Source organism: Caballeronia sp. ATUFL_F1_KS4A (assembly GCF_023630905.1).
Lineage (GTDB): Bacteria > Pseudomonadota > Gammaproteobacteria > Burkholderiales > Burkholderiaceae > Caballeronia > Caballeronia zhejiangensis.
This window is the reverse complement of the sequence record NZ_JALQEB010000002.1, coordinates 1-57,671: the sequence shown is the minus strand read 5'-3', so window position 1 is coordinate 57,671 and position 57,671 is coordinate 1. Positions and strand designations below refer to the sequence as shown.

The 57,671-nt window shown below is 63.5% G+C and carries 50 protein-coding genes (1 of these 50 running past the window's edge); 30 read left to right on the top strand and 20 right to left on the bottom strand.

Annotation, left to right across the window (positions count from 1 at the left end):
- The 4 genes from NCS03_RS03320 to NCS03_RS03305 form a co-directional block, all read right to left on the bottom strand.
- Positions 1–515: the 5' portion of a branched-chain amino acid ABC transporter permease gene (locus NCS03_RS03320; protein ID WP_008351160.1), read on the bottom strand. It extends 436 nt beyond the left edge of the window; 515 of the gene's 951 nt are visible here — the first part of the coding sequence; it begins with the start codon at positions 513–515; its stop codon lies beyond the left edge, outside the window.
- A gap of 212 nt (positions 516–727) precedes the next feature.
- Complete coding sequence (locus NCS03_RS03315) at positions 728–1,954, bottom strand: branched-chain amino acid ABC transporter substrate-binding protein (protein WP_008351162.1); 1,227 nt, start codon at positions 1,952–1,954, stop codon at positions 728–730.
- Positions 1,955–2,382: 428 nt separating this feature from the next.
- Complete coding sequence (ispH, locus tag NCS03_RS03310; protein WP_008351164.1) at positions 2,383–3,345, bottom strand: 4-hydroxy-3-methylbut-2-enyl diphosphate reductase; 963 nt, start codon at positions 3,343–3,345, stop codon at positions 2,383–2,385.
- A gap of 2 nt (positions 3,346–3,347) precedes the next feature.
- The gene (locus tag NCS03_RS03305) at positions 3,348–3,803 is read right to left on the bottom strand and encodes an FKBP-type peptidyl-prolyl cis-trans isomerase (RefSeq protein ID WP_008351167.1); all 456 of its coding nucleotides are present in this window, start codon (positions 3,801–3,803) and stop codon (positions 3,348–3,350) included.
- A gap of 204 nt (positions 3,804–4,007) precedes the next feature.
- On the opposite strand from NCS03_RS03305, the gene radC reads away from it, so the two are divergent.
- From radC to nadB, 4 genes are all read left to right on the top strand, one after another.
- Positions 4,008–4,757, top strand: a complete 750-nt coding sequence (gene radC / locus NCS03_RS03300) for a RadC family protein (protein WP_081851872.1) — start codon at positions 4,008–4,010, stop codon at positions 4,755–4,757.
- A gap of 216 nt (positions 4,758–4,973) precedes the next feature.
- A complete protein-coding gene (gene rpmB, locus NCS03_RS03295; protein WP_008351171.1) occupies positions 4,974–5,207 on the top strand; it encodes a 50S ribosomal protein L28 in 234 nt (77 codons plus the stop codon).
- Positions 5,208–5,218: 11 nt separating this feature from the next.
- Positions 5,219–5,386: a 50S ribosomal protein L33 gene (gene rpmG / locus NCS03_RS03290; protein WP_007180630.1), complete on the top strand. Its 168-nt coding sequence runs from the start codon at positions 5,219–5,221 to the stop codon at positions 5,384–5,386.
- A 189-nt stretch (positions 5,387–5,575) separates the two neighbouring features.
- Positions 5,576–7,174, top strand: a complete 1,599-nt coding sequence (gene nadB / locus NCS03_RS03285; protein ID WP_008351184.1) for an L-aspartate oxidase — start codon at positions 5,576–5,578, stop codon at positions 7,172–7,174.
- Here the strand turns inward: nadB and nadC are convergent.
- From nadC to purN, 6 genes are all read right to left on the bottom strand, one after another.
- Positions 7,171–8,043 (bottom strand): carboxylating nicotinate-nucleotide diphosphorylase, encoded by an 873-nt coding sequence (gene nadC, locus NCS03_RS03280; protein ID WP_008351185.1) that lies wholly within the window; start codon positions 8,041–8,043, stop codon positions 7,171–7,173. The genes nadB and nadC overlap by 4 nt on opposite strands.
- Complete coding sequence (gene nadA / locus NCS03_RS03275) at positions 8,043–9,170, bottom strand: quinolinate synthase NadA (RefSeq protein WP_250528752.1); 1,128 nt, start codon at positions 9,168–9,170, stop codon at positions 8,043–8,045. Before nadA ends, nadC begins: the two co-directional genes overlap by 1 nt.
- A 115-nt stretch (positions 9,171–9,285) precedes the next feature.
- Positions 9,286–10,482, bottom strand: a complete 1,197-nt coding sequence (locus NCS03_RS03270; RefSeq protein ID WP_008351187.1) for a DesA family fatty acid desaturase — start codon at positions 10,480–10,482, stop codon at positions 9,286–9,288.
- A gap of 239 nt (positions 10,483–10,721) precedes the next feature.
- Positions 10,722–12,086 carry a mechanosensitive ion channel family protein gene (locus tag NCS03_RS03265; protein WP_008351188.1) on the bottom strand — a complete coding sequence of 455 codons (1,365 nt, stop codon included), beginning with the start codon at positions 12,084–12,086 and terminating at the stop codon, positions 10,722–10,724.
- Between the two features lie 3 nt (positions 12,087–12,089).
- Positions 12,090–13,388: an RsmB/NOP family class I SAM-dependent RNA methyltransferase gene (locus NCS03_RS03260; protein WP_008351189.1), complete on the bottom strand. Its 1,299-nt coding sequence runs from the start codon at positions 13,386–13,388 to the stop codon at positions 12,090–12,092.
- Positions 13,385–14,035 carry a phosphoribosylglycinamide formyltransferase gene (gene purN, locus NCS03_RS03255; protein WP_244807745.1) on the bottom strand — a complete coding sequence of 217 codons (651 nt, stop codon included), beginning with the start codon at positions 14,033–14,035 and terminating at the stop codon, positions 13,385–13,387. Before purN ends, NCS03_RS03260 begins: the two co-directional genes overlap by 4 nt.
- 149 nt (positions 14,036–14,184) lie before the next feature.
- On the opposite strand from purN, the gene NCS03_RS03250 reads away from it, so the two are divergent.
- From NCS03_RS03250 to NCS03_RS03225, 6 genes are all read left to right on the top strand, one after another.
- Positions 14,185–15,180, top strand: a complete 996-nt coding sequence (locus NCS03_RS03250; RefSeq protein WP_008351191.1) for a bifunctional riboflavin kinase/FAD synthetase — start codon at positions 14,185–14,187, stop codon at positions 15,178–15,180.
- A 95-nt stretch (positions 15,181–15,275) separates the two neighbouring features.
- Positions 15,276–18,107 (top strand): isoleucine--tRNA ligase, encoded by a 2,832-nt coding sequence (gene ileS, locus NCS03_RS03245; protein WP_008351192.1) that lies wholly within the window; start codon positions 15,276–15,278, stop codon positions 18,105–18,107.
- The gene (gene lspA, locus NCS03_RS03240) at positions 18,108–18,626 is read left to right on the top strand and encodes a signal peptidase II (RefSeq protein ID WP_033537118.1); all 519 of its coding nucleotides are present in this window, start codon (positions 18,108–18,110) and stop codon (positions 18,624–18,626) included.
- Between the two features lie 54 nt (positions 18,627–18,680).
- The gene (gene coaBC / locus NCS03_RS03235) at positions 18,681–19,889 is read left to right on the top strand and encodes a bifunctional phosphopantothenoylcysteine decarboxylase/phosphopantothenate--cysteine ligase CoaBC (RefSeq protein WP_034472998.1); all 1,209 of its coding nucleotides are present in this window, start codon (positions 18,681–18,683) and stop codon (positions 19,887–19,889) included.
- A gap of 88 nt (positions 19,890–19,977) precedes the next feature.
- Positions 19,978–20,424 carry a dUTP diphosphatase gene (gene dut, locus NCS03_RS03230; RefSeq protein WP_008351195.1) on the top strand — a complete coding sequence of 149 codons (447 nt, stop codon included), beginning with the start codon at positions 19,978–19,980 and terminating at the stop codon, positions 20,422–20,424.
- A gap of 482 nt (positions 20,425–20,906) precedes the next feature.
- Complete coding sequence (locus NCS03_RS03225; protein WP_175982816.1) at positions 20,907–21,524, top strand: hypothetical protein; 618 nt, start codon at positions 20,907–20,909, stop codon at positions 21,522–21,524.
- Between the two features lie 175 nt (positions 21,525–21,699).
- On the opposite strand, the gene clpA is transcribed toward NCS03_RS03225, so the two are convergent.
- Together clpA and clpS are read right to left on the bottom strand one after the other, a co-directional pair.
- The gene (clpA, locus tag NCS03_RS03220; RefSeq protein WP_008351197.1) at positions 21,700–24,003 is read right to left on the bottom strand and encodes an ATP-dependent Clp protease ATP-binding subunit ClpA; all 2,304 of its coding nucleotides are present in this window, start codon (positions 24,001–24,003) and stop codon (positions 21,700–21,702) included.
- Entirely contained in the window at positions 24,000–24,314 is a 315-nt protein-coding gene (gene clpS / locus NCS03_RS03215) for an ATP-dependent Clp protease adapter ClpS (RefSeq protein ID WP_008351199.1), read from the bottom strand. The genes clpA and clpS overlap by 4 nt, the downstream gene beginning before the upstream one ends.
- Positions 24,315–24,839: 525 nt before the next feature.
- Between clpS and cspD the strand changes: the two genes are divergently transcribed.
- Positions 24,840–25,046: a cold shock domain-containing protein CspD gene (cspD, locus tag NCS03_RS03210; RefSeq protein WP_008351201.1), complete on the top strand. Its 207-nt coding sequence runs from the start codon at positions 24,840–24,842 to the stop codon at positions 25,044–25,046.
- A 158-nt stretch (positions 25,047–25,204) separates the two neighbouring features.
- Here cspD and icd read toward each other — a convergent pair whose 3' ends face one another.
- Positions 25,205–26,461 (bottom strand): NADP-dependent isocitrate dehydrogenase, encoded by a 1,257-nt coding sequence (icd, locus tag NCS03_RS03205; RefSeq protein WP_008351202.1) that lies wholly within the window; start codon positions 26,459–26,461, stop codon positions 25,205–25,207.
- A 200-nt stretch (positions 26,462–26,661) separates the two neighbouring features.
- Between icd and NCS03_RS03200 the strand changes: the two genes are divergently transcribed.
- The 10 genes from NCS03_RS03200 (at position 26,662) to NCS03_RS03155 (ending at position 37,624) form a co-directional block, all read left to right on the top strand.
- Positions 26,662–27,237, top strand: coding sequence for a pseudouridine synthase (locus NCS03_RS03200; RefSeq protein WP_250528751.1), 576 nt, complete (start codon positions 26,662–26,664; stop codon positions 27,235–27,237).
- Between the two features lie 383 nt (positions 27,238–27,620).
- Entirely contained in the window at positions 27,621–27,827 is a 207-nt protein-coding gene (locus tag NCS03_RS03195; protein ID WP_075583544.1) for a hypothetical protein, read from the top strand.
- Between the two features lie 123 nt (positions 27,828–27,950).
- Positions 27,951–28,520: a DUF192 domain-containing protein gene (locus tag NCS03_RS03190; protein WP_008351215.1), complete on the top strand. Its 570-nt coding sequence runs from the start codon at positions 27,951–27,953 to the stop codon at positions 28,518–28,520.
- A gap of 193 nt (positions 28,521–28,713) precedes the next feature.
- The gene (gene fusA, locus NCS03_RS03185; RefSeq protein WP_250433955.1) at positions 28,714–30,819 is read left to right on the top strand and encodes an elongation factor G; all 2,106 of its coding nucleotides are present in this window, start codon (positions 28,714–28,716) and stop codon (positions 30,817–30,819) included.
- Between the two features lie 100 nt (positions 30,820–30,919).
- The gene (locus NCS03_RS03180) at positions 30,920–31,402 is read left to right on the top strand and encodes a cupin domain-containing protein (protein WP_033537126.1); all 483 of its coding nucleotides are present in this window, start codon (positions 30,920–30,922) and stop codon (positions 31,400–31,402) included.
- 128 nt (positions 31,403–31,530) lie between these two features.
- On the top strand, positions 31,531–33,192 hold the full coding sequence (locus NCS03_RS03175; protein ID WP_250528750.1) for an ABC transporter substrate-binding protein: 1,662 nt from the start codon (positions 31,531–31,533) through the stop codon (positions 33,190–33,192).
- Positions 33,193–33,196: 4 nt separating this feature from the next.
- Positions 33,197–34,204, top strand: coding sequence for an ABC transporter permease (locus tag NCS03_RS03170; protein ID WP_250433945.1), 1,008 nt, complete (start codon positions 33,197–33,199; stop codon positions 34,202–34,204).
- Positions 34,201–35,058 (top strand): ABC transporter permease, encoded by an 858-nt coding sequence (locus NCS03_RS03165; RefSeq protein WP_008351220.1) that lies wholly within the window; start codon positions 34,201–34,203, stop codon positions 35,056–35,058. Before NCS03_RS03170 ends, NCS03_RS03165 begins: the two co-directional genes overlap by 4 nt.
- Positions 35,055–37,130 carry an ABC transporter ATP-binding protein gene (locus NCS03_RS03160; protein ID WP_008351221.1) on the top strand — a complete coding sequence of 692 codons (2,076 nt, stop codon included), beginning with the start codon at positions 35,055–35,057 and terminating at the stop codon, positions 37,128–37,130. Before NCS03_RS03165 ends, NCS03_RS03160 begins: the two co-directional genes overlap by 4 nt.
- A gap of 74 nt (positions 37,131–37,204) precedes the next feature.
- Positions 37,205–37,624 carry a Rap1a/Tai family immunity protein gene (locus NCS03_RS03155; RefSeq protein ID WP_008351222.1) on the top strand — a complete coding sequence of 140 codons (420 nt, stop codon included), beginning with the start codon at positions 37,205–37,207 and terminating at the stop codon, positions 37,622–37,624.
- A 12-nt stretch (positions 37,625–37,636) separates the two neighbouring features.
- On the opposite strand, the gene NCS03_RS03150 is transcribed toward NCS03_RS03155, so the two are convergent.
- The 3 genes from NCS03_RS03150 to aspT (NCS03_RS03140) are packed head-to-tail and all read right to left on the bottom strand — an operon-like array spanning position 37,637 to position 41,919.
- Entirely contained in the window at positions 37,637–38,485 is an 849-nt protein-coding gene (locus NCS03_RS03150; RefSeq protein WP_250528749.1) for an aldo/keto reductase, read from the bottom strand.
- 55 nt (positions 38,486–38,540) lie between these two features.
- On the bottom strand, positions 38,541–40,232 hold the full coding sequence (aspT, locus tag NCS03_RS03145) for an aspartate-alanine antiporter (RefSeq protein ID WP_250528748.1): 1,692 nt from the start codon (positions 40,230–40,232) through the stop codon (positions 38,541–38,543).
- Between the two features lie 4 nt (positions 40,233–40,236).
- Entirely contained in the window at positions 40,237–41,919 is a 1,683-nt protein-coding gene (gene aspT, locus NCS03_RS03140) for an aspartate-alanine antiporter (RefSeq protein WP_250528747.1), read from the bottom strand.
- Positions 41,920–42,394: 475 nt separating this feature from the next.
- Here aspT (NCS03_RS03140) and NCS03_RS03135 point away from each other — a divergent pair, with 475 nt between their 5' ends.
- Positions 42,395–43,399, top strand: coding sequence for a LysR family transcriptional regulator (locus NCS03_RS03135; RefSeq protein WP_239295376.1), 1,005 nt, complete (start codon positions 42,395–42,397; stop codon positions 43,397–43,399).
- Between the two features lie 106 nt (positions 43,400–43,505).
- Here the strand turns inward: NCS03_RS03135 and NCS03_RS03130 are convergent, their stop codons facing one another.
- Positions 43,506–44,012, bottom strand: coding sequence for a plasmid fertility inhibition factor family protein (locus NCS03_RS03130; protein WP_008351228.1), 507 nt, complete (start codon positions 44,010–44,012; stop codon positions 43,506–43,508).
- A gap of 235 nt (positions 44,013–44,247) precedes the next feature.
- Between NCS03_RS03130 and NCS03_RS03125 the strand changes: the two genes are divergently transcribed.
- Genes NCS03_RS03125 through pdeM form a run of 4 tightly spaced genes read left to right on the top strand, consistent with a single transcriptional unit; the run spans position 44,248 to position 50,206 of the window.
- Positions 44,248–45,276, top strand: coding sequence for a ligase-associated DNA damage response exonuclease (locus NCS03_RS03125; protein WP_250528746.1), 1,029 nt, complete (start codon positions 44,248–44,250; stop codon positions 45,274–45,276).
- Complete coding sequence (locus tag NCS03_RS03120) at positions 45,273–46,928, top strand: ATP-dependent DNA ligase (RefSeq protein WP_250528745.1); 1,656 nt, start codon at positions 45,273–45,275, stop codon at positions 46,926–46,928. Before NCS03_RS03125 ends, NCS03_RS03120 begins: the two co-directional genes overlap by 4 nt.
- Positions 46,925–49,522: a ligase-associated DNA damage response DEXH box helicase gene (locus NCS03_RS03115; RefSeq protein WP_244807734.1), complete on the top strand. Its 2,598-nt coding sequence runs from the start codon at positions 46,925–46,927 to the stop codon at positions 49,520–49,522. Before NCS03_RS03120 ends, NCS03_RS03115 begins: the two co-directional genes overlap by 4 nt.
- Positions 49,523–50,206, top strand: a complete 684-nt coding sequence (pdeM, locus tag NCS03_RS03110) for a ligase-associated DNA damage response endonuclease PdeM (protein WP_008351232.1) — start codon at positions 49,523–49,525, stop codon at positions 50,204–50,206.
- On the opposite strand, the gene NCS03_RS31335 is transcribed toward pdeM, so the two are convergent.
- Complete coding sequence (locus tag NCS03_RS31335) at positions 50,169–50,612, bottom strand: hypothetical protein (RefSeq protein ID WP_008351236.1); 444 nt, start codon at positions 50,610–50,612, stop codon at positions 50,169–50,171. The two genes, pdeM and NCS03_RS31335, sit on opposite strands and share 38 nt — an antisense overlap.
- 325 nt (positions 50,613–50,937) lie before the next feature.
- Between NCS03_RS31335 and NCS03_RS03100 the strand changes: the two genes are divergently transcribed.
- From NCS03_RS03100 to NCS03_RS03090, 3 genes are all read left to right on the top strand, one after another.
- A complete protein-coding gene (locus tag NCS03_RS03100) occupies positions 50,938–52,110 on the top strand; it encodes an MFS transporter (protein WP_250439069.1) in 1,173 nt (390 codons plus the stop codon).
- A gap of 22 nt (positions 52,111–52,132) precedes the next feature.
- Positions 52,133–53,272 (top strand): MFS transporter, encoded by a 1,140-nt coding sequence (locus NCS03_RS03095; protein ID WP_175982825.1) that lies wholly within the window; start codon positions 52,133–52,135, stop codon positions 53,270–53,272.
- Between the two features lie 82 nt (positions 53,273–53,354).
- The gene (locus NCS03_RS03090) at positions 53,355–53,696 is read left to right on the top strand and encodes a zinc ribbon domain-containing protein YjdM (RefSeq protein ID WP_244807730.1); all 342 of its coding nucleotides are present in this window, start codon (positions 53,355–53,357) and stop codon (positions 53,694–53,696) included.
- Between the two features lie 24 nt (positions 53,697–53,720).
- Here the strand turns inward: NCS03_RS03090 and fahA are convergent, their stop codons facing one another.
- The gene (fahA, locus tag NCS03_RS03085) at positions 53,721–55,007 is read right to left on the bottom strand and encodes a fumarylacetoacetase (protein ID WP_250528744.1); all 1,287 of its coding nucleotides are present in this window, start codon (positions 55,005–55,007) and stop codon (positions 53,721–53,723) included.
- Entirely contained in the window at positions 55,004–56,341 is a 1,338-nt protein-coding gene (gene hmgA / locus NCS03_RS03080; protein WP_250528743.1) for a homogentisate 1,2-dioxygenase, read from the bottom strand. Before hmgA ends, fahA begins: the two co-directional genes overlap by 4 nt.
- 252 nt (positions 56,342–56,593) lie before the next feature.
- Between hmgA and NCS03_RS03075 the strand changes: the two genes are divergently transcribed.
- Complete coding sequence (locus NCS03_RS03075) at positions 56,594–57,418, top strand: EAL domain-containing protein (RefSeq protein WP_008351242.1); 825 nt, start codon at positions 56,594–56,596, stop codon at positions 57,416–57,418.
- Positions 57,419–57,671: the final 253 nt, after the last annotated feature.

Below are 57,671 nucleotides of genomic sequence, written 5' to 3'. Positions count from 1 at the left end.
AGCAGGCCGCCCATCACGAGGAACGCGACGACGATGATGACGATTTCGGTCATCGAGATCACCGCGCCCGGACGGGTTTCGTCGGCGGCGATCACGTTGATCGGATCGGTCGGCAGAAGCTGCGGGAAGGCGAGCGGATTGCGGCCCCAGATCATCATCGCGATGGTCTGCAAGAGGATCGAGACGCCGATCGCGGTAATCAGCGGCGCGAGACGCGGCGCCTTGCGCAGCGGCCGGTACGCGACGCGTTCGATGGTGTAACCGACGATCGCGCAGACGATCGCGGCGATAACGAGCGCGATCGTCAGCATGATCGGTCCGGGCAAGCCGGGCGCGTGATTCTGCATGACGCCGATGGCGGAGAGCGCGACCATCGCGCCGACCATCAGCACGTCGCCGTGCGCGAAGTTGATGATGCCGAGAATGCCGTACACCATCGTGTAACCCAACGCGATGATGGCGTAGACGCTGCCAAGCACCAGACCGTTGAGGATCTGCTGGATGAAAATATCCATTTAAAGCTCCTTAGCCCCGTGCGATTCGATAACGCCTTTATCACCGGCCGATAAACCGGTGTGAAGTGAAATCTGAAGCGGCACTGCGCGTACTTTTAAAAAACCGGTAAGGGTTGAGCGCCGATCGTCCGCCCGCGGCCGGATGAGGCTGCGAGCGGTTCACGGACGGATACGAAAACAGCGCCGCCGGATAGCTGGCGCCGCCAGACTGCCTACTGCTTGACGACGTCGAGTACGTCCTTCTTCTTGTCCTTGAAGTCGTACAGCGTGATGGTCCCCGCCTTCAGATCGCCCTTGTCGTCGAATGCGATATGCCCCGTCAGACCGTTGTAGTCGGTCGTGGCAATCGCAGCGAGCACCTTGGGCGCTTCGATGGAGTTCGCACGCTTCATTGCATCGACGATCACGTACATCGCGTCATACGTGAACGGCGCGTAAATCTGCACCGGCGTGTGAAAGCGCGCTTCGTACTTCTTCTCGAAGTCGGCTCCCTTGTCCATCTTCGAAAGCGCGAGCCCCGCCTCCGAGCAGACGATGTTCTGCACCGCGTCGCCCGCGAGCTCGGCCACCTTGTCGGTGCAGACGCCGTCGCCCGCCAGAATCTTCGCCTTGATGCCGAGCGCCGCCGCTTCCTTGGCGAACGGGCCGCCCGTCACGTCCATGCCGCCGTACATCACGACGTCCGGCTGGATGCGCTTGATCTTCGTGAGAATCGCTTTGAAGTTGCGCGCCTTCTCGGTCGTTGCTTCGCGCGCGGCGATCTTCACGCCGCCGGCCTGCGCGCTCTTCGTGAATTCGTCGGCGAGGCCGCGGCCGTAGGCACTCGCGTCGTCGACCACGACGATCTTCTTCGCGTGCAGCGTCTTCATCGCGTAGCCGGCGAGGACCGGGCCCTGCAACGCATCGGTCGCGACGACGCGAAACGTCGTCTTGTAGCCCTGCTTCGTGTACTCGGGATTCGTCGTCGACGGCGAAATCTGCGCGATGCCCGCATCGCTGTAGATCTTCGACGCCGGAATCGACACGCCCGAATTCATGTGGCCGATCACCGCAACCACGTGGTCATCGACGAGCTTCTGCGCGGCTTCGGTGCCGACGCGCGGATCGGCTGCATCGTCCTGGGCGTCGAGCTCGAGGCGGATGGAACGCCCGTCGATGGTCAAGCCTTGCGCGCTGATCTCCTCCAGTGCGAGACGCGCGCCGTTTTCGTTGTCCTTGCCGAGGTGAGCCTGCAGGCCCGTGAGGGGCGCCACATGACCGATCTTCACGACAGTTGCTTCGCTCGCGGGCGCTGGCGCCGGCGCGGACGCAACGGGCACGGCGGCGGAACTCGCTGCCGATGCCGCTGTGCTCGCCCCGCCTTCATCCTTCTTGCCGCATGCGGTTGCCATTGCAACCGCAGCCGCGATGGACACGGCGTGAGCAAACTTGAATCGCATCAAATAGGTCTCCTGCGCCTCTAAAAACTGTCGTCGTGAACCCTTCTGGCCTCAAGACGCGCGCATTGTAACGCTAAATATGAGACGAGCAATATTCTTGCGTGGCGGGGTTTTCCAGCATTGCAACCAGCATTTTCGAGCGATTTTCCGGCTAGAGCGCAACCGGGTTGCGATCCGCATTTGTGCAGCAGTTGCACCACAACGGGAACAGGTTTAATCGATCGGTTCCGACGGTTACGTTTGCTTATCCGATTTACGAGGAAACCCTGAAGGCTTTCGGCGAAATTGCTCGTCGCGGCGCGCGCCCCATATCGGTGCTTACGCTTGGTGTCATCTCTCGCGTGAGGGTTCCGTTTCGATGGCGCCCGATGGGTTTCAAGCGCGAAAAAAAAGCGCCCGCAGGCGCTTTTTTAGAGGAAGGCCGCTAGTTACTGCGGCAGCGACAGTCCGCGCGGCAGCGGAAACGAGATCGTCTCTTCGATGCCTTCGAGCGAGCGCACGTTGCGCACGCCGAGTTCACGCAGACGCGCGATCACGGCCTGAGCCAGCACTTCCGGCGCCGATGCGCCCGCCGTCACGCCGATGCGCTTCTTGCCTTCCACCCACCGCGGATCGATCTGCGTCGGCGAATCGACCATATAAGAAGGGATGCCGCGCTTCTCAGCGACTTCACGCAGACGGCTCGAATTCGAGCTGTTCGGGCTGCCGACGACGATCACGACGTCGCACTGCGGCGCGAGAAATTTCACCGCGTCCTGGCGATTTTGCGTCGCGTAGCAGATGTCCTGCTTCTTCGGCTCCTTGATCTCGGGATACTTGCTCTTGAGCGCGTCGATGATCGCGGAGGCATCGTCGACCGAAAGCGTCGTCTGCGTCACGTACGCGATGCGCTGCGGATCGGGCAGATCGAGCTTCAGCACGTCGTCGATATCCTCGACGAGATGCATGCCCTCGCCCGACTGGCCCATCGTGCCTTCGACTTCCGGATGACCCTTGTGGCCGATCATCACGATGTCGAAGCCTTCCTGACGCATCTTCGCGACTTCGATATGCACCTTGGTCACGAGCGGGCACGTTGCGTCGAACACGCGCAGGCCGCGCGCCTCCGCTTCGCTGCGCACCGCTTTCGAGACGCCGTGCGCGCTGAAGATCAGTGTCGCGCCTTCGGGCACGTCGGACAGCTCTTCGATGAAAATCGCGCCCTTCTTGCGCAGATCGGCGACGACATATGCGTTATGCACGATCTCGTGGCGCACGTAGATGGGCGCGCCGAACAGTTTGATCGCGCGCTCGACGATCTCGATCGCGCGATCGACGCCCGCGCAAAACCCGCGCGGCTGCGCGAGCAGGATTTCGACGTCGGTCTGAACTTCGTTGAGGCTTTCAATCATGGTTACAGAATCCCGATGATTTTCACTTCGAAGACGAGCGCCTGGCCCGCGAGCGGGTGATTGAAATCGAACAGTGCCGCCGTTTCGCCGACTTCCTTCAGCACGCCGGCGTAGCGTCCGCCGTTCGGCGCGTTGAATTCGACGAGATCGCCGGGAGAAAAATCCTCGCCGATCATGCTGTTTTCGCGCAGCGTCGCGAGCGACACCCACTGGACCAGTTCCGGATTGCGCGGCCCGAACGCCTGATCCGGCGTTAGCTGAAAGGTCGAATGGTGGCCGACCTTCAGTCCCAGCAAAATCTCTTCCAACGGTTCGGCGAGTTGCCCTGCGCCTAGCAGAAGCGTCGCGGGCTTGTCGGCGAACGTATTGACGATGTCAGCACCATCGGCAAGCGCGAGCCGGTAATGAAGCGTGACGTGCGAACCGGGTTTCACCTCGGAGATATCGATGATGCTCATGAGTATTGGATGTGGCCGTTCGTTTGAAGGCAGGGCGCAGGCCCCGCATGGGGCGGCTCTTCGGCGCGTGGCAGCGAACCGCACGGCGCCCGTGCGAACCGGACGCCAAAACCGCTATTGTAAGACAGAGTTGTGGCAGCACGCGTCACGCGGCTCAGTCCCGTGTGCGCTTGCCCGCACGCCACGCGGTCCGGGAGCACCGCGATGAGCGCCGATCTGCGGCTCGTGCCGCCGCTCGTCGCACCCGACGGCGACAGTTTGTCCGCGATCGCGCCTCTCCTGCCGATCCGCAAGTGGGCGCGCGCGGACCGGCCGCGCGAACGCCTGCTCGATATAGGCCCGGCGTCGCTGTCGGACGCGGAACTGTTCGCCTTGTTCCTGCGCACCGGCCTTCCGGGGGCCACGGCCGTCGATGTGGCGCGTCAGCTTCTGCTGCGTTTCGGGTCGCTGCGCGGCGTGCTGGACGCGTCGGCGGCGGAATTGCGCGAACTGCGCGGCATCGGGCCGGCGCGGGCGGCGACGCTCATCGCCGTATCGGAATTGTGCCGGCGCGCGCTCGCCGAGAAGGCGCGCGATCGCGAACTGCTGAACGCGCCGGGCGCGGTGGAAGACTATCTGCGGCTCTTGATCGGCACGCGGCCCTACGAGGTGTTCATCTCTCTGTATCTGGATGCTCGCCATCAGTTGCTGCATGTCGAGGAGTCGGCGCGCGGCTCGCTGACGCGCGTGGCCGTGTATCCGCGTGAGATCGTGCGGCGCGCGCTCACGCTGAACGCGGCGGGGCTCATCGTCGCGCATAATCATCCGTCGGGCGGCGTCGAGCCGAGCGCGAACGACCGGCGACTCACCAAGACGCTGCAGGACGCGCTGACGCTCATCGACGTGCGGCTGCTCGATCACATCGTCGTGGCGGCGAACGAGGTCTTCTCGTTCGCGCGGCATGGCTGGCTGTGACGGCATAAAACGTTTGATATTGCAGCGTTTTTCCTGTTAGAATCCTCGTTTGCTTTTCTCAACCCGCCTGTTCTGAACGAATGCGGCCCTCATTGGCATAACCGTGCTGCCAAGTCCCCGATCGGCAAATTGGGCGATAAGAGGCATCGAAGCTGAAAGCGAGTGCTTTCGATTCGAGCGTTCGTCTCGGACTCAACGTGTATTAGGAGTGTCACCATGGCACGCGTATGCCAAGTAACTGGGAAAGGCCCGATGTCGGGCAACAACGTTTCCCACGCAAACAACAAGACCAAGCGTCGCTTCCTGCCGAACCTGCAGAATCGCCGTTTCTTCGTTGAAAGTGAAAATCGCTGGGTGCGTCTGCGCGTTTCGAACGCCGGCCTGCGCCTGATCGACAAGAACGGTATTGACGCCGTGCTCGCAGACCTGCGCGCACGCGGTGAAATCTAAGGAGCACGCACATGGCCAAGGGCGCACGCGACAAGATCAAGCTGGAATCGACCGCAGGCACGGGTCACTTCTACACGACGACCAAGAACAAGCGCAACATGCCGGAAAAGATGCTGATCAAGAAATTTGATCCGGTCGTCCGCAAGCACGTTGAGTACAAGGAAACCAAGATCAAGTAAGCCGCTTGATTTTTGAGTAGCCTGCACGAAGACAGCAGAAAGCCCCGCACCTCGCGGGGCTTTTTGTTTTCCGGTGCCGCTTTAACACGCTTTGCACACGATCGTGCGGGGGTTTTCGCTGTCACGGAATGTTCATGCGCGTTATGCTTGCCGGCTATCGACGAAGAACACGGACGGAGAACCGGCAGCATGAATTTCGATGTGGCGATCGTAGGAAGCGGCCTCGCGGGTCTGAGCGTCGCGCTCAATCTGGCCGAGACGCGGCGCGTCGCGATTCTCGCGAAGCGCGCGGCGAGCGTCGGCGCAAGCGATTGGGCGCAAGGCGGCATCGCGGCGGTGCTGGACTCCGCCGACAGCGTCGACAATCACGTCGACGATACGCTCGTCGCGGGCGGCGGACTGTGCGACGAAGCCGCGACGCGCTTCATCGTCGAAAACGGGCGCGCCGCGATCGAATGGCTCATCGACGAAGGCGTGCCCTTCACGCGCGATGTCTCCGCCGAACTCGGCTTCCATCTGACGCGCGAAGGCGGTCACAGTCATCGCCGCATCATCCACGCCGCCGACGCGACCGGCCACGCGGTGGTCACGACGCTTTCCGAACGCGTGCGCAACCATCCGAACATCACCGTCCTCGAAGATCACTACGCGATCGACCTGATCACGTCCGACCGTCTCGGGCTGCCCGGCCATCGCTGTCACGGCCTCTACGCGCTCGATCTGAACTCGGGCCGCACCGTGACGATCCAGGCGCCGCACACCGTTCTCGCGACAGGCGGCGCGGGCAAGGTCTATCTCTATACGACCAATCCCGACACCGCGACCGGCGACGGCATCGCAATGGCGTGGCGCGCGGGTTGCCGCGTCGCGAACATGGAGTTCATCCAGTTCCATCCGACGTGCCTCTTCCATCCGTATGCGAAGTCGTTTCTGATCTCCGAAGCGGTGCGCGGCGAAGGCGGCGTGCTGCGTCTGCCGGACGGCACGCGCTTCATGCCCGCGCACGACGAGCGCGCCGAACTCGCGCCGCGCGATATCGTCGCGCGCGCGATCGACTTCGAGATCAAGAAGCGTGGCATCGATTGCGTGTATCTCGACATCAGCCACCAGCCGCGCGCGTTTCTCGAAGAGCACTTTCCGACGATCCTCGCGCGCTGCGCCGAATTCGGCATCGATATCGCGAAGGAGCCGATTCCCGTCGTGCCCGCCGCCCATTACACCTGCGGCGGCGTCGTCACGGACCTCGCGGGGCGCACGGATCGTCCGGGGCTGTATGCGGTCGGCGAGACGTCGTACACGGGTCTGCACGGCGCGAACCGGCTCGCGAGCAATTCCCTGCTGGAATGCCTCGTGATCGGGCGCGCGGCGGCGCAGGCGATCGAAGCGGACGGCTTCTCGAATGGTTGTCACGCCCAACTGCCCGACTGGGACGAAAGCCGCGTGTCCGATCCGGACGAGGAAGTCGTCGTCGCGCACAATTGGGACGAGCTGCGCCGCCTGATGTGGAATTACGTCGGCATCGTGCGCACGGACAAGCGCCTTGCGCGCGCGCAACATCGCATCGCGCTGCTGCGCGACGAGATTCACGAGTACTACGCCAACTTCAAGGTGAGCCGCGATCTGCTGGAACTGCGCAATCTCGTCGATGTGGCGTCGCTGATCGTCGAAAGCGCGTGCTCGCGCCGCGAGAGCCGCGGCCTGCACTACAGCCGCGACTGGCCCGCGACCTTGCCGAAAGCGCTGCCGACGGTGCTGATGCCGCCGGCCGCGCGCCGCACGAGCCTTTAGAGCAGACGCATCGAGAAATCGGTCGCGCGCAGGTCTTTTGTGAGCGCGCCGATGGAAATGCGATCGACGCCCGTGTCCGCGATCGCGCGCACCGTGTCGAAGTTCACGCCACCCGACACTTCGAGCAACGCGCGCCCGGCCGTGATGCGCACCGCGTCGCGCATCATGTCGAGCGTGAAGTTGTCGAGCAGGATCGATTCGGCCCGATGTGCGAGCGCCGTCTCGAGTTGCTCCAGCGTTTCGACCTCGATCTGAATCGGCACGCCCGCCTTCAGCGCGAGCGCCGCATCCATCGCCGCGCCGACGCCGCCCGCCGCTGCGATATGGTTTTCCTTGATGAGAATGCCGTCGTAGAGCGCGAGGCGCTGATTCGCGCCGCCGCCGACGCGCACCGCGTATTTCTGCGCGAGCCGCAAGCCCGGCAGCGTCTTGCGTGTGTCCAGAATCCGTGCGCGCGCGCCTTCGATCGCGTCGACATAGCGGCGCGTGGCGGTCGCGACGCCCGACAGCAATTGCAGGAAGTTGAGGCCGTTGCGCTCCGCCGTCAGAAGCGAGCGCGCCGGGCCGTGCAGCAGTACGACCGTGGAGTTGGCCGCCATGCGATCGCCTTCGCGATACTGCCATTCGACTTCGATCGTCGGATCGACGCGGCGCATGACTTCGTCGAACCAGGGCGCGCCGCACAGCACCGCTTCCTCGCGCACGATGATGCGCGCGGTGCGGCGGGCGTCGGCGGGCACGAGGCGCCCGGTGTGATCGCCCGTGCCGACGTCTTCTTCGAGCGCATCGACGACATTGCGTGCGAGCGCATCGTCGAATGCTTCGCCGTATTGCTTGCGGACTTCCTCGAAAATCGCCGGATACGTCATCACGCGGCTCCCACGTTCGAAAACAGCGTTCCGTCCTTGGCGAGATCGCCGCTCGCCTGCACGCGTTTCTTGTGACGCGCCGCGAAGTCGAGCATGCGATCGATCGGCACGCGCGCGCGCTGCCCGATGGCCGGATCGACGTGAATCTCGTTGTGACCGCGTTCGAGCACCTCGGCGAGATTGGCGAGACCGTTCATCGCCATCCACGGACAGTGCGCGCAGCTCTTGCAGGTCGCGCTGTTCCCGGCGGTCGGCGCTTCGATGAAAATCTTGCCGGGCGCGGCGAGCCGCATCTTGTGCAGGATGCCGAGGTCCGTCGCGACGATGAAGCGCTTCGCGTCCAGCTTCACCGCGGCGTCGATGAGTTGCGTGGTCGAGCCGACGACATCCGCGAGCGCGACGACGCCTTCCGGCGATTCCGGGTGCACGAGGATTTTCGCGTCGGGATATTCGTTGCGCAGCAAATCGAGCTCGATGCCCTTGAACTCGTCGTGGACGAGACACGAACCTTGCCACAGCAGCATGTCCGCGCCGGTCTTCTTCTGGATGTAGCTGCCGAGGTGACGATCCGGCGCCCACAGGATTTTTTCGCCGCGCGCGTGTAGATCGGCGACGATTTCAAGCCCGATCGACGATGTGACCATCCAGTCCGCGCGCGCCTTCACGGCCGCGCTCGTGTTCGCGTACACGACGACCGTGCGGTCCGGATGCGCGTCGCAGAATGCTGAGAATTCGTCGGCCGGGCAGCCGAGGTCGAGCGAGCAGGTCGCGTCGAGATCGGGCATCAGCACGCGTTTGTCCGGACTCAGAATCTTGGCCGTCTCGCCCATGAAACGCACGCCCGCGACGACCAGCGTTTTCGCAGCATGATCGCGGCCGAAACGCGCCATTTCGAGCGAATCGGCAACGCAGCCGCCAGTTTCGTCGGCGAGTTCCTGGAGCTCAGCGTCGACATAATAGTGCGCGACGAGCACGGCTTCTTCGCGCTTGAGCAACGCGCGAATGCGCTCCTTCAACTCGCGCTTCCGTTCCGCCGACGGTGCGTCCGGCACGCGCGCCCACGCTTCGCCCACTCCACACGTCAGGCCTTGCGGCCGGTCGTACTCGACGCTCCTGATCGCTTCCATGTTCCTGTCCCCTGCTCCGTGCCAACAACGTAACGCAAGAATCGGCTGCACAAAAACAAAGACCCCGCCAGAGCGGGGTCTTGTGACGTCCTTAAATTTTAACGGATATCGCGCGTCAGGCGTAGCGGCGCAGACGCAACGCGAAGTCTTGCAGCGCCTTGATGCCGCTTTCTTCCGCGCGATGGCACCAGTCCTGCAATTGCGTGACGAGTTGCTCGCGCGATGCGTTGGAGCGATCCCACATCGCCGACAGATCCTTGCGCAGCTCGATGAACGTGCGCAGCTTCTGATTATCCGAAGTCAGCTCCGGCAGTTGCTTCAACTGCGGCTCGTTCAGGCCGTCTTCTTCCTTGTGGAACCACTTGCGCGCGCCGCGCATCAACTGATATTTCTCGCGCGCGCCGGCCTCCTTCAGCTTCGCCAGTTCCTGCGCGTAGGCGTGCTTGAGCGCCTTGCCGTAGCGCGCCATCACTTCGTAGCGGTTGGCGAGCACGGCCTGCAGCGTGTCCTGATCGACGACGGCCTTGCTGGCGGCGAGCTTCGGCGTCGGCGCGACCTTCTTGACCTTCGCGAGGCCGACCATCGACATCATGCGGATGTACAGCCAGCCGATGTCGAACTCGTACCACTTGCTCGACAGCTTCGCGGACGTCGCGAACGTGTGATGGTTGTTATGCAGTTCTTCGCCGCCGATCAGAATGCCGAGCGGGAAGATGTTCGTCGATGCATCCGACGAATTGAAGTTGCGGTAGCCCCACCAGTGCGCGAGACCGTTGACGACGCCCGCCGCCCAGAACGGGATCCAGATCATCTGCACGGCCCAGACCGACAGACCGACGATGCCGAACAGCGCCACGTCGATGACCATCATGATGCTGATGCCCAGGATCGGATAACGCGTGTAGACGTTGCGTTCCATCCAGTCGTTCGGCGTGCCGTGACTGAACTTGCGCATGGTTTCTTCGTTTTTCGCTTCCGCGCGATAAAGCTCCGCGCCTTCGAGCAGCACCTTCCAGATGCCGCGCGTCTGCGGGCTGTGCGGATCTTCTTCGGTTTCGCACTTCGCGTGGTGCTTGCGGTGGATCGCCGCCCACTGGCCGGTCAACATGCCGGTGGTCATCCACAGCCAGAAACGGAAGAAGTGGCTCGCGACCGGATGCAGATCCAGCGCGCGATGCGCCTGGCAACGGTGCAGGTAAATCGTGACGCCGGCGATCGTGACGTGAGTCATCGCAAGCGTGAACAGCAGAATCTGCCACCAGGAGAAGTCCAGCAATCCGTTGGCGAGAAATTCAAGGGAAGAATTCAGCAAGGCAGTTACCTGTGTAGCTGTGAAATTCGGGAAAAATGGCCGGTCGAACAGACTTCGAACAACGCGTTGGGCACATGAAAGGAACGTGCGCAAGTTCGATCGCATTCTACTGCATGCGTTCCAAGTCTTTGTCCTAAAGGTGAAATTTTTTGAATCGTACTAAAACGAGGAAAAACTCACGCCCCGAATTGGTGTTGATTCCGACGCCAAATCGAAAGATTGGTTCTGACGATCAGCGATCAGGCGGCAGGCGCAGCGCTTTCACCGCCGCTTCCGGCATTAAGTACCGATTCGCCGCCCCGGCGGGGCACGCCATCGATAATCCTTATCTCGCGCTGAGCGTACGGGATTTCAATGCCATGCTCGCAGAATAACCGCCAAACCGCGCGATTCACGTGCGACTTTACGCCGCCTGTACCTTTGGCGGCCTCTTCGATCCAGAAGCTCAGTTCGAGGTTGATTCCGTCCGCGCCGAAGCTCGCGAGCAGTGCCGCGGGCGCCGGGTCCTGCAACACGCGCTCGACGCCCTGCGTTGCTTCGACGAGCAACTGCATCGCGCGTTCGACGTCGCAGCGATAGCTCACCTGCACCGCGATCTTCGCGTTGCCGCGCGTGAGAAACGACGAATGGTTCTGCACCACGTCGGTGATGAGCTTTTCGTTCGGAATCAGCGTTTCGATGCCGTCGAGGCCGCGCACCACCGTGTATCGGGTGCGAATCTGCGTGACCGTGCCCTGATTTCCGCTGACATTGATCATGTCACCGAGCCGCAAGGAGCGGTCCAGCAGAATGATGAAGCCCGATACGTAATTGCTCGCGATCTTCTGCAAGCCGAAGCCCAGCCCGACGCCGAGCGCGCCGCCGAACACGCCGAGCACCGTGATGTCGATGCCGACGATCGACAAGCTCACCAGAATGGCGGCGAGGATCATCAGCGCGCGGCCGACGCGCGCGAGCACCACTTTGAGATTCGCGTCGAGCGAGCGGGCGCGCATCAGGCGGTCGTCGAGCAGCGCGCCCGCCCACATCGCGACGATCAGCGTCACGCACACCCACAGCACGCCCGAGGCGAGCGAGAGCAGCGTCATGTGCGCGTTCGCGAAGTTGAAGCGCACGCTCGCCATCCAGTGGACGACGTCGTCCTGAATGCCCATGACGGTGAGCACCATCGTCACCCAGACGATCACGGTGACGAGTTTCTCGAAGAGATACAGCAGCGCGTTCGCCTCGTGCTCCGTCTGGCCGCGGCTGAACACGCGCCGCGCGACGTAGAGCATCGTGTAGATGACGGTGATGCCGCACAGCGGCACGAGCGCGAGCCGCAACAGCGACGTATGGATGAACGGCGCGAGCACGACCTGCGCGATCGACACGAAAACCGTGCCGAGCAACGGAAACAGCGCCTTGTTGAGACTTTCCGCGCCGAAGCGCACGGCTTCGAAACGCGACTGGCGGCGCGCATCGAGCTTCTTGCGAAGCAGACGCGCGCACCACCACGCCACTACGAGCAGGCCGACGAGCGCGGCCACCTGCCAGATCACTTCCGGCTCGCCGAAATCGCGGAAGAGCCGCGCGGAGAGTTCGTTCAGGAAGTGGTTCTGCATTGCTTACGCGGTTTCTTCGGCCGCTTTGGGCGCTTTTGCGGCGTCCGGCACGCGCTCCAGCACCGCCGCGAAGAAGCCGTCGGTGCCGTGCTTGTGCGGCCACAGCGACAGGAATTCGCCCGTATCGAGATCGATGCGCTGTTCCGCCAGCACGTCGCGCGCGGGCACGACGCGGAAGTTCGGATGCGTCTCGAGGAACTGCTTCACGACGTCTTCGTTCTCCGCTTCGAGCATCGAGCAGGTCGCATAGACGAGACGGCCGCCGGTCTTCACGAGGCGCGCGGCGCTCGACAGGATCGAGAGCTGCTTGGGCGTGAGTTCCGCGACGGTCGCGGGCGACTGGCGCCACTTCAGATCCGGATTGCGACGCAGCGTGCCGAGGCCCGAGCACGGCGCATCGACGAGCACGCGGTCGATCTTGCCCGCGAGACGCTTGATCTTCGCGTCGTGCTCGCTGTCGATCAGCACCGGATTCACGTTCGACAGACCGCTGCGCGCAAGCCGCGGCTTGAGCTTCGCGAGCCGGCGATCGGACACGTCGAAGGCGTAGAGACGGCCGGTCGAGCGCATCATCGCGCCGAGGGCGAGCGTCTTGCCGCCCGCGCCCGCGCAGAAATCGACGATCATTTCGCCGCGGCGCGGGGCCATCAGCGAGCAGAGCAACTGGCTACCCTCGTCCTGCACTTCGATCCAGCCTTCCTGGAACGGCGCGAGACGCGTGAGCGCCGGCTTGCCGTCCACGCGGATGCCGAACGGCGCGAACGGCATTTCGCCGGCGTCGATGCCCGCTTCGGTCAGCGCCTTCAGCACGACCTTGCGATCCGCCTTGATCGGATTCGAGCGCAGATCGAGCGGCGCGGGATAGTTCAGCGCGGCGGCGAGCTGCGCGAGTTCCTCCGGCTCGAAGCGCTTGCCCATCGCGTCGTAGATCCACTGCGGCAGGTTGGTCCGCACGCGCACCGGCAAGCTCGCCGGATCGATCTTCGAGACTTGCGAGAGCCATTGATACTCATCGGCCGAGACGAACGGCTTCAGCGCGGAGAGCCCGGCCGTCTGCATCAGCCCGAGCAGCGCCAGACGGCGCGCCTGGTTGCCGCTGCCGCTTTCCGCGAGATGCGAAAACTCCATCTTCCGGCGCAGCACCGCGAAAACCGCCTCGGCGATCACGCCGCGCTCGCCGTGCCCGAGCTTCGGATGCGCGCGGAAAAAGCGGCTCGTCGCGGCATCGGCGGGGCCGGAAAAGCGGAGCACGTCCGCAAGCAGCGTTTCGGTTTGTCCGATCAGAAATCCATGCAGCCTCATACGCCCTCCCCGGCAATGTCGGCAAAGAGCCATTGCGGCTCAGACGGCGTGAGCGCGACGCGCTCCCCTTCGATAGAAAGACGCCCTTCGATAAACCAGCGCACCGCGCGCGGATAGATGTCGTGCTCGACCTTGAGCACGCGCGCGGCGAGCGCGGCGGCATCGTCGCCGGCGACGACCGGCACCGCGCCTTGCGCGACGATCGGCCCGTGATCGAGCGTCGGCGTCACGAAATGCACGCTTGCGCCGTGCACGCGCACGCCGGCGTCGAGCGCCTGCTGATGCGTACGCAAGCCCGGAAAACACGGCAGCAGCGACGGATGAATGTTGAGCATGCGCCCGGCATATTTCCCGACGAAGGCGTCGGTCAGCACGCGCATGAAGCCGGCCAATACGACGAGATCGGGCTCGAAGCGATCGATTTCACGCGCGAGCGCGGCATCGAACGATTCGCGACCGTCGAACTGACGATGATCCACCACGTTCGTTTCGATGCCGTTCGCGGCCGCGAAGCCTAGCCCGGCGGCATCGGGCCGGTTGGAAATGACCGCGCAGACGCGAGCCGGCCAGCCTTCGCGCGCGCATGCACGCACGACGGCCTCCATGTTGCTCCCGCGTCCGGAGATCAGAATGACGATTTTTTTCATCCGCGGATTTTATCATTCGAAGGGTGCGAAAATCGTGCCATACGGGTTCGGTCAGGCATCGCGCCGGGGCGCTCGCGCCCGTCCTCCTTGCGAGCGTTTATAATCTAACGCTTTGCAGCATCAGCCCCTCCCACCGACCATCGCCTATCGTGAGAGTCTTTCGCGGCCTCCCCAATGCCGAAAGCCGGGCGCCCTGCGCACTGACCATCGGCAATTTCGACGGTGTCCATCGCGGCCACCAGGCGCTGCTCGCGCACGTGCGGGCAGCCGCCGACGCGCGCGGCCTGCCGGTCTGCGTGATGACTTTCGAGCCGCATCCGCGCGAGTTCTTCAATCCGGCGGGCGCGCCGCCGCGCATCGCGATGCTGCGCGACAAGCTCGAAGCGCTGCGCACCAACGGCGTCGATCGCGTGGTGGTCGAGCATTTCAACAAGACGTTCGCGGGACAATCGCCGGATACGTTCGTGAAGAACGTCATCGTCGATGGCCTGCACGCGCGCTGGGTCATGGTCGGCGACGACTTCTGCTACGGCGCGAAACGCGCGGGCAATTTCGAGTCGTTGAAAGCCGCCGGCGAGAAATACGGCTTCGAAGTCGAGCAGATGGCAACAGTCGCGCATCCGAACGGCACGCGCATATCGTCGTCGTCGGTGCGGGCGTCGCTCGTCGCGGGCGATCTCGACGCGGCGCAAGTCGCGCTCGGGCGCCCGTATGTCATCAGCGGTCACGTCGTGCACGGCGCGAAGCTCGGACGCGATCTCGGCTTTCCCACGCTGAATCTGCCGATCGCGCACAAGCGGCCGGCGCTCGCGGGCATCTTCGTCGTGCGCGTGCACGGCCTCGCCGATGAACCGCTGCCCGCCGTCGCGAGCCTCGGCCTGCGCCCGACCGTCGACGATTCCGGCCGCGTGCTGCTCGAAGTGTTCGTGCTCGACTGGCACGGCGACGCCTACGGCAAGCTCGTGCGCGTCGAATTCCTGAAGAAGCTGCGCGACGAGGAAAAGTACGTCGACCTCGAAACGCTCGGCCGCGCCATCGCGAAAGACGTCGACAACGCGCGCGCGTACTTCGGCCTGCCGCCCGCGAGCAACGCCGGCAGCCGCGCGACGGGCTTCGCCATCTCGGCGACCGACCGAATTAGGTGAGCGTGCGGCGCGTTCTTGTGCCGTCCGCTGCCCCGCTTCCGAATCACCGCGCGCTAAAAGACGAGCGCCGTCTCACCGAATTCACTGAGTCACCCATGAGCGACAAGAAAGAAAAAGCCTCCTCGAAGTATCCCGTCAACCTGCTCGACACGCCCTTCCCGATGCGCGGCGACCTGCCCAAGCGCGAACCCGCGTGGGTCAAGGAGTGGCAGGACAACAAGATCTACGAGAAGATCCGCGCGGCGTCGAAGGGCCGCAAGAAGTTCATCCTGCACGACGGCCCGCCGTATGCGAACGGCGACATCCACCTCGGTCACGCCGTCAACAAGATCCTGAAGGACATGATCGTCAAGGCGCGCAATCTCGCGGGCTTCGACGCGGTCTACGTGCCGGGCTGGGACTGCCACGGCATGCCGATCGAAATCCAGATCGAAAAGCAGTTCGGCAAGACGCTGCCCGCCATCGAAGTGATGCGGAAGGCGCGCGCGTATGCGGGCGAGCAGATCGAAAAACAGAAGGTCGGCTTCCGGCGCCTGGGCGTGCTCGGCGACTGGGACAATCCGTACAAGACGATGAACTTCGCCAACGAAGCGGGCGAGATCCGCGCGCTCGGCAAGATCATGGAGAAGGGCTTCGTGTTCCGCGGCCTGAAGCCGGTAAACTGGTGCTTCGACTGCGGCTCGGCGCTGGCCGAAGCGGAAGTCGAATACAAGGACAAGACCGATCCGACCATCGACGTCATGTTCGCGTTCGCCGAACCGGAGAAGACCGCGCAGGCGTTCGGCCTGCCCGCGCTGCCGAAGACGGAAGGCGGCATCGTCATCTGGACGACGACGCCCTGGACCATTCCCGCGAACCAGGCGCTGAACGTGCATCCGGAGATCGTCTACGCGCTCGTCGATACGCCGCGCGGTCTCCTGATCCTCGCGCAGGAGCGCGTCGAAGCGTGCCTGCAGAACTACGGCCTGACGGGCGAAGTCATCGCGACGACGACCGGCGAAAAGCTCGCGAACCTGCGCTTCCACCATCCGCTCGCGGCAGCGCATCCGGGCTACAAGCGCACGGCGCCGGTCTATCTCGGCGATTACGTGACGACGGAAAGCGGCACGGGCATCGTGCATTCGTCGCCGGCGTATGGCGTGGAAGACTTCGTGTCGTGCAAGGCGCACGGCATGCCGGACTCGGACATCATCAACCCGGTGATGGGCGATGGCCGCTATATCGAATCGTTGCCGCTGTTCGGCGGGCTGTCGATCTGGAAGGCGAATCCGCAGATCGTCGAAGCGCTCGAAGGCGCGGGATCGCTGCTCAAGAGCGAAAAGTACACGCACAGCTACATGCACTGCTGGCGCCACAAGACGCCGATCATCTATCGCGCGACCTCGCAATGGTTCGCCGGCATGGACGTGAAGCCGAAGGACGGCGGCCGCACGCTGCGCGAGATCGCGCTGGAAGGCGTCGAGAACACGGCGTTTTATCCGTCATGGGGCAAGCAGCGTCTTTACAGCATGATCGCGAATCGCCCGGACTGGACGCTTTCGCGTCAGCGTCAGTGGGGCGTGCCGATGGCGTTCTTCGTGCACAAGGAAACCGGCGAGCTGCATCCGCGCACGCTGGAGTTGCTGGAAGAAGTGGCGAAGCGTGTGGAGGAAGGCGGCATCGAAACGTGGCAATCGCTCGATCCGCGCGAACTGATCGGCGACGAAGCCAACATGTACGAGAAGAACCGCGACACGCTCGACGTGTGGTTCGATTCCGGCACGACGCACTGGCACGTGCTGCGCGGCTCGCACAAGGATTCGCTGCAGTTTCCGGCCGATCTCTATCTCGAAGGCTCGGACCAGCATCGCGGCTGGTTCCATTCGTCGCTGCTCACCGCGTCGATGCTCGACGGCCGCGCGCCCTACGACGCGCTGCTCACGCACGGCTTCACCGTCGATGGCGAAGGCCGCAAGATGTCGAAGTCGCTCGGCAACGGCATCGATCCGCACGAAGTGTCCAATCGCCTTGGCGCGGAAATCATCCGTTTGTGGATCGCATCGACGGACTATTCGGGCGAGCTCGCGATCTCCGAGGAAATCCTGAAGCGCGTGACGGAGACGTATCGCCGTATCCGCAACACGCTGCGCTTCCTGCTCGCGAATCTGTCGGACTTCGATTTCGACAAGAACGCGCTGCCGGTTCAGGACTGGCTCGAAATCGATCGATACGCCATCGCGCTCACGCGCAATCTGCAGGACGACGCCCTCGCGCACTACGAGAAGTACGAATTCCATCCGGTCGTCGCGAAGATCGCGACATTCTGCTCGGAAGACCTCGGCGGCTTCTATCTCGACGTGCTGAAGGATCGCCTCTACACCACGAAGCCCGATTCGCGCGAGCGCCGCAGCGCGCAAACCGCGCTGTTCCATATCGCGCACGGCTTGTTGCGTCTCGTCGCGCCGTATCTGTCGTTCACGGCCGAAGAAGCGTACAAGGTGCTCAAGCCCGGTCAGGAAACGATCTTCACGGAAGTCTTCGCGACGTATCCGGAGATCGCGAACGGCGGCGATCTGCTCGACAAGTGGACGCTCATCCGCAGCGCGCGCGGCGACGTCACCAAGGCGCTCGAAGAAGCGCGCACGGCCAATCAGATCGGTTCGTCGCTGCAGGCGGAAGTCGTGGTTCGTGCGAGCGGCGCGCGTTACGACGCACTCGCGAGTCTCGGCGATGCATTGCGCTTCGTGCTGATCACGTCGTCGGCGCAAGTGGAAAAGGTGGCGAGCGAAGCAGAAGAAGGCGTCGATGTCGCCGCGTCGAGCTACATGAAGTGCGAGCGCTGCTGGCACTATTGCGCCGATGTCGGCTCGCACCCGGAACATCCGGGCCTCTGCGGCCGCTGCTTCTCCAATCTCTTCGGCGCAGGCGAAACGCGAGGCGCGGCATAAATGGCTCGAACGATGGCAAAGCAAACTTCCGTTAGAACCGCGAGCAGCGGTTCGCTCGCGCCGTGGCTCGGCGTCGCGCTGATCGTCATTCTGTTCGACCAGTTGACGAAGATCGCCGTGCAGCGCGTGTTCGCCTATGGCGATCCGCATGCGCTCACGCCCTTTTTCAATCTGCTGCTCGTCTACAACCGCGGCGCGGCGTTCAGCTTCCTCGCGATGGCGGGCGGCTGGCAGCGCTGGGCGTTCACGGCGTTGGGCGTCGTCGCGGCGATCGTGATTTGCTATCTGCTCAAGCGCCATTCGGGGCAGCGCATGTTCTGCACGGCGTTGTCGCTCATCATGGGCGGTGCGATCGGCAATGTCATCGACCGGATTGCGTACGGGCACGTCATCGACTTTCTGGATTTTCATGTGAACGCGTGGCACTGGCCGGCGTTCAACCTCGCCGATAGCGCGATCACCGTCGGCGCGGTCCTGCTGATTTTCGACGAACTGCGGCGCGTGCGCGGTTCACGTTGATATTCACGACGCGGCTCCTCTCACGGAGCCGTGTTCTTTTGCGATGGAGGCAAGTTGGAACTCGCGGGCAAACATCTCGTTTTAGGACTGACCGGCGGCATCGCCTGCTACAAGATCGCCGAACTGACGCGCCTGCTCGTCAAGGCCGGCGCGACCGTGCAGATCGTGATGACCGAAGCGGCCACGCAGTTCATCACGCCCGTCACGATGCAGGCGCTGTCGGGCCGTCCCGTGTACACGTCGCAGTGGGATGCGCGCATGCCGAACAACATGCCGCACATCGATCTTTCGCGCGAAGCGGATGCGATCGTCATCGCGCCCGCCTCGACCGACTTCATGGCGAAGCTCGCGCATGGCATGTGCGACGACCTGCTTTCGACGCTGTGCATCGCGCGCGATTGCCCGCTGCTCGTCGTGCCCGCGATGAACCGCCAGATGTGGCAAAGCCCGCCGACGCAGCGCAATGTCAGCCAGCTTCGCGCCGATGGCGTCGAAGTGCTCGGTCCGGATTCGGGCTCGCAGGCGTGCGGCGAAGTCGGCGACGGCCGCATGATCGAGCCGGAAGCCGCGTTCGAAGCGATCTGCGCGTTCTTTCAGCCGAAGATTCTGCGCGGCCAGCGCGTGCTGATTACCGCCGGTCCGACCTTCGAGCCGCTCGATCCGGTCCGCGGCATCACCAATCGTTCGTCGGGCAAGATGGGCTTCGCGCTCGCACGCGCGGCGGCGCAGGCGGGCGCGGACGTGCATCTCGTCGCCGGTCCGGTTTCCCTGCCGACGCCGTGGGGCGTGTATCGCGAAGACGTGCAGACCGCGCAGGAAATGCACGATGCGGTGATGGCCGCGACCCCTGACACCGACATCTTCATCGCGGTCGCCGCGGTGGCGGACTGGCGCGTCGATCACGTCAGCGAGCAGAAGATCAAAAAGACCGCCGACGCGTTGCCGACGTTCAACTTCATCGAGAATCCGGACATTCTCGCGTCGGTGGCGAAGCTGCCGAATCCGCCTTTTTGCGTCGGCTTTGCGGCGGAAAGCGGCAATCTCGAGGTTCATGGCGATGAGAAACGCAAGCGCAAGAACGTGCCGCTGCTGATCGGCAATATCGGACAGCTCACGTTCGGACGCGACGACAACGAAGTCGTGCTGTTCGAAGAAAGCGGCACGACACCGCTGCCGCGCGCCGGCAAGCAGGAACTCGCGCGCACGCTGATCGCGGAGATCGCAAAGCGCGCGCCGAAGACCGGCGGCACGCTGTTGTCGTGACCGAACTCGACGCCGCGCGCACGCGCTCCTATCGACTTCCCGCCGATGCTTTCGAGCTCGGCCATTCCATTCAATAACGCCTCGATCCATGAAACTCGACGTCAAGATTCTCGATGCGCGCATGCGCGACTTCATGCCCGCCTACGCCACGCCCGGCAGCGCGGGCCTCGATCTGCGCGCGTGCCTCGATGCGCCGCTCGTCATCGAGCCGCATCAGACCGTGCTCGTGCCGACCGGCCTCGCCATTCATCTGGCCGATCCCGGCTATGCCGCGATGATCCTTCCGCGCTCGGGTCTGGGTCACAAGCATGGCATCGTTCTCGGCAATCTCGTTGGGCTGATCGATTCGGATTATCAAGGCCAACTGATGGTTTCGACGTGGAATCGCGGCGACACCGCGTTCACGCTGAACCCGATGGAGCGTCTCGCACAGATGGTGATCGTGCCGGTCGTGCAGGCGCAGTTCAATATCGTCGATGATTTCGAAGCGAGCGAGCGCGGGCTTGGTGGATTTGGAAGTACCGGGAAACACTGAAAGCGAATGCACTCGCGCTGGGACGAGACATAGATCGTCCCACTGATCAGTTCCATTACCGATGAAACGCGGATTATCTTTTAGATAATCCGCGTTTTTGTTTAACGATCCAAAATATCGAACTTTCAAATAGGAAAATTCTCGCAATCAAATCGCTTGCGCGTATTACAAACCTTCACAGTTATTTTGACATTACAAACCTATAACTCCCTACAGCAAAAGAACGCGCGGACTATCTCCATCAACATAACTGCAGCTATCTCGGCGCGTTGTTCGAGACAGCATCGAGTTCATCGCTTGACGATGAGCCCAATGTTTTCACGCACGTTTCCGCTGCGAAATTCCGATTCAAATGTTTGTTGTCGACTCTGACTTAATAAACCCGTGGAGGTAGCCATGTAGACCGCTTCAATACTCGATCCAACTGGATTAATCCGCGCCGCTTTATTTAGGATTCACAGTCATATCTCTAGGAGTGCATCATGGCCCAAGAATGTATGTTTTCAGACAACTACCAGCTCGCACTGGAATTTCCCACCGTCTCGCTGTCCGGCCTTGCACCGCCTGCCAGTGGATTCAAATTCTACGACCACTGGTTTTACTCCAATGACGCTGGCGTCCAATCAGTCTGCAACCCCGGCCGTGATGGGCAGGCGCTTCTGGGCGAAACAACTTCTACCGTAGTAAGTAAGCTCGATGTGGCTCAAGTGAGTTTCTACTCCAACACCTACACCGCGCAAATGTTTCCGACGTCGTATAACGGCCTGTTCTACCTTGTCGCCATTCAAGTAGATGCAGACATACACGGCAATGACTGCGAGGAAATCATCCTTGGCCCGCTTCCGCCCCCGCCTCTGGAAACCGTACTGGCGAGCCCCGACGATCACCACGATTCGTCGTGCATGCAAGGAATCGGCTGGAGATTTTTCACCATATTCGGAGTGTCGCCGGACTTCGTAAAACCCTCATCGGCAGTCTCGTTTCACAGCAATAACGGGGAACACGGCAAGTTTCGGCTCTCAGGTACAACTGGAGATAAAGACTTGCGCATCGTAACCATCAGCTCGATCAACATCATGGTCGGAACGCTCAACCCGTGAGGACGCAAACAGAAGACGCGCTTGCTCGTTTCCGTGCATCATCTGGACTTCGAGACTGATGGGATGGGACACGGATACATTAAACATGCTTGAGCATGGAACGGCCTGTTGTGAAACGCGCAAAAAAAAGCGTGGGCTCTTTCGAGTCCACGCTTATCGTCCCGCCTTAAACGCGTTAATCCACTTCGATCGCTTCCGGATTCGGATTGCGCGGCGGCGCCGAGTTTTCGTCGAACGTCAGCTGCACCTTGTCGTCCGCATCGACATCGACCGTCACGCGGCCGCCGTTGACCAGCTTGCCGAACAGGAGCTCGTCGGCCAAGGCGCGACGGATCGTGTCCTGAATCAGACGCTGCATCGGACGCGCGCCCATCAGCGGATCGAAACCGTGCTTCGCCAGGTGCTTGCGCAGCGAATCGGTGAAGACCGCATCGACCTTCTTCTCGTGCAACTGATCTTCCAGTTGCATGAGGAACTTGTCGACCACGCGCAGGATGATTTCCTCGTCCAGCGAACGGAAGCTGATGATCTGGTCCAGACGGTTGCGGAACTCCGGCGTGAACATGCGCTTGATGTCGGCCATTTCGTCGCCCGACTCGCGTCGCGACGTGAAGCCGATCACCGCCTTGCCCATTGCCTCGGCGCCCGCGTTCGTCGTCATGATGATGATGACGTTGCGGAAATCCGCCTTGCGTCCGTTGTTGTCCGTCAGCGTGCCGTGGTCCATGACCTGCAAGAGCACGTTGTAGATGTCCGGATGCGCCTTCTCGATTTCGTCGAGGAGCAGCACGCAATGCGGCTTCTTCGTGACGGCTTCGGTCAGCAAACCGCCCTGGTCGAAACCGACATATCCCGGCGGCGCGCCGATCAGACGGCTGACCGCATGGCGTTCCATGTACTCCGACATGTCGAAGCGCAGCAGTTCGATGCCCAGCGTGAACGCCAACTGCTTCGCGACCTCCGTCTTGCCGACGCCCGTCGGGCCGGAGAACAGGAACGCGCCGATCGGCTTGTCCAGCTTGCCGAGACCCGCGCGCGCCATCTTGATCGACGCCGACAGCGCGTCGATCGCCGGATCCTGACCGAACACGACGGCTTTCAGGTCGCGATCGAGCGTCTGGAGCTTACTGCGGTCATCCTGCGACACGCTCTGCGCCGGCACGCGCGCGATCTTCGAGATGATCTCTTCGATCTCGCTCTTGCCGATGGTCTTCTTCTGCTTCGACTTCGGCAGGATGCGTTGCGCCGCGCCCGCTTCATCGATCACGTCGATGGCCTTGTCCGGCAGATGACGGTCCGTGATGAATCGTGCCGACAGTTCCGCCGCCGCCGACAGCGCACCCGACGAATACTTCACGCCGTGATGCTCTTCGAAGCGCGTCTTGAGGCCGCGCAGAATCGCCACCGTCTGTTCGACGGACGGCTCGGTGACATCGACCTTCTGGAAACGCCGCGACAACGCCGCGTCCTTCTCGAAGATGCCGCGATATTCCGTGAACGTGGTCGCGCCGATGCACTTCAACTGACCCGACGACAACGCCGGCTTCAGCAGGTTCGATGCGTCGAGCGTGCCGCCCGATGCCGCGCCCGCGCCGATCAGCGTATGAATTTCGTCGATGAACAGAATCGCGTGCGGACGCTCTTTCAGTTCCTTCAACACCGTCTTCAGACGTTGCTCGAAATCGCCGCGATACTTCGTGCCGGCGAGCAGCGCGCCCATGTCGAGCGAGTAGACCTGTGCATCGGCGAGGATGTCCGGCACTTCGCCGCGCGTGATGCGCCATGCGAGGCCCTCGGCGATCGCCGTCTTGCCGACGCCGGCTTCGCCGACGAGCAGCGGATTATTCTTGCGACGGCGGCACAGCACCTGCACCACACGCTCGACTTCGAGTTCACGGCCGATCAGCGGATCGATCTTGCCGTCCTTCGCGAGCTGGTTGAGGTTCTGCGTGAACTGCGCGAGCGGCGTTTCCTTCTGCGCAGCGGCGTCTTCCGATTCCGGATTCGCTTCGCTGCTCGCCTTGGCGGCGTCGCCGCTATTCGTCTTTGCAATGCCGTGCGAAATGAAATTCACGACATCGAGACGCGTGACGCCCTGCTGCTGCAGGTAGTACACCGCGTGCGAGTCCTTCTCGCCGAAGATCGCGACCAGCACGTTCGCGCCGGTCACTTCCTTCTTGCCATTCGAAGTCGATTGCACGTGCATGATCGCGCGCTGGATCACGCGCTGGAAACCAAGCGTCGGCTGAGTATCGACGTCGTCCGTGCCGGGCACGGTCGGCGTGTTGTCATGAATGAAATTGCGCAGGTTCTGACGCAAATCTTCAATGTTGGCTGCGCAGGCGCGCAACACTTCAGCCGCGGTCGGATTGTCCAACAGGGCGAGCAACAGGTGCTCGACCGTTATGAACTCATGCCGCGCCTGACGTGCTTCCATAAACGCCATGTGCAGACTGACTTCCAGTTCCTGGGCAATCATGCTTCCTCCATCACGCACTGCAGCGGATGCCCCGCTTGCCGTGCATGGCTAACGACTTGCTCAACTTTGGTCGACGCAATGTCTCGCGTGTAGACCCCACAAACTCCCCTGCCTTCGCGATGAACCTTGAGCATGATCTGCGTCGCGGTCTCACGATCCTTATTGAAGTATTCCTGCACGATCATCACGACGAATTCCATCGGCGTGAAGTCGTCATTCAGCAGCACCACCTTGTACATGGCCGGCTTCTTGAGCTTCTGCTCCTGCCGCTCCAGTACCGTGCCATCCTGCTTGTTGGGATTGATCGCCATACACCCATTCTAAACATCACGGACGTCCTCGCAATCGCCGCTCCAGCACCGACCGCCCGGTCGGAATGTGTCGCTGAAAACCGCACTCGCACAGGTGTCGCCCATCGAATCCTGCCGCTGCCCAACATTTCGGCGCGGCCCGCTTGCACCTCGTCGAAACCAGTATCGCACAGCTTCAAAAAAAACAAACCGAGCACCAAGCGCTGCGGGCCGCCGGGTATCACACAAGTGAGTCGATTATGCGACTTTTCAAGATGACTTGCTTGGACGGCAGCACACACGCAAAGCAGGAATTACCCTACGAATGCGCTCTTTGCAACGAGCTTAACGGCTATCCCAAAAATTCCTTGACACCCGATTTAAGAGATTTAACAATCAAACTGGCACTTTTTTCCGGGGGCCAACCACGGACGAAAAAAGAGGCCGAGGTGAGCTTGTGAGGAGGGGGCGGTTCACATTGTGGGGTGTGCCGTCGAGCTTTTCGAGCGTGCTCTGGGTGCGACAAGAGTTAGAGGGGAAGTACGAATGTCTACTGGTACGGTCAAATGGTTCAACGACGCGAAAGGCTACGGATTCATCACGCCCGATGAAGGCGGCGAGGATCTGTTCGCACATTTCTCGGCGATTCAAATGAACGGTTTCAAGACGCTCAAGGAAGGCCAGAAGGTCAGCTTCGAGATCGTCCAGGGACCGAAAGGCAAACAAGCTTCGAACATTCAGGACGCTGCCTGACCGTTCGATCGACTTAGCCTCGTGAAACCCGGCCTTCGCGCCGGGTTTTTTCATGCCTCGCGCGTTGCACGCATATGAGGCATGTGCGCGAAATAAAAACCCCGGAAGGCGTAGGCCTTCCGGGGTTTTTATTTACCACATCGAATCGAGGTGAGTCCTCACATATTCTCGATCATCACCTCTCCGAAACCCGAACACGATACTTGCGTCGCGCCTTCCATCAAACGCGCGAAGTCGTACGTGACGCGCTTCGAAAGAATCGACTGCTCCATCGACGAAATGATGCGGTCCGCGGCCTCGAACCAGCCGAGATGGCGCAGCATCATTTCGGCGGACAAAATTTCCGAACCGGGATTCACGTAGTCCTTGCCCGCGTATTTCGGCGCCGTGCCGTGCGTCGCCTCGAACATCGCGACGGAATCCGACATGTTCGCGCCCGGCGCGATGCCGATGCCGCCCACCTGCGCCGCGAGCGCGTCCGAGATGTAGTCGCCGTTCAGGTTGAGCGTGGCGATCACGTCGTATTCGGCGGGACGCAGCAGGATTTGCTGAAGGAACGCATCCGCGATCACATCCTTCACGACGATATCGCTGCCCGACTTCGGATTCTTCACCTTCATCCACGGGCCGCCGTCGATCAGTTCCGCGCCGAACTCCTTCTGTGCGAGCGCGTAGCCGTAATCGCGGAACGCGCCTTCGGTGAACTTCATGATGTTGCCCTTGTGCACGAGCGTCACCGAGCGGCGATCGTTGTCGATCGCGTACTGGATCGCCTTGCGCACGAGCCGCTCCGTGCCCTCGCGCGAAACGGGCTTGATGCCGAGTCCCGACGAATCAGGGAAGCGGATCTTCTTCACGCCCATTTCTTCGCGCAGGAACTTGATGACCTTCTTCGCTTCGGGCGAATCCGCCGGCCATTCGACGCCCGCGTAGATGTCTTCCGAATTCTCGCGGAAGATCACCATGTCGATCTTCTCCGGTTCGCGCACCGGCGACGGCACGCCCTTGAAGTAGCGCACCGGACGCAGACACACGTAGAGATCGAGTTGCTGACGAAGCGCCACGTTCAGCGAGCGGATGCCGCCGCCGACGGGCGTCGTGAGCGGCCCTTTGATCGACACGATGAAATCCTTCACCACTTCGAGCGTTTCGTCCGGCAGCCACACGTCGGGGCCGTAGACGCGCGTCGCCTTTTCGCCCGCGAAGATTTCCATCCATTGAATCTTGCGCTTGCCGCCGTAGGCCTTCTCGACCGCCGCATCGACGACCTTGATCATCACCGGCGTGATGTCGACGCCCGTGCCGTCGCCCTCGATATACGGGATGATCGGCTGATCCGAGACGTTGAGCGAGAAGTCCGCGTTGACGGTGATCTTGTCACCGCCTTCCGGAACCTTGATGTGCTGATACGGCATGGTCGACTCCAAATAAGGCCGGGCTTGAATGGAAGCAAGCAAACTGGATAGAGAGCGATGCGATGCAGCATGCGCGGGCGATGAACCCGCGCGATGAAGTTCACTTCATCATTCTAACCATGCTGGCTTGTCCCGGCGCGCCCGAAAGCCGCCGCGCGCATGCTTTAAGATGCCGCATCCGACCACGCCGCGCGCCTCGCATGTCACTTATCGCCCTGAACAAGCCCTTCGGCACCATCTGCCAGTTTTCGGCGCACGAGACGCGCGCGTCGCTCGGCGACTGGGTGAAGACGCCGGGCGTGTATCCCGCGGGCCGGCTCGACGCCGATAGCGAAGGCCTGCTCCTCCTCACCGACGACGGCGCGCTCCAGGCCCGCATCGCGGAGCCGCGTCACAAGCTGGTAAAGCGCTATTGGGCGCAAGTCGAAGGCGCGCCCGACGAAGCCGCGCTCGCGCGTCTTTCGAAAGGCGTCGATCTCGGCGATTACGTGACGCAGCCGTGCCGCACCGCATTCGTCGACGAACGCGACATCGAAGCGCTCTGGCCACGCAATCCGCCGATCCGCTATCGCGCCGCCATCCCGACGACGTGGATCGAGCTCGCCATCACCGAAGGCAAGAATCGGCAGGTGCGGCGCATGACGGCCGCTGTCGGCTTTCCGACCTTGCGGCTCGTACGCGTCGCGATCGGCGCGCTCGATATCTTCACGCTCGGCCTCGCGCCGGGCGAGGCCGTCGAGGTCGCCCCGCGCGCGCCATGGCAACGCGTTCGTTGAATCGCATTCAACTATCCTGAATATCGGCCGTGTGCATCGTTTAGTGCGATGTGTTTAAACGTGCTGTCATCGAGATAGAGTAGCGCATATCGCGCCGCCGATATTTTTTTGTCGCCGCGCAATTTTCTCTGTAAATCGCGTCAACCGACTCTTCACGCGACGCGTTAAGGGCGTCAGATGCCGCATAAAGCTATCCGGCATGAGCGAATAACTGATTACAACTACCTGTGTGCTCCAGGGAGTTTGAAAGGTTCAAGCGTTCACAGTCGCATCGAATTTGAATTATCGATGTCGAGTGTCAACCGAAAGGTAGGTGGCTCGTTTACCGACATGACTCAATGACCGGGTCGTTTGGTTAATTAACTCAAGCTGAGGATTCACAGATGAACAAACTGATCGCTGCTCTCGTCGCTGGCCTGTTCGCAACCGCTGCTTTCGCACAAGAAGCTTCGGCACCGGCCGCTGCTGCTCCGGCAGCTGCTTCGTCGGCTCACAAGTCGGCTCACAAGAAGACGTCGCACAAGTCGTCGAAGTCGCACAAGAAGGCAGCCGCTGCGTCGGCTCCGGCAGCCGCTTCGGCAGCTCAGTAAGTTTTTTGTAAGAGGCGGTATAGCGAAGTCAAGAACGAGCATTACCGCCGTCCTTACGGCGTTCAAAGGGCAGATGGCCGCAAGGCGTCTGCCCTTTTGTTTTGTGCCTGCGCATCGAGTAACATGCGCGGGGTTTGTCCGGCTCAGGCGCAAGCCATCGATCAGAAAGGGAGCTTTGCCGTGAATCTCGTCTCGCGCTTCTTCAATCAACAAATCAACCTCGGCAAGCTCGCGCGCGCATGCGTGATCGCGCTTGCCCTGCCCTTCGCCGCATTGCCGCTCGCACAGGCGCAGACGATGCCGCCCGGCGCCAAGCAGCCGTCCGACTTTCCGCGCGCAAAGCTGACCGCGGGCATGTATGTGATCGACGCCGCCGTCGCCGCGAACGATGCCGATCGCGAGCAAGGTCTCATGTATCGCACGCAGCTCGCACCGAACGAAGGCATGCTCTTCGTGTTCAATGAAAACGCCGTGCATTGCTTCTGGATGAAGAACACGCTGATCCCGCTGTCGATCGCGTTCATCCGCGCGGACGGCACGATCACCGACATCGACGAGATGCAGGCCGAAACCGAGAACAACCACTGCCCGCGCAACAACGGCGTGTATGCGCTCGAAATGCCGAAGGGATGGTTTGCCGCGAAAGGCATCAAGCCGGGCACGCAGATCAAAGGCTTGCCGCGCGCGCAGTAACGCGCTTCTTGCCCGCCCGAACAACCGGCGTCGTCGCACGACACGCCGGTTTTTTTGCGTCCGGGAAGTCGCTTGCGCCGGGCTGGCAGGATTCCTGCAAAGAGCCTGCCGACGCGCTATCCTAAAAAGATTCGGCGCGACGCATTCGCGTTGGCTTCACACGCCGCGCCGACTCAAACCACAGGAGGTTCACGTGCCCCGCAAGACTCCCATCGAGCGCTATCGGAATATCGGAATCAGCGCTCACATCGATGCCGGCAAAACTACGACTACCGAGCGCATCCTTTTCTACACCGGCGTGACGCACAAGATCGGCGAAGTGCACGACGGCGCGGCCACGATGGACTGGATGGAGCAGGAGCAGGAACGCGGCATCACGATTACCTCCGCGGCAACGACGGCCTTCTGGAAAGGCATGGCCGGCAATTATCCGGAACATCGCATCAACATCATCGATACGCCGGGGCACGTCGACTTCACGATCGAAGTCGAGCGCTCGATGCGCGTGCTCGATGGCGCGTGCATGGTCTACGACTCGGTCGGCGGCGTGCAGCCGCAATCGGAAACCGTGTGGCGTCAGGCGAACAAGTACAAGGTGCCGCGCATCGCGTTCGTCAACAAGATGGACCGCGTCGGCGCGGACTTCTTTCGCGTGCAGCGGCAGATCGGCGACCGGCTGAAGGGCGTCGCGGTGCCGATCCAGATTCCGATCGGCGCGGAAGATCACTTTCAGGGCGTCGTCGACCTCGTGAAGATGAAGGCGATCGTCTGGGACGACGAGAGCCAGGGCATCAAGTTCACCTACGAGGAAGTTCCCGACAACCTCAAGGATCTCGCGCACGAGTGGCGCGAGAAGATGGTCGAGGCCGCCGCCGAAGCGAGCGAAGAGCTGCTCGAGAAGTATCTGGAAGACCACAACAGCCTGACCGAGGACGAGATCAAGGGCGCGCTGCGCAAACGCACGATCGCCAACGAAATCGTACCGATGCTCTGCGGCAGCGCGTTCAAGAACAAGGGCGTCCAGGCGATGCTCGACGCCGTGATCGACTACCTGCCCTCGCCCGTCGACGTGCCCGCGATTCTCGGCCACACGGAAGACGACGAGGAAGCGGAGCGTCATCCGAGCGACGACGAGCCGTTCTCCGCGCTCGCGTTCAAGATCATGACCGACCCCTTCGTCGGGCAGTTGATCTTCTTCCGCGTGTATTCGGGCGTCGTGAATTCAGGCGACACGGTCTTCAATCCGGTGAAGGACAAGAAGGAGCGCCTCGGCCGGATTCTGCAAATGCACGCGAACGAGCGCAAGGAAATCAAGGAGGTGCGCGCGGGCGACATCGCGGCGGCCGTCGGTCTCAAGGAAGCGACGACCGGCGACACGCTTTGCGATCCGCAGAACGTCATCATCCTCGAACGGATGATCTTCCCTGAACCGGTGATCTCGCAGGCCGTCGAACCGAAGACGAAGGCCGATCAGGAAAAGATGGGCATCGCGCTGAACCGTCTCGCGCAGGAAGATCCGTCGTTCCGCGTGACGACCGATGAGGAATCGGGCCAGACGATCATCTCCGGCATGGGCGAGCTGCACCTCGAAATTCTCGTCGACCGGATGAAGCGCGAGTTCGGCGTCGAGGCGACGGTCGGCAAGCCGCAGGTCGCGTATCGCGAGACCGTGCGCAACAAGGTCGAGGATGTCGAAGGCAAATTCGTCAAGCAGTCGGGCGGACGCGGGCAGTACGGTCACGCCGTGATCGCGCTGGAGCCGGACCCCGGCAAGGGCTACGAGTTCGTCGACCAGATCAAGGGCGGCGTGATTCCGCGCGAGTTCATCCCCGCCGTCGACAAGGGCATTCAGGAAACGCTGAAGGCCGGCGTGCTCGCGGGCTATCCGGTCGTCGACGTGAAAGTGCGGCTCACCTTCGGCTCGTATCACGATGTCGATTCGAACGAAAACGCGTTCCGCATGGCGGGCTCGATGGCCTTCAAGGAAGCGATGCGCAAGGCGAAGCCCGTGCTGCTCGAACCGATGATGGCCGTCGAAGTCGAGACGCCCGAGGACTTCATGGGCAACGTGATGGGCGATCTCTCGGGCCGGCGCGGCATCGTGCAGGGCATGGAGGACATCGCGGGCGGCGGCGGCAAGCTCGTGCGCGCGGAAGTGCCGCTTGCCGAGATGTTCGGCTACTCGACGTCGCTGCGCTCGCTGACGCAAGGCCGCGCGACCTACACGATGGAGTTCAAGCATTACGCGGAGACGCCGTCGAACGTGTCGGAAGCGATCATCAATTCGAAAGCGAAATAATCGCGATCGAACCGTGTAGTATCGGAAGTCCGTTGCTCGCTTCCTTGATGGCGGCAACGGACTTTTTCATATCCGCAGACGATACACGGGCATGAGCGACATGAGCGATCCACATCAGCACATCGATTGGCGCGAACACGGCGTCAAGGTCATCAAGGGCGATCAGCTCGACACCAACACGCCGCAGACGCCCGGCATGAACCGCGCGGCTGCCATCAACGCGGCGCGCGTCGGCGCCCAGAAAATCTGGGCCGGCACGGTCACGATCCATCCGAATGCGAAAACCGGCGCGCATCATCACGGCGCGCTCGAAAGCGTCATCTATGTCGTGCGCGGCCAGGCGCGCATGCGCTGGGGCGAGCATCTCGAGTTCACGGCCGAGGCCGGTCCCGGCGACTTCATTTTCGTGCCGCCTTATGTGCCGCACCAGGAAATCAACGCGAGCACCGCCGATCCGCTCGAATGCGTGCTCGTGCGCAGCGACAACGAAGCGGTGGTGGTGAATCTGAACATCGATGCCGTCGAGAAGCCCGAGGAAGTCTATTGGGTCGATCCGATTCACAAGCATCCACACGATCACTGAAAAGCGCACGGGCGCGTCATGGAGCGGCGCGTTCCTTGCTAGCGATGCCCGAATGCACCTCGACGGCGCGGTCGAGCCGATCGCGCGTGGGCGACGGCCAGCAAACAACGACAACGGAAAAGCACACGATGAAGAAACCTTCGACCGACGCGCATCTTCTGGAACTGGCCCGCCCTCGCGCGGGCGAACTGGGCAATCACGCGATCGACGAGTTCATGGCCGGACGCCTCACGCGCCGCGAGTTGCTGCGCCATGCGAGCGTGCTCGGCATCGCGCTCACGGCGGGCGGCATCTTCGGTATGCCGGGCGCGCGGGCGCAAGGCGCGGGCAAGCCGGGCGGCACGATCCGCGTCGCGCATCTGATGCCCGCGGGCGCCGTCGATCCGCTCACCGCGACGGATGCGTCGGGGCTTGCGCTCATCAATCAGACCGGCGAATTTCTCGTCGACGACGACAGCGAACATCTAACGCTCAAGCCGGCGCTCGCGCTGTCGTGGTCGTCGAATGCCAAGGGCGACGTGTGGACGTTCAAGCTGCGCCCGAACGTGAAGTTCCACGACGGCCAGCCGATGACCGCGAAGGACGTCGTCGCGACCTTCAACCGCCTGTCCGATCCGGCGACCGGCTCGGCTGCGCTTTCGGTGCTGAAGGGCGTGCTGTCGAAGGATTCGGCGAAGGCCGTCGACGATCACACCGTCGAGTTTCATCTCGACGCGCCCAATGGCAATTTCCCGTATTACGTTTCCTCGGATACGTATAACGCCGTGATCCTCCCGGCGAATTTCAGCGGCCCTTACGAGAAGACGTTCATGGGCACGGGCGCGCTGAAGCTGGATAAATACACGCCGAAAGTGGGCGCATCGTTCGTGCGCAATCCCGACTACTGGGGCGAGAAAGCGCTGCCCGATCGCGTGCAGTTTTCCTTCTACGCGGATCAACAGGCGCAGCTTCTCGCGATGCAAGGCCGCCAGGCCGACGTGATGGGCGACTTCACGGTGCAAGGCGGGGTCGCGATGCTGACGAATCCGCAATTCAAGGTGCTCGGCACGAAGTCGAGTTCGCATCGGCAATTGCACATGCGCTGCGACATGGCGCCGTTCAAGGACAAGCGCGTGCGTCAGGCGCTCGCGCTCGCGATCGATCGCGAAGTCATCGTGAAGGGCCTGTTCCGCGGCCGCGCGCAAGTCGGCAACGACAGCCCGTTCGCGCCGGTTTTTCCGTCGAGCGATCTCAGCGTGCCGCAACGCAAGATCGACATCGCGCAGGCGAAGAAGCTGATGAGCGATGCCGGCGTCGCGAACGGCTTCGACGTCACGCTCACGACCGAAAAGTACATGGAGATTCCCGATCTCGCGGTCGTCGTGCAGAACGCGGCGAAGGCGATCGGCATACGCATCCAGTTGAAGGTCGAGAGCCAGGACCTCTATTACGGCTCGGGCACGTTCGGCAAGTCGGACTGGCTCGATTCGCCGCTCGGCATCACCGATTACGGGCATCGCGGCGTGCCGAACGTGTTCCTCAACGCGCCGCTGACGAGCGGCGGCACCTGGAACGCGGCGCACTTCAAGAATCCCGAATACGACAAGCTCGTCGCGCAGTTCGTCGCGGCGCTCGACGTCGCGTCGCAGAAGAAGCTGTCCGCGCAGATTCAGCATTTGCTGCTCGACGAAACGCCGGTCGTCATCCCCTACTTCTACGACCAGCTGATCGTCACGCGCGCCAATGTCTCCGGCGTGCGCTTCAACGCGATTTCGCAGATGTGGTTCGACCGCGCGACGATCTCGGCGTAAGCGAATGAGCACGATCACGCCCACGGCGCACGTCGCCGACTTCGCCCGAATGAAGCGCATCGCGCGCTTCGTCGGCGTGCGGCTCTCGCTCGCGCTCGTCACGCTGTGGCTTCTGTCGATGATCGTGTTCGCGGGCGGCCAGTTGCTGCCCGGCGACGTCGGCCGCGCGATTCTCGGCCCGCTCGCCGATGCGCGCGCGGTCGCCGCGCTCAACCATCAGCTTGGCGTCGACCGGCCGCTTCTCACGCAGTATTCGAGCTGGATCGGCCATTTCCTGCGCGGCGACATGGGCGAGTCCTACGCGTTTCGCGCGCCCGTGGCGCCGTTCATCGGCAACGCGCTGTGGAATTCGGCGAAGCTCGGCGCGCTCGCGTTCGTCGTCGTGGTGCCGCTCGGCATCGCGGGCGGCGTGTACGCGGCGCTGCATTCGGGACGATGGATCGATCGCGTCATCAGCATCGGCGGATTGACGGCGACGGTGGTGCCGGAATTCGTCTCGTCGATCGTGCTGATCCTGATCTTCGGCGTCTGGCTGCAATGGCTGCCGATCGAAGCGACCGCGCCTGCCGACGCGGGCTTCTTCACGCAACTCGAACATCTGATCCTGCCAGTGCTGCCGCTCGTCTTCGTGTTCTTCGGCTACATCGCGCGGATGGCGCGCGCGGGCACCGTCGAAGCGCTCGACGCCGATTACACGCGCACCGCGATCCTGAAGGGCTTGCCGCAGCGCGTCGTGATCGTGCGCCATGTGCTGCGCAACGCGCTTTTGCCGACCGTCACCGTCGCCGCGACGCAGCTCGGCTACATGATCGGCGGACTCGTCGTCGTGGAAACGCTGTTTCACTACCAGGGCATCGGCTCGCTGATCTACAACGCCGCAAAAGCGAAGGACTTTCCGATGCTCGAAGCGGGCGTGTTGACCATCGGCGTGATCTATACGGCGGCGAATCTGATCGCCGATGCGCTCTACGTCGTGCTCAATCCGCGCCTGCGCACCGGGGAAGCGAAATGAGCACGGCGGCCGCTATCGCACCGAAATCGCGCCGCTTCGAAGCGTTGAGCGCGCTCGTGCGTTCCGCGACCTTCGATATCGGCGTGCTGATCCTGCTCTTCTGGGTGCTGTGCGCGCTCTTCGGCCACTGGCTCGTGCCGCACGATCCCTACGCGTCCGATCCGCTCAACTCGCTCGTCGCGCCTTCGGGCGATCACTGGTTCGGCACCGACCAGCTCGGTCGCGACGTGTTCGCGCGCGTGATCGTCGGCTCGCGCGACATTCTGACGATCGCGCCGCTCGCGACCCTGCTCGGCACGGCGGCGGGCACGGCGCTCGGGCTCGTCGTCGGCTATTTCGACGGCTGGGTCGACGCCGCCATCGGCCGCGTGATCGATGCGCTGCTCGCGCTGCCGCTCGTGATCGTCGCGCTGCTCGCGCTCGCCGCCGTCGGCGCGAGCAACACGACGGTGATCCTCGTCATCGGCCTCACCTTCGCGCCGATCACCGCGCGCACCGTGCGCGCCGCCGTGCTGAGCGAGCGCCATCTCGACTACGTGCTCGCGGCGCAATTGCGCGGCGAGAACGCGCTCTACATCATGTTCGCGGAGATTCTGCCGAACGTGCTGCCGCCGATCATCGTCGAGGCGACCGTTCGTCTCGGCTACGCGATCTTCGCCGTCGCGACGCTGTCGTTTCTCGGCTTCGGCATTCAGCCGCCGTCCGCCGACTGGGGTCTCGCCTTGTCCGAAAGCTATACGCTGATGGCGGGCGGCGCGTGGTGGACCGTCGTCTTCGACGCCGCCGCGATCGCGTCGCTGGTCGTCGCGGTGAATCTCGTCGCGGATGCCGTGCAAGGAGTGCTCGACCGATGAACGGACCGCCGCCATCGGCTTTTCCCACGTTCGGCGCCGCGAAAGGCGATCAGGCCGACGCGCTCACGGTCGTCGGCCTCACGGTCGCGTACCGTTCGCGCGGACGCGAACGTGACGTGCTGCAGGACGTCACGTTGCGCGTCAGGCGCGGCGAGGCCTACGGGCTGGTCGGTGAATCGGGCTGCGGCAAGTCGACCGCCGCGCTCGCGGTGCTGCGCTACTTGCCGCGCAACGGGCGCGTGAAGGCTGGCCGCATTTCGATCGCCGGGCGCGACGTCGCCGCGCTCGACGCCGACGCGCTGCGCGGCATGCGCGCGACCGCCGTGTCGATGGTCTATCAGGATCCCGGACGCGCGCTGAATCCGTCGCTGACGATCGCGCGGCAAGTCTCCGAAGCGTTCGAAGTCACGGGCGCATCCGCCGACGAAGCGCTGTCGCGCACGGCCGACATGCTGAGACGCGTGCGCATCGCATCGCCCGAACGCGTGATGGAGAGTTATCCGCATCAGCTTTCGGGCGGGATGCAGCAACGCGTGGTCATCGCGATGGCGCTCGCGTGCAATCCCGAACTGCTGATTCTCGACGAACCGACCACGGGCCTCGACGCCACCGTCGAAGCCGAAGTGCTCGATCTCATCGCGCAATTGCGTGCGGAGTTGGGCACGGCCGTGCTCTTCATCAGCCACAATCTCGCGGTGATCGGGCGCATGTGCGATCGCGTCGGCGTGCTGTACGCGGGCAAGCTCGTCGAGGAAGGCACGACCGCCGACGTGTTCGCCAAGCCGCGTCATCCGTACACGGTCGGCCTGCTGCGCTGTCTGCCGCGTGCGGGGCGCGCCAAGGAAACGGGCCGGCTCGACACGATTCCAGGCTCCCTCCCGCTGCCCGGATCGATCACGCAGGGCTGCATTTTCGCGCCGCGCTGCAAGCTCGCCGACGAGCGTTGTCTCAAGGACGCGCCGCCGCCGTATCGCGTGGCGTCGGCGCACGGCGATCAGATGGCGCGCTGTCACTATCACGAACGCGCGGAAACGCTGCCGCGCTCGGCCGACGAAGCGCCGGTGCCCGTCGCCGATGCCGACGGTGTCGATCAGCCGCTCGCGCTATCCGCGCGCAATCTCTCGAAGACATTCCGCGTCGGCGATGAAGACGTGCGCGCCGTCCACGATGTCTCGCTCGATCTCGTGCAGGGCGAAACGCTCGGGCTCGTCGGCGAATCGGGCAGCGGCAAGACGACGCTCGCGAAGCTGCTGCTCGGCCTCGTATCGCCCGACAAAGGCGCGTCGCTCGAACTCGACGGCGCCGCGCTGCCCGAGCGCGTGACCCGGCGCAGCGAAGAACAGGTGAAGTCGCTGCAGATCGTCTTTCAGAACCCGGATTCCGCGCTGAATCGCGCGCATTCCGTGCGGCAACTGATCGCGCGTTCGCTGTCGAAGCTCGCCGCGTTGCACGGCGAAGCGAAGGAACAGCGCCTGCACACGCTGACCGAAGCGGTGCGTCTGCCGGAGCGCTATCTGAGCTCGCGCACGCGGCAACTGTCGGGCGGATTGAAGCAGCGCGTCGCGATCGCGCGCGCGTTCGCGGGCGATCCGCGCGTCGTCGTGTGCGACGAACCGACTTCCGCGCTCGATGTCTCCGTGCAGGCCGCGATCCTCAATCTGCTTGCCGATCTGCAGCGCGAGCGCCGCGTCTCCTACGTGTTCATCTCGCACGATTTGCATGTCGTGCGCTATCTGTCGGACCGCATCGCCGTGCTGTATCTCGGGCGCATCATGGAGATCGGGCGCGCGGCCGCCGTATTCGACGGACCGCAGCATCCGTACACCGAAGCATTGCTGTCGTCGGTGCCGTCGATCGACGGGACGCACGCGAAGCGCATCCGGCTGTCGGGCGAGTTGCCGAGCGCGGCGAATCCGCCTTCGGGCTGCGTGTTCCATACGCGCTGTCCGCGCAAGATCGGCGAAATCTGCGAAACCGAAACGCCGCCGTGCCGCGACGCCGGCGACGGTCACGCGATTCATTGCCACATTCCCGTCGACGAATTGCGCACGCTGCAGCGTCAGGCGCGCTGAGGCTTTCGTCGGAACCAAAGCGGCGTTGCGCGCCTCTCATCGGTTCAACCTTCAAAACAACGAGGATTCAACCGATGAAACCCGCCCTCTCCGCCGCGCTTTGCGCACTGACTTTCGGCGTCGCGACGGCCGCGCAGGCGCAGACCGCACCACAGGCTCCGGCGCCCGGCGCGTCCGATCCGACTTTCTCGGCCTACGCGCTCGCGCAGCAATGCGCCGCGAAGTCCGACAACACGGCGCAAGGACAATGCGTGGGCGCGGTACGCGGAATCGTGCGCGGTTATCAGTACGGCGTGCTGTTTCTGTCGCAGCGCACGTCGCTGCCCGATGGCGAGACGAAGCGCGTATCGCTGTGTCTCGCGGACACGACCGTGTCGTCGATCGTCGACGACTTCCTCGCCGATGCGAAGCAGGTCAACGAAGCCGATCTGAGGCGCACACCCGCGGAAGTCGCGGTGCTCGGCTCGGTGCACGCGCATCACGCGTGCACGTGATCCGGCGCGTCGTCACAGCATTTCGAGCGGGCGCTTCGACTTCGGCGGCTTGAACTGCCGATCGATGTCCGCGAGCTCGTCGGCGGACAGGTGAAGATCGAGCGCCGCGCGATTCTCGCGAACGTGCGCGACATCCGACGCTTTCGGAATCGCGAATACCTGCGGCTGCTGCAGCACCCACGCGAGCGCCACCTGAAACGCCGACACGCCGCGCGCCGCCGCGATCTGTTCCAGCGCGCCGCCGCGCGGCAGACGCGCGTGATCGACGGGGCTGTACGCCATCGCGGGCATGCGGTGCTCACGCAGCCACGGCAACAGATCGAACTCCGCCCCGCGCCGCGCGACGTTGAAGAAAATCTGATCGGTCGCGCAGGCGTCGCCGCCATCGAGCGATAAGAGTTCTTCCATGTCGTCCGTGTCGAAGTTGCTCACGCCCCAGTGGCGAATCTTGCCGTCGTCCTTCAGTTTTTCGAAACCCGCGATCACGCCTTCGAGATCCTCGCCGCCGCGCCAGTGCAGCAAATACAGATCGATGCGATCGGTCTTCAGGCGTTTCAGGCTGCGCTCGCATGCGCTCTGCACGCCGCGCTCGCTGCCGTTATGCGGATACACCTTGCTGACGATGAAAAGCTCGTCGCGCCTGTCGCCGAGCGCTTCGGCGATGAGCTTCTCGCTTTCGCCTTCGCCGTACATCTCGGCGGTATCGATGAGCGTCATGCCGAGATCGACGCCCTCGCGCAAAGCGGCGATCTCGCTCTTGCGCGCGTTCGGGCGCTCGCCCATTTCCCAGGTGCCCTGGCCGAGTTTCGGAATCGCTTCGCCGGACGGAAGCGTGACGGTTGCCGCATTGGATTGAGCCATGAAGAAGTCTCCTTGCAGGTCCGCCGATTATGGCGCAAGGAGCACGCCCGCCGCTTCAGACGAGCCCGACCACCAAAGGTCCGAGCAAGGTCAGCAGCACGTTCGCCAACGCATACGTGATCGCGAACGGCACCGTCGGCGCGGCGCTTTCGGCTTTGTCGAGCACGCCGCCGAACGCCGGATTCGCACTGCGCGAACCGGTGAGCGCGCCCGCGAGCAGCGCCGCGTTGTCGTAACGCAGGACGTAGCGGCCGAAGAGCATCGTCAGCACGAGCGGAAACAGCGTGACGAACACGCCGAGCAGGAAGATCGTCAGCCCGCTCTGTTTCACCGTGACGACGGCCTGCAAGCCGGAATTCAGCCCGACCACCGCGACGAACGCCGCCAGTCCGAAATCCTTCAGCAATTGCGATGCGGCCGGCGGCATCACGCCGTACATCGGATGCTTGCCGCGCATCCAGCCGAACAGCAAACCGGTGAGCAGGCAGCCGCCGCCCGAGCCGAGCGTGAGCGGCACGCCGCCTGCATCGACGACGATCAGCCCGATCAGCAACCCGAGCACGATACCCACGCCCATGTAGATGAAATCGGTCTTGTCGGAATACGGCAGTTCGTAACCGGCGGCATCGACGGCGCGCTTCGTGTCCTGCGGCGCGCCGTAGAACGTGATGACATCGCCGTGATCGAGCGTCGTCTCGGGCAGCACCGGCAACGGATGCCCCGCACGCGTGATGCCGTGGATATACACGCCGTGCCGAATGTCGCGATCGACCGTCGCGCGCACGTCGGCGATGCTCACGTGGTTCATCCCGCGCTTCGTGAACACGCCCTGACGCTTCTGCATGACGACGCTGCTGCCATCGGCGTCCGCGATTTCCTCGCCGATGTGCGCCGTCGCGCCCGCCATCGCCTCGCGCCGCCCGACGACGAGCACGATATCGCCCGCTCGCAATACGAAGTCCGCGGCAGGCTCCAGCGCGCGCCCGCCGCGCCGGATGCGCTCGACGGTGATCATGTCCCGGTCGTCGACTTCGACGTGCGCGACCGTGCGCCCCGCCGCGCCATCGTGCGTCACGCGATACGTGCGTCCGACGAGCGCGGGCAACGCCGAAATCTGCCCTGGTCCGGGACCGGACGCCCCGCCCGCGAGCGCCTTGTCCGCTTCGATCGACGCATCCCTGAGACTCTGCCCCATGAACTTCGGCAGGATGTTCACGCATACGATGATCGCGCCGAGCGAGCCGAACACGTACGTTACCGCGTACGCGACCGCGACGTCGGCCTGCAACGCCTTGGTCTGATCGGCGGGCAATCCGAGCCGCGCGATCGCATCGCCCGCCGTGCCGATAATCGCCGATTGCGTCAGCGCCCCGCCCGCGAGTCCGGCCGCTAGCCCCTTGTTGAGCCCGAACAGCTTCGCGCAGAGGATCACGCTCGCGAGCGCCGTCACCGCGAGGAACAGCGCCATCGCGATTTCGCGCAGCGTGCGGCGGTTGATCGAGCTGAAAAACTGCGGGCCGGAGTCGTAGCCGACCGCGTAGATGAACACGGCGAACATCACCGATTTCACGCCGTTGTCGATCTGCACGCCCGCCTGGCTCACGATCACCGCCGCGATCAGCGAGCCGCCCACGCCGCCCAGTTGAAACTTGCCGAAGCTGATCTGGCCGATCAGATAACCCGCCGCGAGCGAAAGAAAGAGCGCCGATTCCGGCGCTTTCTGGAAGATGTCGTGGAGCCATTCCATACGGTCAGCCCAGTTTGCTCGCGAGCCCGACGATCACCGGGCCGAGCAGCGGCAACAGCACGTTCGAGAGCGCATACGTGATCGTGTAGCCGATCATCGGCGTCGCGTTGCCCGTCACGCCGACGAGCGCGCTGATCGCGGGCGTGCTGCATTGCTGACCGGCGATCGCGCCGAGCAGCATCGGCACGTCGAGCCTGAGCAGCCATCGTCCGATGAAGAGCGACGCGAGCGCCGGCACGAGCGTGATGACGATGCCCGCGACCGGCAGCGCGATGCCGTATTCGCGAACGAGCCGCAACGCGTCCGGGCCCGCCGACAGCCCGACCGCCGCGATGAACGTGCACAGGCCGAAGTCCTTCAATATCTGCGCCGCCGCCGAGGGCAGCGAGCCGATCAGCGGATAACGCGAGCGGAGCCAGCCGAACAGCAGCCCCGCGAGCAGGCAGCCGCCGCCCGTCCCGAGCGTGAGATCGATGTCGCCGGCATGTACCGACAGCCGCCCGACCGCGATGCCGAGCAGCACGCCGAGCCCGAGGAACACGAAGTCGGTCTTCTGCGTCGCGCGGATGATGTAGCCGAGCCTGGCCGCGCCGCGCGCGACATCCTCCTTGTTGCCGATGAGCGTCAGCACGTCGCCGCGATGCACCTGCGTGCCGGCGAGCGCGGGAATCGTGCTGTCGAGACGCGTCACGGCCGCGACGAAGACGCCGTGGGCGTCGGCGGGCGCGGCGCGGGCGCGCACCTGGGCGAGCGTGAGGCCGTGCAGTTCGCGCCGCGTGAGCATCACATCCGTGCGTTCGACATAGACATCGGAGACGCCGTTGCCGAAAACTTCCTCGCCGATCGCGGGAATCGCCTCGACCAGCGCCTCGCGCCGCCCGCCGACCACGACGAGATCGCCCGCCTTCAGCATGACCGCCGCTTGCGGCTTGATGACCGAGCGGTCGCGCTGCACGCGCTGCACGCTGATGTTGTCGCGAAAGCGCTTCTCCAGGTCGCCGACGGTGAGGCCCGCGGCGGCCGTCACCCTTATCTCGCGGCCCGCGAGCGGCGGCGTGGCGGGCGTCTGCCCGGTGCCGAGCGCGCCGTCGCCGCCCAGCTTGCGCCACACGCGCTCCGCTTCGTCGCGCAGATTCACGCGCAGGATGAGCGGCGCGAACTGGCTCGTGAACAGCACGATCGTGACGAGGCCGAACAGATAGCTCACGCTGTAAGCGGTGACGATGTTCGCCTGCAGCCGCGCGGTATCTGTCGTGGACAGGCCGAGCCGCCCGATGGCCTCCGACGCCGTGCCGATCACCGCGGATTCCGTCGCGCCGCCGGCAAGCAAGCCGGCCGCCGTTCCCGCGTCGAGTTTCAATATGACGGCGGCGCCGAGCACGAGCGCGACCACGACGACGATCTCGACGATCGACAACGCGCCGTAACGCCAGCCGCGCCCGATGTTCGCGAAGAACTGCGGGCCGCCCGTGAAACCCAGCGCGAAGATGAAGAGCGCGAATGCGATGTTCTTGAGATCGGGTGAAATGCGCGCGCCGCTTTGTCCAAGAATCAGCGCGACGACGAGTGTGCCGCAAACGCCGCCGAGCTGAATGGGGCCGAGCTTCACGGACCCGACGAGATAACCAATAGCGAGGCTCGAAAATAGGGCGATTTCAGGATGCGCCGCAAGCAGAGTCCAAATCATGACGTCAACCCGTGTTTTCGAATTTCGAACGTAATCGCGGCATCGATATATCCATCAATATCCGAAAAGAGAAACGGGTTTGCACCAAAAGTTTTAATCGGCATTTACCGGGCGATATATAAAATCTCTTTCGGCCTTGAGTGTTACTTCGATGCGTTCGCACGCGGAAAGCGCGCAGAAAATGCCGTTTTTTAAGCAAATTAACCATACAGTCCTAATCCGCGAAAGATTTACGAAATACATGCATTTCGTACATATTGCATTTCGAACAGCGCTAAATTAGTTTTCGAAACATGCGTCTTCGCTATTAACAGCGGCAATAACGATGCGGTAAATTTATCGCTCAATGGAAATTTGATATTGCAAATTTGGTTAGCCCTAAATATTATCGACTTAACGCGAGATTCAAGAACCGGACACAAAGTTGTCCTAGAACAACATGTCCGGCCCGTGTGGTAAAACCTGAGAGGGCTGAATGATGAATCAGATCCATGCAATGCGTGTGTTCGTGCGCGTGGCAGACACGGAGAGTTTTCGCCGCGCTGCTCAACAACTCGATGTCTCGAATGCGCTCGTGACTCGGGCAATCGCGATGCTCGAAGCGCATTTGCGAACACGTCTCATCAACCGCACTACCCGCAATCTGTCTCTCACGGAAGCGGGCACACGCTATCTCGAGGGCTGCCGCGCGTTGCTGGAGGAACTGGATCATCTGGAATCCACAGTCACGCACACCGAAGGCGAGCCGAGCGGCACTTTGCGCGTCGTTGCATCCAGCGCGCTTTCGCTGCTCACGCTGACGCCGCTCATCGACGGCTTCCGCAAGGTGTATCCGAAGGTCAACGTGCGGCTCACGCTCGCGGAGCGCCATGTCGATCTCGTCGAGGACGGCTATGACGTCGGCATCGTCACGGCGTTCATGGTGTCGAGCACCGCGCTCATCGAGCGGCCGGTCGGCACCAGCGCGCTCGTGACGGTCGCGACGCCCGCGTTCGTCGCCGAGCACGGCACGCCCGCCACGCCGACCGATCTGCAAACGTTGCCGTCCGTCGGACTGCCGAACGAAATGCGCAGCCAGACCTGGCATTTCCGGCATCGTCACGGCGCCGCCGATCAGGTCACGCTCGCGCCGGTCTACACGGTCAACAACGCGCTGATGGTGCGTCTCGCCACGCTGAAAAGCATGGGCTTCTCGATTCTTCCCGAAGGCATCGTGCGGGCGGACATCGAAAGCGGCACGCTCGTCCGCCTGCTCGACGGCTATTCGATCGACGACCCCGACATGAAAGTGTCGATCGTATATCCGGGGCGGCAATATCTGCCCGCGAAGACGCGCTTTTTCATCGACTATGCGCTGGACTATCTCGGCCGGGAATTCACCGCGCAAGGCGGCACGCGTCCCGACGAAATCATCCGCCCGACCATGCCGGCGATGATGCCGATGCAGGCGTTGCGCAACGCGACCGCGACCGCCAACTGAAGCCATAGCAAGCACAAGGGCCAGCACGGCGTTTTACCGCCGTCTGACCCAATCTCCCGATCGCACCGCACAACTAAGCTTCGTCCAGCGCCGAATCGGGCGGCGCTCAACCCTCCCCGTACTCCGCATTCGACGCATCCGGCGCCGCGCACATCTCGCGCAGCAAGGACGCCTCGCGCTCGTGCACTTCAACCGGCATCAACAAGGCGCCGGCATAGGCCATGTAGCGCGCGCGATGCTGGCCGTTGCGAAACGCCACGACACCTTCCCGATGCACGCCCAGCAACCCGAGCAGCCCGGGCGAGCGGCGCACGCTGATCGTCACGTAGGGCATTTCGGGCACGCGCGGATTGTCCGGATCGAGAAACTCGCGGATGCCGCGCACCTTGCCCGCGTGCCAGTCGTCGACGGCCTTGAGCACGTAGTCGGTGTCGTCGCGATCGGCGCACGCGAGGAGCTTCCTCACGTCGACGAGCACGACCTGATGACGCGAGCCATGGTCGGTGAACACCCGCTTCAGCCGCACGAAGTCGTACTGCGGATGGCTCTGCAATCTGACGATCCAGACCGCTTCTGCGGCGGTCGGCGCAACCATCGTGTCCATGTTCGGCATAGGAGGAAGACTGCGGCGCGCGCGCCCCGTGCGCGCGTGTTTCGCTGACAAGCAGCCTGAACGACCGACGCTGAACAGGCGCTCGGGCTAAACAAACTTTTACACCCTAGACGCAATTCGTGAAAGCGCCATGACGGGCACGGCATGTGCTTTTGTTGCCAGAATCGAACACATGGACATAGCCTGCGAGATCGCTTGTCATGTGACTTTCATTCACGGCACCGATCAACGACTCGTGGACACTTCTTCCGATCTCATCGTCGCGCGGCCCGAGGGTCTTTTCTGTGTGCCGGGCAACTTCCATATCGACCCGTGGCGGCCTGTCGAACGTGCCGTCATCACGCACGCGCATGCCGATCACGCGCGCTTCGGGCACACGCATTACATGGCGGCCGAGCCGGGCGTCGGCGTGTTGCTGTCGCGGCTGCCGGGCATCGATGTTCAAGCGCTCGCTTACGGAGAAGCAATCGTCGTGAACGGTGTGCGCGTGTCGCTGCATCCTGCCGGGCACGTGCTCGGATCGGCGCAGGTGCGCGTTGAACACAAGGGCCGCGTGTGGGTCGCGTCCGGCGATTACAAGGTCGAGCCCGACCCGACCTGCGCGCCGTTCGAGCCGGTGCGCTGCGATACGTTCATCACCGAATCGACGTTCGGGCTGCCGATCTATCGATGGGACAGCTCGCGCGATGTCTTCGACGGCATCGACTCATGGTGGCGGCATAACGCGGCGCAAGGCCGCGCGTCGGTGCTGTTCTGCTATTCGTTCGGCAAGGCGCAGCGCGTGCTCGCGGGCGTCGATGCCGCCATCGGTCCGATCTTGTGTCACGGCGCGGTCGAGCCGCTCAATCGCGCGTATCGCGAATCGGGCGTCGCGTTGCCGCCGACGCGCCTCGTCAGCGAGATCGCCGCGAAAGACAAGGCCGCGTTCAAAGGCGCGCTGATCGTCGCGCCGCCGTCCGCGCAAGGCAGCACCTGGATGCGCCGCTTCGGCGAATACAGCGATGCCTTCGCGTCCGGCTGGATGCGTCTGCGCGGCACGCGGCGCCGCAAGGGCGTCGATCGCGGCTTCGTGCTCTCGGATCACGCGGACTGGCCCGGCCTGCAGCTCGCCATCGGTGCGAGCGGCGCCGAGCGCGTGATCGTCACGCACGGACAGATCGAGCCGATGGTGCGCTGGCTCAACGAGCAAGGCCTCGATGCGGGCGCGTTCACGACCGAATACGGCGACGACGCCATCGAAGCCGATATGGCGCAAACATCATGAAGCGCTTCGCGACGCTCTACGCCGCGCTCGACGCGACGACATCGACGAACGAAAAGCTCGAAGCGCTGATCGCGTATTTCTCGGGCGCGCAAGCCGAAGACGCCGCGTGGGCGTCGTACTTTCTCGCAGGCGGCAAGCCGCGCCAGTCGGTGCCGACGCGCCTGCTCACCGAGTTCGCCCGCGAACGCGCGGGCTTGCCGGAGTGGCTCTTCGAAGAGTCGTATCAGGCGGTCGGCGATCTCGCTGAAACCATCGCGCACGTTTTGCCGCCGGCGTCGGGAGAATCGTCGCTCGGACTCGCGCAATGGATCGAGGAACGCATCCTCACGCTGCGCGGCGCGGATCGGTCCGAATTGCGTGAGCGGCTTCTGAGTTACTGGGACGAACTCAACTGGAGCGAGCGTTTCCTGCTGACGAAGCTGATCGGCGGCGGCTTTCGCGTCGGCGTCGCGCGGCAGCTCGTCGTGCGCGCGCTCGCGCAGGTCGCGGGCGTCGATCATAAGCGCATCGCGCAACGCATGGTCGGCTGGACCGATTCGCGCGAGAAACCGAGCGCCGCGCGCTATCTTCGGCTGATCGCGCCGGCAGCAGAAGGCGATGACGTCGACACGCCGCACGAAAGCGATATCGGCCTGCCGTATCCGTTCTTTCTCGCGCATCCGCTGCAGGCCGATCCGGCGACGCTCGGCTCGCCCGACGACTGGATCGTCGAATGGAAATGGGACGGCATACGCGCGCAGCTCGTGAAGCGCGCGGGCCGCGTATGGATCTGGTCGCGCGGCGAGGATCTCGTCACGGAGCGCTTTCCGGAGCTCGCGTCGCTCGGCGAAGCGTTGCCCGACGGCACCGTGATCGACGGCGAAATCCTCGCGTGGGAACCGGGCGCGGACGCGCCCTTGCCCTTCGCGCGACTGCAGCCGCGCATCACGCGCAAGTCGCTCACGAAGAAAGTGCTGGCCGATTCCCCCGCCGCGCTGCTTGCCTACGATCTGCTCGAAATCGATGGCCGCGATCAGCGCATGGAGCCGCTGCACGCGCGGCGCGCGCAACTCGACGCGCTCGCGTCGTCGCTTGCGGTGAATGTCTTGCGCGTGTCGCCGGTCGTGACGGCATCCGACTGGACTGCACTGGCGAAATTGCGCGACGAAAGCCGTGCGCGCGGCGTCGAAGGATTCATGCTGAAGGAACGCGCGTCGATGTACGGCGTCGGGCGCACGAAGGCGTCGGGAACGTGGTGGAAGTGGAAGATCGATCCGTATGCGATCGACGCCGTGCTGCTCTATGCGCAGCGCGGTCACGGCCGGCGCGCGAGCCTGTACACGGATTTCACCTTCGCCGTCTGGGACGAAGCCGACGGCATGCGCACGCTCGTGCCCTTCGCAAAAGCGTATTCAGGACTGACCGACGAAGAAATGCGCCAGGTCGATGCGATCGTGCGCAAGACGACCATCGAGAAATTCGGGCCGGTGAGAAGCGTCACGCCGACGCTCGTCTTCGAGATCGGCTTCGAAGGCATACAGGCGAGCCCGCGTCACAAATCGGGCATCGCCGTGCGCTTTCCGCGCATGCTGCGCTGGCGCACCGATAAAAAAATCGAAGACGCCGATACGCTCGACATCCTCAAGGGCTTTCTGAACGAGGCCACGGCATGAGCGAGTCCGAATCGGCCGGCGAGCGCAGGCACCGCGCGCCGCGACCTCGACGCGTGCCGCGCACGCGTGCGGCGCAGGCAAAACTCGATGCCGCCGCCGAATCCTTCACGCCCGCGCCTTTCGCGTACGACGCGAACGAAGCTGCAAAGCCAATCGACGAACGCATCGCGCGCTGGTTCGACGAGCGCGGCTGGCAGCCGTTCGAATTTCAGCGCGAAGCGTGGCGTGAGATCGAGCGTGGCGCGAGCGGCCTGCTTCACGCGACGACGGGCGCGGGCAAAACGTGGGCCGTGTGGCTCGGGGCGCTCGCGGCTTTCGCGCGGTCATCGAAAGCCGATAAAAATCCCGCGCCGCTCACCGTCCTCTGGATCACGCCAATGCGCGCGCTCGCCGCCGACAGCGCCCGCGCGCTGCAAAGCGCCGTCACTGCGCTGAACGTGCCGTGGACGGTCGGGCTGCGCACCGGCGACACGTCATCGACGGAACGCGCGCGTCAGAGTCGCCGGATGCCGTCCGCGCTCGTCACGACGCCCGAAAGCCTCACGCTGATGCTCACGCGCGCCAACGCGCAAGAAGAACTGAAGCATCTGCGCATGATCGTCGTCGATGAATGGCACGAACTGCTCGGCAACAAGCGCGGCACGCAGACGCAACTGGCGGTCGCGCGGCTCGCGCGCTGGCGTCCCGATCTGCAGATCTGGGGCTTGTCCGCGACGCTCGGCAATCTCGCGCTCGCGCACGATGCGTTGCTGCATCCGGTGAAGACGCCGCGCGTCGTGGTGCGTGGCGCGCAGCCGAAAACGCTCGTCGTCGATACGCTGATTCCCGAAACCATCGAGCGCTTCCCGTGGGGTGGCCATCTCGGCGTGCGGCAAGTCGGTCCCGTCGCCGACGAAATCGAGCGCGCGCAAAGCTCGCTCGTCTTCACCAACACGCGTTCGCAATCGGAAATCTGGTATCGCGCGCTGCTCGAATTGCGGCCCGACTGGGCCGGCTTGCTCGCGCTGCATCACGGATCGCTCGACAAGGCAGTGCGCGACTGGGTCGAACTAGGCTTGAAGAACGGGCAACTGAAGGCGGTCGTGTGCACGTCGAGTCTCGATCTGGGCGTCGATTTCCTGCCGGTCGATCGCGTGTTTCAGATCGGCTCGCCCAAAGGCGTCGCGCGTCTGATGCAGCGCGCGGGACGCTCGGGGCACGCGCCGGGGCGCGTATCGCGCGTGACGATCGTGCCGACGCATGCGCTCGAACTCGTCGAAGCGGCCGCGGCGCGCTGGGCGATCGAAGAGCGGCGCATCGAAGGACGCGACATGCCGTTGAAGCCGCTCGACGTGCTCGTCCAGCATCTCGTGACGGTGGCGATCGGCGGCGGCTTCACGCCCGCCGACATGCTCGACGAAGTGAAGAGCGCGTATGCGTATCGCGATCTGACGCAGCGGGAATTCGACTGGGCGCTCGCTTTCGTCGAGCGCGGCGGCGCATCGCTCGCGGCGTATCCGGATTTTCATCGCGTAGTGAAGGACGATGACGGCGTGTATCGCGTGCCGCGCGAAGACCTCGTGCGCAGGCATCGCAACAACGTCGGGACGATAGTTGCAAACGCAACCATCAACGTCGCCTATATGACGGGCGGGCGCATCGGCGCGATGGAGGAGTCGTTCATCTCGCGCTTGAAGCCCGGCGATGTCTTCACCTTCGGCGGACGCGCGCTCGAACTCGTGCGCGTGCGCGACATGACCGCGTATGTGAAACGCGCGACTTCATCGCGCGGGGCGATGCCGCAATGGGCGGGCAGCAAGATGCCGCTGTCGTCCGAACTGGCCGATGCCGCGCTCGTGATGCTCGCGCGCGCCAACGACGGCATCTACGACGAGCCGGAAATGCGCGCCGTCAAACCGCTGCTCGATTTGCAGGCGAAGTGGTCCGCGCTGCCGGGGCCGGGCGTGCTCGTCGTCGAACGCGTGCGCTCGCGCGAAGGTCATCACTTCTTTTGCTATCCGTTTGCGGGGCGCATGGCGCATATTGGCCTGGGATCGCTGATCGGATGGCGCGTCGCACGCGATCAGCCGAGCACGTTTTCGATTTCGATGAACGATTACGGCTTCGAACTGCTGTCGGCAAAACCGTTCGACTGGGAGACGCTCATCGCGGAAGGGCTTTTTTCCCCGGAGAATCTGGAGCACGACATTCTCGCGAGCCTCAACGCATCCGAATTGTCGGCGCGGCGTTTTCGCGAAATCGCGCGCGTGTCGGGGCTGATTTATCAGGGGCATCCGGGACAGCAGAAAAGCGCGAGGCAATTGCAGGCGTCGAGCGGATTGTTCTACGAAGTCTTTCGCAAGCACGACAGCAGCAATCTGCTGCTTGCGCAGGCCGATCAGGAAGTGATGCTGCAGGAACTCGAACTCGGCCGCATCCGCGCGGCGCTCGAACGCATGAGCGCGAGCCGCCTCGCGCTGCATGCGCCGAAGAAGCCCACGCCGTTCGCGTTTCCGCTGATCGTCGCGCGCTTGCGGGAAAAGGTGAGCACGGAGAAGCTCTCGGATCGCGTCGAGCGCATGCTCGCGGACCTGGAGAAGGCGGCGAAGACATAAATGGAAGCTTTGACCATCGATGTGAATGGCCATGCGCTCGTCCTATCCGCCGATCGCGCGGCGTTCGATCCGCACGCCCGAAGCCTTTTCATCGCCGATGCGCACTTCGGCAAGGACGCCGTGTTCCGCGCGCGCGGCATTCCGGTGCCCGTCGGCACGACCGGCGAGAGCCTCGCGCGGCTCGATGCGCTCGTCGCGGCGCATCGGCCGGAATCGATCGTCTTTCTCGGCGACTTGCTGCACGCGCGCGAATCCCACGCCGACGAGACGCTCGACGCCCTCGCCGCGTGGCGCGCGAAGCATCGCGAACTCGCGCTCGTGCTCGTCGAAGGCAATCACGACAGGCACGCGGGCGCGCTGCCCGCGCTGTTCGGCGTCGATGTCGTGAAGGAACCGCACGCGCTCGGACCGTGGGCGCTTTGCCATCATCCGCAGACGGTCGATGGCGCTTACGCGCTCGCGGGACACGAGCATCCGGTGTACCGGCTCGCGACGCGCGTCGACAGTGCGCGTCTGCCGTGCTTTCGCTTCGGCCCTCGCGCGGGCGTGCTGCCGGCGTTCGGCGCGTTCACGGGCGGCTTCGAAGTCAACGGCGGCGTGCGCGGCGAAGCGCTCTACGTGATCGCGGGCGAGCGCGTGTTCCCGCTCAGTGATAGACGTTCGTCGACGATTGCAGCTTCGTGAGCTTGCCGCGCTGCAAGCGGTACCAGCCGAGATTCGACTGCATCACCACCTCCTCGCCTTGCCAGAACACGCGCTTGACCGTCATGCGCTGGCCGGCGCGCTGCACGAGTGGCGGATGGCGGCGGAAATCGTAGAGGATCGGGCCCGAACCGGTCTGCACGAGCATGCGCGTGACGGTGTCGCTCGTGCCGGAAGTTTCATCGAAATGGACGACGCGCTTCGCGTCGAAGCGATCGAATACCTCTTTGTCGATGACCGCGGCCATGCCGGATTCATCGCGGAGAAAGTGCAGCGTTCCCGCCTGCGTTGCGATGGGCCCGGCGGCGTCGCTCTGGGCGAACGCAAGCGTAGCGATGAACAGCGTGCCGGCGGCTGCCGCGTGAATACAGAATTTTGTCAGTGACATCTTTCGTTCAAAAAGTTGCTGCGTTTTACCAACACTGCGACCAACACTGCGCGGCGCCCCCGACGCGCAAGGAATGCGAGGCCGCGAGCGTGTTACCGGAAACATCTGACGCATGGCGGCGCAGCGTTTGCAAGAGTCGTGCGCCGCTGCCGCGTCAGAAAGAATATCCGTTCGGGCCGGAGCATGGATCGGCCGATCGGAATAAGGGTTTATACCAGCGTCGAAAATGACGTTTCGGTACAATTCGAGCCTTCAACTCCGCCTCGGCGCCTGCATCGCTCAATCCGACGATGCGCCCAGACGTGACATCTCCTTCTCTTCCGCCATGCCTCTGCCTCTTTTCGCTCTCGCCATTGCCGCGTTCGGCATCGGCACGACGGAATTCGTCATCATGGGCCTGTTGCCCAACGTCGCGCGCGATCTCGCGGTGACGATTCCGGCGGCGGGCATGCTCGTGTCCGGCTATGCGCTCGGCGTGACGGTCGGCGCGCCGATTCTCGCCGTCGTCACCGCGAAGATGCCGCGCAAGAAGGCGCTGATGAGCCTGATCGGCGTGTTCATCGTCGGCAATCTGCTGTGCGCGCTCGCGCCGAACTACTGGGTGCTCATGGGCGCGCGCATCGTCACCGCGTTCTGTCACGGCGCGTTCTTCGGCATCGGCTCGGTGGTCGCGGCCGATCTCGTCGCGCCGAACCGCCGCGCGCAGGCCATCGCGCTGATGTTCACCGGCCTCACGCTCGCCAACGTGCTCGGCGTGCCGCTCGGCACGGCGCTCGGCCAAGCGGCCGGCTGGCGCTCGACGTTCTGGGTCGTCACGCTGATCGGCGTCGCGGCGGCGGGCGCGCTGCATGTGTGCCTGCCGAAGCACATCGCGATGCCGGAAACCAGCATCCTGCGCGAATTCGACGTGCTCAAGAACCCGCAAGTGCTGATGGTACTCGGCATCAGCGTGCTCGCGTCGGCCAGTCTTTTCTCGGTGTTCACGTATATCACGCCGATTCTCGAAGACGTGACGGGCCTTTCGCCGCACGCGGTCACGTATGTGCTGCTGCTGTTCGGTCTCGGCCTGACGGTCGGCAGCACGCTCGGCGGCAAGCTCGCGGACTGGAAGCTGCTGCGTTCGCTGCTGTCCTTCCTGCTCGCGATCGTCGCCGTTCTGACGATCTTCGCCGGCACGATGCATCAGCCGGTCGCCGCGATGATCACGATCTTCTTCTGGGGCGTGCTCGCCTTCGCGATCGTGCCGCCGCTGCAAATGCTGATCGTGAACCGCGCGAGCGATGCGCCGAATCTCGCATCGACGTTGAACCAGGGCGCGTTCAATCTCGGCAACGCGACGGGCGCGTGGCTCGGCGGCTGCGTGATCGGCGCGGGCGCACCGCTCACGTCGCTGCCGTGGGTCGGCGTACTGATGGCGGTGAGCGCGTTCGGCCTGACGCTGCTCTCGGCGACGCTCGACAAGCGCGCGCGCCGTCTTTCGATCGGACAACCCGCCTGAGTTCCTTCGGGCGGTACGTTGCATGAAAGGCATTCTCTCGCGCGATTTTCTCGCGCTGATCCTGAGCGTCGCGGTTGTCGGCCTGGGGCTCGGCGCGACGCTGCCGCTGACGTCGCTCGCGCTGACGCAATCGGGTTATGGCACGGACATCGTCGGCTGGATGACGGCGACGCAGGCGCTCGGCGGGCTCATGGTCGCGCCGGTGGCGAGCCGCTTCGCGGGGCATTTCGGGGCGCGCGAGACGATCGTCGGCACGGTGATCGTCGCGGCGTTCTCGACTATCGCGATGCAGTTCACCGTGAACCTGTGGCTGTGGGCCGTGCTGCGTTTTCTGTGCGGCGCGGCGCTGATGCTGCTTTTCACGATCGGCGAAGCATGGGTCACGCAACTCGCCGACGACTCCACGCGCGGCCGCGTCGTCGCGATCTACGCGACCAACTTCACGCTCTTCCAGATGACGGGCCCGGTGCTCGTCAGCGTGATCGGCGGCTTGCCGTCGATGCGCTTTGCCATCTGCGGGGCGATCTTTCTGCTGGCGTTGCCCGCGCTCGCATCGATACGCGGCGCGCCGCACGCGCTGGCATCGGAAGAAGGCGAGCACGGCGACTGGCGCAGCGTGTTGCCGCGCATGCCCGCGCTCGTGATCGGCACGGGCTTTTTCGCGCTCTTCGACACGCTCGCGCTCTCGCTGATGCCGCTTTTCGCGATGTCGCACGGCGTCGGCGAGGATATCGGCGTGCTGTTCGCATCGGCGATCCTGCTCGGCGATACGACGATGCAGTTCCCGATCGGCTGGCTCGCCGACCGCATCGGGCGCGCGAAGGTGCATGCGGGCGCGGGCGTGGTCGTCGCGCTGCTGCTGCCGCTTTTGCCTTGGGCGATCGCGTATCCGTGGATCTGCTGGCCGCTGCTCTTCGTGACCGGCGCGGCGGCGGGCAGCGTGTACACGCTGTCGCTCGTCGCGTGCGGCGAACGCTTTCGCGGACCGTCGCTGGTGTCGGCGACGGCGATTGTCGGGGCTTCGTGGAGCGTCGCGAGTTTCGGCGGACCGATCGTCGCGGGCACGCTGATGCAGCGCGTCGGCGCCGATGCGCTCATCGGCGTGCTGACGGCGGCCGCGTGCGCGTTTCTCGCTGCGGCGTGGTGGGAGCGGCGCGGTTAGGAGTTCGAGCGTGTCGTTCGGCGCGAGGTCGGCGGTATACTTTTCCGGCCTTCAATTCCGCTACGAGGCATCAAGGAAACGTATGAGCGCTTTACCTCCCTGTCCGCAATGCCGGTCGGCATTCACCTATGAAGATGCGGGCATGTACATCTGTCCCGAATGCGCGCACGAATGGTCCGCGCAGACGGATACCGCATCGGAGCCCGCCGCGAAGGTCTATCGCGATTCCGCGGGCAACGTTCTTCACGATGGCGACACCGTCACCGTCATCAAGGATCTGAAGCTCAAGGGCGGCGGTGGCGTCGTCAAGATGGGCACCAAGGTCAAGAACATCCGGCTCGTCGACGCCGATCACGACATCGACTGCAAAATCGATGGCTTCGGCGCGATGAGCCTCAAGACCGAGTTCGTCAGGAAAGCCTGACCCGCAACGACCGGCCGCGGTGTTTCACCCGCGCGCCGGCAATATCTGTCCCGCGCATTCGCCGAAGCCCACGCGATATCCCTCGCCCTGGCACCATCCGCGCAGGGTGATTTCATCGCCGTCCTGTAGAAACGCGCGCTCGCCGCCCTCTTCCAGCTTCACGGGCCGCTGGCCGTTCCAGGTGCTTTCGAGCAGGCTGCCGCACGAATCCGGCGTCGGCCCGCTTATCGTGCCCGATCCCATCAGATCGCCGACGCGCGTATTGCATCCGCCAACCGTGTGATGCGCGAGCTGCTGCGCCATCGACCAGTACATCAGCTTGAAGTTGGTGCGTGAAATGGTCGTCGGCGTGTGCGCGCCTTCCGGACGCAGCGTGACTTCCAGTTCGATATCGAACGCGTGATCGCCTTCGTGACGCAGATACGCGAGCGGCTGCGGATCCTGCGCGGGCGTCGCGGTGCGAAACGGTTCGAGCGCATCGAGCGTGACGATCCACGGCGAGATCGTCGTCGCGAAGCCCTTCGAGTTGAACGGGCCGAGCGGCACGTACTCCCATTGCTGGATATCGCGCGCGCTCCAGTCGTTGAGCAGCACCATGCCGAAGATATGCGCCTCCGCGTCCTCACACGCGATCGGCTCGCCGAGCGCATTGCCGCGCCCGATGATGAAGCCCGTCTCCAGTTCGATATCGAGCTTGCGGCACGCGCTGAAGATCGGGCGCTCTTCGTTCGGCAGCTTGATCTGACCGTTCGGGCGGCGCACGGGCGTGCCGCTCACGACCACCGACGACGCGCGCCCGTTATAGCCGACCGGCAATTCCGACCAGTTCGGCAGAAGCGCGTTCTTCGGATCGCGGAACATCGAGCCGACGTTCGTCGCGTGCTCCTTCGACGAATAAAAATCCGTGTAGCCAGGAATCTCGACCGGCAGATGCATCGTCGCATCGGAGCGCGGCACGAGCGCGCGGCGGCGCAAGGCTTCGTCGTCGCGCAACGTCGCATTGCCGTGCGCGAGCAACGCGGACAGCGCGATACGCACGCCGCGCCACGTCTCGCGTCCGAGCGCGATGAAGTCGTTCAGGCGCGATGCGTGGAACGTGCCGCGCGCATCGATCAGACGCGCGTCTTCGAGCACGGCGAGATCGGCGATCCAGTCGCCTATCGCGACGCCCGCGCGCGGCTGCGCGTTCACCGCGTCGCTGAATATGCCGAACGGCAGGTTCTGAATCGGGAAGTCGCTCGCGGGATCGTTCGCGGATTGGATCCAGCTCTTCAAAGTGGGCGCGAGTGTGGCCTTCAGCGCGTCGATCATCGTTGCTCCGGGTTGAAGTGTTTCGTGAGACCTTGCCAGCACTCGTAATAATTCGCCTGCAACTGCGCGGTTTCGAGCGCGAACTGAGTCGGCTTGATGAGCGTGCGCGTCTCGAACATGAAGGCCATCGTGGCGTCGACTTTCGCGGGCTTCGACGTATCGCTCTTCGATGCCTTCTCGAACGTTTCCGCATCCGGCCCGTGCCCCGACATGCAGTTGTGCAGGCTCGCGCCGCCGGGCACGAAGCCTTCGGCCTTCGCGTCGTAGACGCCGTGCACGAGTCCCATGAACTCGCTCGCGACATTGCGATGAAACCACGGCGGCCGGAACGTATCTTCCGCGGCGAGCCAGCGCGGCGGGAAGATCACGAAGTCGATGGAATCGACGCCCGGCGTGTCGCTCGGCGATTGAAGCACGAGAAAGATCGACGGATCCGGATGGTCGTAGCTGATCGAGCCGATGGTGTTGAAGTGGCGCAGATCGTACTTGTACGGCGCGTAATTGCCGTGCCACGCGACGACATCGAGCGGCGAATGACCGATGTCCGCGCGCCAAAGCACGCCGTTCATCTTCGTGACGAGTTCGAACCTGCCTTCGCGGTCTTCATACGCGGCGTTCGGCGTGAGGAAGTCGCGCGGATTCGCCAGCCCGTTCGAGCCGATCGGACCGAGATCGGGCAATTGCAGCAGCGCGCCGAAGTTTTCGCAGATGTAGCCGCGCGCTTCGCCATCGGGCAGCGTCACCGAAAAGCGCACGCCGCGCGGAATCACCGCGATTTCGTGCGGCTCGATATCGAGCTTGCCGAGTTCCGTGAAGATCGCGAGACGTCCCTGCTGCGGCACGATCAGCAATTCGCCGTCGGCGTTGTAGAAGAAGCGGTCCTGCATCGAGCGGTTCGCGGCGTAGAGATGGATCGCGCAACCGGACATCGATTCCGCGGCGCCGTTGCCGGCCATCGTCACCCAGCCGTCGATGAAATCGGTCGGCGCGGCGGGCATCGGCAGCGGATCCCAGCGCAACTGGTTCGGCGGCGTCGGCGGAACATCGGCGAAATTGGCCACGAGTTTGGCGCGCAGCATGTCGGCGGGAATGCGCGTGAACAGCTTGTGCACGGCCGCCGGACGTATCCGATAGAGCCACGAACGGCGATTGTGCGCGCGCGGCGCGGTGAACGCGGTGCCCGAAAGCTGCTCGGCGTACAGGCCGTAAGCGGCGCGTTGCGGCGAGTTGCGGCCGATCGGCAACGCGCCCGGCAGCGCCTCCGTGGCGAAGTCGTTGGCGAAACCCGATTGATAGTGCTGGTTCGCGTCCGTGTGCGTCTCGAACGTTGGCATGGTCGGAATCCTCGACGAAAAGTGCAACGGTTCAGGCGACGGCGCCGTGCGCGGCATGTCGTCGCTGCAATTTACGGATGGTAAAACCAATTACGATTAGTGAAATTCATCGTATACCCTTAATCGACGGGCCTCGCCGCGCATATCAATATGTGAATTTGGTGCTGGACGCGGCGTTGCGCGCTGATACCATCGACCATTCGAATGAAAATTGCCCGGTACGGCACGCCTCACGAACTCGACGCTCCATCCATGATCGCCCCGTCCTTGCCTGAACTCGTCGCCCGCGCCGCGGAACATCCGTTTCTCGGCGCGCATGTCGTGCTTGGCGAGAACGAGCACGCCGGTCAGGCGATCGCGCATTACCGCGATCTGTGCATTTCGAGCGCCTACGAGCCTATCTTCGATGTCGGCACGCACAGCTTTCCGCAGACTTTGAGCGCATCGCCGGAGAGCGCGGAGCGTTTCGGCGACGAACTCGGCGTGCAGGCGTTGACGCTCATTCAGGGCGATGCGCCGCGCGATCCGTTCGGACAACTGGAAGACGATCGCGAGCTGGTCGTGCTGGACCGGCTGTCGCGCGCGCTGCATGCGTTCAATTTCTTCGGGCCGCATCGGCCGGGGCTTTTGTTTCTGCGCGTGCATGAGCGGCTATTGAAGAGCGTGAAGTATGACCACGGACTGCACTTCTCTTCCGTGCTGATGGAGTTCGGGATGAACCCGTCGCGGGTGGTGATCGAATTGCCTGCGGCGGCGGTCGCGCACAAGACGTTTCTTGGGTATCTCACGAAGAGCTATCAGCATTACGGATTCAAGGTCGCGGGGAATCTGCCGAATGCCGGGCAGATCATGGCAGTGTCGGATATGGCGCGGCTCGATTTCATCAAGATGGATGCGGCGCAGGCTTTACGGGATTCGGTGGTGAAGCATCTCGTGGCGTATGCACATCGGTTGAGGATTCCGCTCATCTTTTCGAATGTCTGCGATGAGGCGCAATTCAATGCGCTTCAGCAGTTCGATGTGCATTTCGTGCAAGGACCGGTGTTTGATGCGCATCCGAGTTTGCATGCGCGGTGACGTGTTTTTTTCGGGGTCTTGGTTGTCGTCGGATCCCGTATTCGTGTCGGTCTATTAGCACTGCCCCTGTGCGGGGCGGCACTCACTTTCTTTGCTGCTGCAAAGAAAGTAAGCAAAGAAAGCAGCTTCCGATACGCCCGCGGTCACACGCAATTTGGGTAGTCCTCTCGTCGTTCGTGGGCTGCCTAAAGAGTGCCCTCAAACACCTAATCGGGCTTGGATCGCGCACGGTCTGCCACATCGCACCACACAA

Bases quoted from the DNA above. Each gene is read 5' to 3' on its own strand.
- nadC (WP_008351185.1), bottom strand. From the start codon at position 8,043: ATGACGTATCCGGCGATTTTCGAGGAAGTCCGCAAGCAATACGGCGAA.
- icd (WP_008351202.1), bottom strand. From the start codon at position 26,461: ATGCCGTATCAGCACATCAAGGTTCCGGAAGGCGGTGACAAGATCACC.
- aspT (WP_250528747.1), bottom strand. From the start codon at position 41,919: ATGATTTGGACTCTGCTTGCGGCGCATCCTGAAATCGCCCTATTTTCG.
- NCS03_RS03120 (WP_250528745.1), top strand. From the start codon at position 45,273: ATGAAGCGCTTCGCGACGCTCTACGCCGCGCTCGACGCGACGACATCG.
- NCS03_RS03315 (WP_008351162.1), bottom strand. From the start codon at position 1,954: ATGCGATTCAAGTTTGCTCACGCCGTGTCCATCGCGGCTGCGGTTGCA.
- ileS (WP_008351192.1), top strand. From the start codon at position 15,276: ATGAGCGACAAGAAAGAAAAAGCCTCCTCGAAGTATCCCGTCAACCTG.
- NCS03_RS03200 (WP_250528751.1), top strand. From the start codon at position 26,662: ATGTCACTTATCGCCCTGAACAAGCCCTTCGGCACCATCTGCCAGTTT.
- nadA (WP_250528752.1), bottom strand. From the start codon at position 9,170: ATGGAAGCGATCAGGAGCGTCGAGTACGACCGGCCGCAAGGCCTGACG.
- NCS03_RS31335 (WP_008351236.1), bottom strand. From the start codon at position 50,612: ATGTCACTGACAAAATTCTGTATTCACGCGGCAGCCGCCGGCACGCTG.
- NCS03_RS03225 (WP_175982816.1), top strand. From the start codon at position 20,907: ATGGCCCAAGAATGTATGTTTTCAGACAACTACCAGCTCGCACTGGAA.
- lspA (WP_033537118.1), top strand. From the start codon at position 18,108: ATGGCTCGAACGATGGCAAAGCAAACTTCCGTTAGAACCGCGAGCAGC.
- ispH (WP_008351164.1), bottom strand. From the start codon at position 3,345: ATGATTGAAAGCCTCAACGAAGTTCAGACCGACGTCGAAATCCTGCTC.
- NCS03_RS03115 (WP_244807734.1), top strand. From the start codon at position 46,925: ATGAGCGAGTCCGAATCGGCCGGCGAGCGCAGGCACCGCGCGCCGCGA.
- NCS03_RS03075 (WP_008351242.1), top strand. From the start codon at position 56,594: ATGATCGCCCCGTCCTTGCCTGAACTCGTCGCCCGCGCCGCGGAACAT.
- rpmG (WP_007180630.1), top strand. From the start codon at position 5,219: ATGGCCAAGGGCGCACGCGACAAGATCAAGCTGGAATCGACCGCAGGC.
- dut (WP_008351195.1), top strand. From the start codon at position 19,978: ATGAAACTCGACGTCAAGATTCTCGATGCGCGCATGCGCGACTTCATG.
- NCS03_RS03175 (WP_250528750.1), top strand. From the start codon at position 31,531: ATGAAGAAACCTTCGACCGACGCGCATCTTCTGGAACTGGCCCGCCCT.
- NCS03_RS03170 (WP_250433945.1), top strand. From the start codon at position 33,197: ATGAGCACGATCACGCCCACGGCGCACGTCGCCGACTTCGCCCGAATG.
- NCS03_RS03100 (WP_250439069.1), top strand. From the start codon at position 50,938: ATGCCTCTGCCTCTTTTCGCTCTCGCCATTGCCGCGTTCGGCATCGGC.
- NCS03_RS03165 (WP_008351220.1), top strand. From the start codon at position 34,201: ATGAGCACGGCGGCCGCTATCGCACCGAAATCGCGCCGCTTCGAAGCG.
- NCS03_RS03265 (WP_008351188.1), bottom strand. From the start codon at position 12,086: ATGCAGAACCACTTCCTGAACGAACTCTCCGCGCGGCTCTTCCGCGAT.
- NCS03_RS03305 (WP_008351167.1), bottom strand. From the start codon at position 3,803: ATGAGCATCATCGATATCTCCGAGGTGAAACCCGGTTCGCACGTCACG.
- cspD (WP_008351201.1), top strand. From the start codon at position 24,840: ATGTCTACTGGTACGGTCAAATGGTTCAACGACGCGAAAGGCTACGGA.
- NCS03_RS03095 (WP_175982825.1), top strand. From the start codon at position 52,133: ATGAAAGGCATTCTCTCGCGCGATTTTCTCGCGCTGATCCTGAGCGTC.
- clpS (WP_008351199.1), bottom strand. From the start codon at position 24,314: ATGGCGATCAATCCCAACAAGCAGGATGGCACGGTACTGGAGCGGCAG.
- purN (WP_244807745.1), bottom strand. From the start codon at position 14,035: ATGAAAAAAATCGTCATTCTGATCTCCGGACGCGGGAGCAACATGGAG.
- rpmB (WP_008351171.1), top strand. From the start codon at position 4,974: ATGGCACGCGTATGCCAAGTAACTGGGAAAGGCCCGATGTCGGGCAAC.
- NCS03_RS03260 (WP_008351189.1), bottom strand. From the start codon at position 13,388: ATGAGGCTGCATGGATTTCTGATCGGACAAACCGAAACGCTGCTTGCG.
- aspT (WP_250528748.1), bottom strand. From the start codon at position 40,232: ATGGAATGGCTCCACGACATCTTCCAGAAAGCGCCGGAATCGGCGCTC.
- NCS03_RS03195 (WP_075583544.1), top strand. From the start codon at position 27,621: ATGAACAAACTGATCGCTGCTCTCGTCGCTGGCCTGTTCGCAACCGCT.
- NCS03_RS03090 (WP_244807730.1), top strand. From the start codon at position 53,355: ATGAGCGCTTTACCTCCCTGTCCGCAATGCCGGTCGGCATTCACCTAT.
- fahA (WP_250528744.1), bottom strand. From the start codon at position 55,007: ATGATCGACGCGCTGAAGGCCACACTCGCGCCCACTTTGAAGAGCTGG.
- NCS03_RS03135 (WP_239295376.1), top strand. From the start codon at position 42,395: ATGATGAATCAGATCCATGCAATGCGTGTGTTCGTGCGCGTGGCAGAC.
- NCS03_RS03180 (WP_033537126.1), top strand. From the start codon at position 30,920: ATGAGCGATCCACATCAGCACATCGATTGGCGCGAACACGGCGTCAAG.
- nadB (WP_008351184.1), top strand. From the start codon at position 5,576: ATGAATTTCGATGTGGCGATCGTAGGAAGCGGCCTCGCGGGTCTGAGC.
- hmgA (WP_250528743.1), bottom strand. From the start codon at position 56,341: ATGCCAACGTTCGAGACGCACACGGACGCGAACCAGCACTATCAATCG.
- NCS03_RS03150 (WP_250528749.1), bottom strand. From the start codon at position 38,485: ATGGCTCAATCCAATGCGGCAACCGTCACGCTTCCGTCCGGCGAAGCG.
- radC (WP_081851872.1), top strand. From the start codon at position 4,008: ATGAGCGCCGATCTGCGGCTCGTGCCGCCGCTCGTCGCACCCGACGGC.
- NCS03_RS03190 (WP_008351215.1), top strand. From the start codon at position 27,951: ATGCGCGGGGTTTGTCCGGCTCAGGCGCAAGCCATCGATCAGAAAGGG.
- NCS03_RS03130 (WP_008351228.1), bottom strand. From the start codon at position 44,012: ATGCCGAACATGGACACGATGGTTGCGCCGACCGCCGCAGAAGCGGTC.
- NCS03_RS03160 (WP_008351221.1), top strand. From the start codon at position 35,055: ATGAACGGACCGCCGCCATCGGCTTTTCCCACGTTCGGCGCCGCGAAA.
- NCS03_RS03155 (WP_008351222.1), top strand. From the start codon at position 37,205: ATGAAACCCGCCCTCTCCGCCGCGCTTTGCGCACTGACTTTCGGCGTC.
- clpA (WP_008351197.1), bottom strand. From the start codon at position 24,003: ATGATTGCCCAGGAACTGGAAGTCAGTCTGCACATGGCGTTTATGGAA.
- pdeM (WP_008351232.1), top strand. From the start codon at position 49,523: ATGGAAGCTTTGACCATCGATGTGAATGGCCATGCGCTCGTCCTATCC.